Here is a 57,671-nt window from a genome sequence, read left to right on the forward strand (position 1 = left end):
CAGGTCCAGCATGACGTCGCCGTTGTCGGTGACGGCCGCCTCCAGGCCCACGAGGAGGGCGGGCCAGAACTCCTGGCTGTAGAGCGCGCCGGTGATGGCCTGGACGAACTCGTCGCCGTCGAGGTCGCTGCCGTCCGAGGTGGTGAGCGGGTCCTCGTCCAATGCGGCCGCGAGCTCCACGGCGAGGTCCACGATCGCGTCGGCGCTGTCGCCGAGCGCGCAGCCCTGCTCGGCGCACCACGCGGCGAAGTGCTCGAAGGCGAGCTGGAACCCCCCGGCCTGTCCGAGGGCCTCCTCCATCGTGTTCCGGGTGGGGTCGACGACACCGTCCAGGACGGCACGGCCGACGTGCTCGGGGAACAAGTGGGCGTAGACGCCGCCGAGTTCGGTGCCGTACGAGATCCCGAAGTAGTGGAGCTTGTCGTCGCCGAGGACGTGCCGCATCAGGTCCAGGTCCCGGGCGGCCTCGGTGGTACCGACGTGGGGGAGGATGTCGCCCGAGTTCTTCCGGCACGCCGCGGCCGTCCGCCGGTTGAGGTCGACCAGTGCGTCGTTCTCGTCGGCGTCGCCGTCGTCGGGGGTCTCGTCCACCTCGTCGGCCGACTCGGCGGCGGTGTCGGCGTCCAGGCAGCGTACGCCCCGGCTGTTGCCGACGCCACGCGGGTCGAAACTGACCAGGTCGTAGCGGGAGCGGAGCTTCTCGTAGTCGGGGGCCAGGCCGGGCAGCGTGGTGACTCCGGACGCCCCGGGGCCGCCGAAGTTGAAGAGCAGCGAGCCGATCCGGTCGTCCGCGTCGCCGCTGGAGCGGGCCCGGATCAGCTCGATGCCGATCGACTCCCCGGAGGGCTTCTCCCAGTCCAGCGGCGCCCGCATCGTGGCGCACTGCCAGCGGGTGCCGTCCGGCAGGGGTTCCGGGGCCTCGCCGCCGCCCTGGATGGGGGTGGGGGCGGGACAGTTCTTCCATTCCAGGGACTGGTTCTCCAGGGACTGGTTCCGGATCCGGTCTGTGTCCTGTCCGGCGGTGGCCGTGCCACCGCCACCGCCCTGGTTGCCGTCCCCTGCCGTCGGCGAGCAGGCCGCCAGGGAACAGGAGAGCAGGGCGGCGGTGGACAGCAGGACAGCGGCGGATATCGCTCTTGTCGGTGGCATGGCCTCAGCCTCCGGCGGCTCGGCCGGGTGCGCATGGTGTGGCGTCCATTCGGGGTGGGTGCGCAGCCCTGCCGTGTCGTCGCTGCGAGCCGTGCCCCGTTGACAGTCCAGCTCCCCGGCCCTAGGTTCGGCGCCCGAACAGGAAACTTTCCTTACAGTCCGCCCGTGCCCCGGCACGGCCGGGGCGCCGAGAGCGGGGTCGAGGGATGAAACTGGCCATCGTCGGTGGTGGATCGACCTACACACCGGAACTCGTCGACGGCTTCGCCAGGCTGCGGGACACCCTCCCCATCGGCGAACTCGTCCTGATCGACCCGGCCGAGGAACGCCTCGAACTGGTCGGAGGGCTCGCCCGGCGGATCTTCGCCCGACAGGGCCACCCGGGTACCGTCACCACCACCCGCGACCTGGACAGGGGCATCGACGGCGCCGACGCGGTACTGCTCCAGCTGCGCGTCGGCGGGCAGGCGGCCAGGGACAAGGACGAGACCTGGCCGCTGGAATGCGGCTGCGTCGGACAGGAGACGACGGGTGCGGGCGGCCTCGCCAAGGCGCTGCGCACCGTACCGGTGGTCCTCGACATCGCCGAGCGGGTCCGCCGCGCCAACCCGGACGCGTGGATCATCGACTTCACCAACCCGGTGGGCATCGTGACACGGGCGCTGCTTCAGGCGGGCCACAAGGCCGTCGGACTGTGCAACGTCGCCATCGGCTTCCAGCGCAGGTTCGCCGCGTTGCTCGGCGTCGCGCCCGAGGACGTCGCGCTCGACCACGTGGGGCTCAACCATCTGACGTGGGAGCGCGCGGTACGGGTGCGCGGCGAGGACGTACTGCCCGAACTGCTCGCCGAACACGGGGAGTCCATCGCCTCCGACCTGCGCCTGCCCGCCTCCCTCATCACCCGCCTCGGCGTCGTCCCGTCGTACTACCTGCGCTACTTCTACGCACACGACGAGGTGGTCCGGGAACTGAGGGCCAAGCCGTCGCGCGCGGCCGAGGTCGCCGCGATCGAGCGGCGGCTGCTGGAGATGTACGCGGACCCGGCGCTGGACGAGAAGCCCGAGCTGCTCTCCAAGCGCGGAGGCGCCTACTACAGCGAGGCGGCGGTCGCGCTGGCCTCCTCCCTGCTGCGCGACACCGGGGACGTACAGGTCGTCAACACCCGCAACGACGGCGTCCTCCCCTTCCTCCCGGACGACGCCGTGATCGAGGTCCCCGCACGCGTCGACGCGACCGGCACGCACCCGCTGCCCGTCGCCCCGCTGGAGCCGCTGTACGCGGGTCTGGTGGCGGGCGTCACCGCGTACGAGCACCTCGCGCTGGAGGCCGCGCTGCGCGGTGGCAGGGACCGGGTCTTCGACGCGCTGCTCGCCCACCCGCTGATCGGCCAGGTCGAGTACGCCGACGCCCTGACGGACCGGCTGATCTCCCACAACCGCGACCACCTCGCATGGGCGTGAGCCGGAGATGACCGCCCCGACACGGAGGAACGACGTGCCTCCCCTCCTCCCGCGCGGCGTGCTCGCCGTCGACGCGGGCAACAGCAAGACCGACGTGGCGCTCGTCGGCGCCGACGGCTCCGTGCTCGGGACAGCGCGCGGCGGCGGCTTCGCGCCCCAGTCCGAGGGGGCCGAGCGGGCGGTCGCCGGCCTGGCACCGCTCGTCCGGGAAGCCGCGGAACGCGCCGGGCTGGCGCCCGTCCCCGGTGTGCCGCTCGTCGAGCACGTCTCCGCGTGCCTGGCCAACGCCGACCTGCCCGTGGAGGAGCGGCGCCTCGAAGCCGCCGTCCGCGCGCAGGGCTGGGGCGTCACCGCGTACGTCGCGAACGACACGTTCGCGCTGCTGAGAGCGGGCGTCGAGGAACCGCGCGGGGTCGCGGTCGTCTGCGGGGCGGGCATCAACTGCGCGGGGCTGCTGCCCGACGGCCGTACGGCCCGCTTCCCGGCGATCGGCAAGATCTCCGGCGACTGGGGCGGCGGCGCCGCGCTCGCGGACGAGGCGCTGTGGCACGCGGCCCGCGGGGACGACGGCAGGGGCCCGGACACGGCACTGAGCACCGCGCTGCCCCGTCACTTCGGGCTGGCCGGGATGCCCGCGCTGATCGAGGCGCTGCACCTGGGCGACGTCCCGCCGTCCCGCAAGCACACGTTGGTGCCCGTGCTCTTCGCGGTCGCCGAGGCCGGTGATCCCGTCGCCGTCTCCGTGGTGGAGCGGCAGGCCGAGGAGATCGTCGCCATGGCCGTGGTCGCCCTGCGCCGTCTCGCCCTGCTGTCCGTCCCCGCCGACGTGGTGCTGGGCGGGGGCGTACTGGCGGCGCGGCAGCCGCTGTTGATGCGGGCCGTGGGCGACCTCCTCGCCGTCCGGGCGCCGTACGCCGTCACCCGCGTGGTCACGGCGCCGCCGGTGCTGGGCGCCGCCCTCCTCGGACTCGACCACGTGCGCGCTCCGGCCGAGGCGAAGACCCGCCTGCGCGCCGGGTACGACGCCGGGCCCGGGAGAGACAGCGCAACGGTAGGAGGCCGCTCGCTCCGGTGAGCACCGGGTGAGCGGAAGACGAAGGTACCCAGGGGACACGACGATGGCAGGAACCACCGGAACGCCCGGCACGCCCCGCGTCCTGCGCGCCATGAACGACCGTGCCGCGCTGGACCTCCTGCTGGAGCACGGTCCGCTCTCCCGGACCCGCCTCGGCCGGCTGACCGGGCTGTCCAAGCCGACGGCCTCGCAGCTGCTGACCCGGCTGGAGGCGGCCGGGCTGGTCCTCGCGGGCGGCACCACGGAGGGCCGCCCGGGACCCAACGCCCAGCTGTACGAGGTCAATCCGGCCGCCGCGTACGCCGCCGGGCTCGACGTCGCCCCGCACCGCGTGCGCGCCGCCGTCGCCGACATCACGGGCCGCACGGTGGGCGCGTACGAACTGCCGACCCCCGGCCGCCGCTCCGGCGCGCCGGTCGTCCAGCAGGTCACCGACGCCCTCGACGGCGCGGCGAGGGCGGCGGGACTCTCCCGCGCCGGCATCCACCACCTGGTCATCGGGACCCCGGGTGCCTTCGACCCGAACACCGGCCGCCTGCGCTACGCCTCCCACCTGCCCGGCTGGCACTCGCCCACGCTGCTGGACGAACTCGCGGCCGCGCTGCCGATGCCGGTGGAGTACGAGAACGACGTCAACCTCGTCGCGATCGCCGAGCGGCGGCGCGGGGCGGCCCGCGGACACGAGGACTTCGTGCTGCTGTGGAACGAGCGGGGCCTGGGTGCCGCCCTCATGCTGGGCGGCCGGCTGCACCGCGGCTGGACCGGGGGCGCCGGCGAGGTGGGATTCCTGCCGGTGCCCGGTACGCCTCTCGTCCGCAACGTCACCAGGGCCAACAGCGGTGGCTACCAACAGCTCGCCGGTGCGCGGGCCGTTGTGGGACTCGCCCGTGAACTCGGCATGACCCCGATCCCGTCCGGGCCCCACGCCCAGGTCGCCGCCGCACTCGTCGCACGGGCGGCGGGCGAGGACACCAGCCCCTCCCGCGAGTTGCTGATGACCTACGCGACACGGCTGGCCACCGGTCTCGCCTCCCTCGTCGCCGTCCTCGACCCCGAACTGGTCGTCCTGTCCGGCGCCGCCCTCACCAGCGGCGGTGAGGCACTGCGCGCCCTGATCCAGGGCGAACTGAAACAGCTGACCGCCACCCAGCCGCGCCTGGTGCTGGGCGGAGTGAGCGAAAACCCCGTCCTGAGCGGCGCGTTGGAACGCGCGCTGACGGCCACCCGCGACGAGGTCTTCGACACCTCACGCTGACGCCGCGCTAGTAGAGGTGGGTCTGGCACAGGTCGTAGACGTCGCGGGCGAGGCTGCGGAGGCTGCGGGCGAGCAGGTGCGGCGGGTTCCGGTCGGTCAGGCTTCCGAGACCGGTCATCGGATGGTCCTCCCGCCAGAGGTCGTTCAGAGGTGCGAGCTGCTCCAGAGTGTCCGCTGTTCCGTCGGTGAGGCGGTCGTAGGTGCCGCAGAGATGTCCGAGGGATTCCGACACGGCCATGTGCCTCTGCTCCGGCGTCCTGTCCAGCAGGCGGGTGACCGCGTCGCGGAAACTGCTCAGCGTCCGCTCCTGCAGATACAGCGCGCCGAGAGTCCTGGTGAGGGACGGATCCACCGACGGTGGCCCGTAGAACGGGTCGTTCCTGCTGCCGAACAGCGAGTCGACGAAAGTCTCCAGTGCTTCCCGCCACGTCTGCAGTTCCAGCGCCGACTGCTGAAACCGCAGGGCGACAGCAGGCGGCAGCGAGACGTCCGCGCGTGTGTCCATCGCCCCCGCGGCGGCGCCGAACGCGCGTTGTACACCGCGGGTGACGGCCGTCTCCAGCGTCGCGGGAGACGGCAGGCGGTTGCCGATCTCGTCGAGGGAGCCGCGCACGCTGGACGTCTGGCGCATCAGCTGGGCCATGCGGTTCTCGATCAGCGAGATCCGGTCGTCGTTGAAGGTGGCTTCCAGCCGCTGCATGAAGCCCTTGACGGCCGCGGCGAAATCCTCCGGAAAACGCCGGGGGGAGTAGGGGAAGACCCGGGCGAACGCGTCGGTCACGGTGTCGGCGAGCTGGCCGGCGAGATAGCCGTTCACGACGAGGACCACGAAGGACGACGCCGTCGTCGCCGCGAGCACCTGTTCGCCCTGCTCGGCCACTCGGAGTGCCTCCTCGTCGTTGAGGATGGACTGAGTGACGATGACGGCGAGCCCCGCGCCGTTGTCGCCGACCGGCAGCCAGAAGGTCACCTGGGTCCCGTCGGCCTCACCGAGGCGGCGGTCGGGTTCGAAGGCCCAGCCGCCGCTGTCGAGGACGCGGACGATCTCGGCACGCACGTCCTGCGGCGAGGAGACCTCGAACTGGTCGCGTGCCACCTCACGGATCATGGCCCGGGTGATGTCGGTGCCGGCCGCGGCACTCGCCCGGTAGGCGTGGTAGCAGAGCCGGATGACCTTGCGCGCATTGCCTCCGGCGAGTTCGACGAGGTAGGCGATGACCTCGTCGCTGAAGGGGCGCAGGCCCGCTTCGGTGCCGCTGCGGCCCAGCGAGTACCTGATGTACTCCCGGGCGTCCTCGAAGGACAGCGCGGTGGGCCGCACGAGGCAGGAGATCCTCTGCTGGGCGTCCGGCGGCAGGATCTCCATGAAGTCGGGCAGGCCGCTGAGGATCAGCAGCGAACGGGTCTGCGCGAAGACTTCCAGCAGCTTCTTGAAGGCGAGTACCGAGCCCTCGTGCTGGGCGCTGCGGGTTCCGCGCGACAGCACCTTCTCGAACTCGTCGACGGCCAGGACGAAGCGGTGCCCCTGCCTGCCGTAGAGGAACGCGAACACTCCGATGGCCTCGAGCGCGGAGATGTCGGTGTCGATCGTGCGCTCGATCCCCCGTTCCTTGAGGGCGGGGTCGGCGGGATGGCCGGCGAGCCACTCCCACACCGCGTCCTGGAACTCGGGCCGCAGGAACAGGGCCAGGGCCGTGCCGAAGTCGGCGTGTTCGGTGATGTGCCCGAGGCGTGCCTGGAGTTCCTGCAGAAACGTCGACTCGCGCAGCCCCAGCCTGCGGACCACGTCCTGCGGGCTGAGCTGCCGCTCCCGCAGCAGCCGTGCGGCGTCCGAGGTGAGTGGCGAGTCGGTCAGCTCGTCGGCCACGATGTCCGCGTAGTACTCGGTCACGCGCCGTCGTACGTCGGCCTTGTCGAGCTTCCGGAAGAAGCGCTCCCGGTAGAGCGCCAGGAACGTGTCGGCGGGCGCGTCGACGTAGAGCGTGTGGACGGTCTCGTCCCCGCCGGTCAGCACCTGACGGAGCACCTCGACGGTCAGGTGCGTCTTGCCCGTCCCGTACTCGCCGACCACGGCGATCACATGACCGGCACCACTCGTGTCCGGCTGATCGGCTGCTCCTGTCTCCGGAGGACGGAGGAAACCCCGTACGTAGTCGAGTGCCTCGCGCAGGGCCGGGGTCTCGATGCTGAAGTCGGGCCCGTCCGAGGCGGAGTGCCTCGCCACGGCGGAAACGGGGAACGGGTTGGAACTCCGGTCCCGGAGGTGGTGGGGGCCGGCGTTCATGAGAGCATCGCCTTCGCTGCGTAGTACTCGGTGAAGTCCGCGTAGGTGATGCTGCTGCTGCTCGCCCGGATCGCGGAGTCCAGCACGTGTTCGCAGGTGATCTGCAGTTCCCGGATGGTGGTGCGGCCCCGGCCGCGGATCCGTGTCCGCATGAATTGCGCGATGGTCGATTCATCGATCACGGGCACCGCGAGCCCGGTGGCGGCGGCGAGGGCCAGGCGATGGCTGACGAAGCTCCAGCCGTCGCTCTCGTCGAGCACGCCGACCTCGAAGTGGGCGACGGGTTTCGTCCCGGAGGCGCTCAGCGAGGTGGCCGCCTGGGCCACCGAGTCGTACGACGACTCGCAGAAGAACAGGATGCTCTTCTGGGACAGCCGCAGGTACTGCTGCACCTCGTCGATGAGCTCCGACGGCGGGAGCAGGACGAGCAGGGCGAGGCCCTTGGCGCGGAGCACCCGGGAGAGGTACGGGTAGAGCGTCGCCGCGTCGTCGCGCCGCTTGTCCAGACCCTCCAGTTCTCCGGCACTGAAGTCACCCGAGAACTCCAGCTCGTCCAGGAGCCTGCTGACCACGTGCCGGACGCGCGTCGGAGTGTCGTCGCCCGGCCGCCCGTCGGTCGTCAGATCGACGATGTGAACCTTCAGCGGGGCGTACAGCCCTTCGAGGAAGTCCCGCGTCCAGTGCGCGGCGCGATGCATCCAGGCGGTCTTCCCGCAGCCCTCGGGACCGGTTATGAGAGCGACCTTGCCGGCTTGCCGGATGTCCGGGTCCTCCCGCAGATGCGTCACGTACGCGTTGTACGCATCCTCCGAGTGGTCGACCGGCGCGTACAACGCGTCGTGCGCGGGTGTCTCCCACGGGCACAGGGGACGGTTGTCGGCCGGGGTGCGCTCCGGCACGGTGAAGGGGTTGGGCATCATCTCTCCGACTGTTCCTGGCCTACTGCGATGTCGCTGTCATCGAACGGGACACGAGGGGGAGGCGGGAGTGTCCCGCCTCATCCGGCGGCGTGGGCCGGGAGTGAGATCCTGCACCGCGGTGGCGATCCGTTCCACGTCCGACTCGAGGGCGCCGAGCAGCGCGCCGAGGCGCTCCACGCGGTCCGGCAGACGCCCGGCCGTCCGGTCGGCCTGCCAGCCGTCCGTCAGCTCCGAGCGGTAGCGCGGCCCTTCGAGGTCGCGGACCAGCTGTGCGGCGAACTCCCACTTCCCGCGGCCGGCCGTCGCCCTGCGCAGCGTCGTGACGAGCTGACGGCGCGCCGTGTCGAGGGCGGCGGAGGAGGGCTTGGCACCGACCGTCGTCTCCGACCACGCGGCGGCGTACGACGACACGGAGTCCCGGAAGGCGACCGTCGCCGCCCTGATCCCGTTCGCGTCGGCGAGTCCTCGGTCCCGCTTGCTCCTGAACTCGGCGGAGCCCAGGGTGAGCAGGGCTCCGACGAGAAGGGGCAGCAGCCAGGTCAGGAAGCCCGGGGAGGAGGCCGACGACGCCGGTGCTCCCTGCGTGAGTCCCGCTGCCTTGACGTGAGCCGTGCAGGCACGCCGGAAGTCGGCGGGCTCGCGCTTCCGCCATGTGTCCAGACCCAGCGACTCGACGGCGCCGCCGGCCGGGTCGACTCCGGCGCTCGTGCTTCCGGCCGCTGCCAGGCCGAGGGCGACGGCCGCGTCGACGACCCCCTGACGCCCGGCGCCCGTCAGGCAGAACACCTTCTCCGCATCGCTCGGCGAAGCGGCCCAGGCCGTGCCCGGCACGAGCGCGCACGCCAGCAGCAGCACCGCGCACGGCCTCCGCAACATGGCCCTCCGCATGCGACAGCCCCCCACCGCTCGACGCGCGTGATCAATCCGCTAAGAGGCTATGCCGAGAACGCCGGCCGCGTGGTCTCCTCCCGTGAACACGTCGTCACCGGCCCACGGGATCCCCCTCGGCACCGTCGTTCCGGTCGCGCAGTGTCATGTGGCCGCCGTGGTGCAGCGATGTGCTCAGTCGCAGGCGGGTGGCCTCCTCGCCCGTCTCCGCGTCGATGATGTGCGCCTCGCCGTGGCCGCCCCGTGTGACGGCGATCCAGTCGGAGCCCGGTGAGGCGGCCACCGCCCGTCGTTGGACCCCCTCCCAGGGGGTGCCCCCGCGACGCGGGGCGCCGTCCATGGCGGGCAGGGGGAATCGGCGGACGTGGTCGTCGGCGCCCAGGAGGACCAGTTCGTCGCCGTCGGGGTGGATTCGGGTGAAGGCGGTGTGGTGGCGGGCGAGGGCCAGCCGGAAGACGAGTCCGGGGCCGAGTTCCGTGCGGTGCGTGCGCCCCGTCCCCAGGTCGTGGCGCCATGCCTGGTTGGTCCATTCCGGCCAGCGCAGCGGGTCGGGGTCACCGCCGCGCAGCGTGGTCCACAGCGCCCGTCGGCGGGTGTCGAGCCGGAGGTACCAGCCCCGGGCGGGCGATTCCCAGGGGATGACCGCTTCGGGGGCGAGGGTGGCGCCCTCCCTGCGGGCCCGGTGCACCCCCTCGCCCGTGGCCGCGAACACCTGTCCCGTGCCGGGTTCCTGGGCGTCCCCGTGTCCGTCGTCCGGCAGCGGCAGGACTGCGTGGGGCGTGACCGCGGGGCAGCCGGGCGGGGCCGCGAGGAGGTCCGCGAACCGGTTGACGGCCAGTGCCCCCGGTTCGCGGTGGCGCAGCACGACCAGCGGATCGTCACCGCCCAGCACCGTCACGCCCGGTTCGCCGACGCGTGTGCGCACCCGCGCCGCCTCGCCGGTGGTCAGGTCGAGGACCGTCAGCAGGTCCGACCAGGGTTCGGTGTTCTTCCCCAGGCCGGTGGTCACGGCCAGTCGGCGACCGGACGGGTCGCAGGCGAGGTGCTCGGCCGGTACGGCGACCGGGACCGCGCGTTCCACGAGCCGCTCGGCGAAGGGATCGAGCACCAGCAGTTCCCCCCGACGGTCGTCGACGCAGGCCACCCGCCCTCCCGGCAGCGCCAGGAACCCGGCGTGCTCGGAGAGATGACGTTCCGTCAGACGCGCGATGACGGCGCCGTCCGGCACGGTCACCACGTGTACGGAACCCTCCACATGGTCGGAGACGAACAGGACGGGGGCGGCAGCGGGCACGGTGTCCTCCCGGAAACGTGGTCTTGTGAAAACGATTATCATGTATCTTCAGTGCGTTCCCGGTACCTGAAAAGAAGCGAGGGCACGATGCTGCGCTCACCGTCGAGATTCGTCCGCAGTTGGATCACCGCAGCGCTGGTCGGTTCCGTCCTGGTCGGCTGCGGCTCGTCGTCCGAAGGACCCGCGAGTGACAAGGCCAAGCCGGCGGCGAGGACCGACGTCACCGTCGAGCCCATCAAGGCGGCCACGGAGCTGACCGACACCAACGGCGTCAAGGTCTCCCTGAAGAAGGAACCGAAGCGGATCGTCTGCCTGTTCGGGCTCTGCGACGACATCCTGACCGAACTCGGCATCGTCCCGACGGCCACCAACAACGCGCTGCTGTCCCACCCGGACTTCCTCGGCGAGGAGAAGGCCAAGGAGGTCGACGTCATCCCCGGCGGATTCATCGCCCCGGAGGTGGAGGCGATCCTCGCCCACAAGCCCGATCTCGTGATCGGACTGGGGGACACGCACGGCAAGCTCGCCCCGGCGCTCAAGGGCGCCACCACGTTCTGGGCCATGCAGCCCGAGACGTGGGAGGACAGCGTGGGTTATCTGCGCGACGTGGCCGCGCTGACCGGCCGCACCGCCGAGGGGGAGAAGGCCGAGAAGACCTTCCGCACCAAGCTCGCCGCGGCCGAGAAGACCCCGAGCGACAAGACCGCCCTGATCATCTACGGCAGTGACGAGAACTTCGGCGTCGCGACCCCGGAGGGCGACGTGGCCGCCAGCCTGTTCCCCAAGATCGCCGACTATCCGTGGAAGTCCCGTGGCGTGGAGGGCAGTTACAGCCTCGAGGAGATCCTCGCCCAGGGCGTCGACGTGCTGTTCGTCGAGACGATGAGCTTCGGCGACGCGGACGGCAAGCTCTCGGAGAAGCTGGCCGCGAACCCGCTGTGGGGCAAGATCCCGGCGGTGAAGAACGGCGACGTCCACGAGGTGAACTCAGAGGTGTGGGCCAAGGGGCGCGGCACCCGTTCGCTGGGCATCGTCCTCGACGAGGCCACGGCCGCGCTGCGGTGAGGACGCCCCTCTCGGTGCCCGTCGCGACGGATCCCGTCGTGGCGGGCGGACGGCGGCCGTCGCGCGGCACGCGGAGGTGGCAACCGCTCCTGGTGGTGGTCCTGCTGGCCGTCTCCTCGGTCTGCGCGCTCAGCCTCGGCACCCCCTACGTCCCCCCGCACCGGCTGGTCGCGGCGGTGCTGGACGGGGACACCACGCTCGCCGGGATCGTCGTCACCGAACTCCGTGTACCCCGGATGGTGTTGGCGCTCGTGGCCGGAGCCTGTCTGGGGGCGGCCGGACTGGTGCTCCAGGAGGCGCTGCGCAATCCCCTGGCGGTGCCGGAGATGCTGGGCGTGTCGTCCGGGGCCGCGCTGGGGGTGGCCGCGCCGCTGGTGCTGACCCTGTCCCTGCCCGCAGCCGTCCAGCCCCTGCTGGCCATCGGCGGGGCCGCGCTCGGCGGCGGGCTCACGCTCCTCGCCGCCGGTCTCGGCCGCAGTCCGTCCGCCGTGCTGCTGACCGGCGCGGCGGTGGCGGCCGCGTTGCAGGCCGCGCTCCTGGTCCTGATGGTCATGGCCGACCAGCTCGACCTCCAGCTCATCTACCGCTATCTGCTCGGCTCCCTCTCCGCCCGGACCTGGGACGACGTGACGGGTCTGTGGCCGTGGCTGCTCGTCGCGGTCCCCGCCCTGGTGCTGTGCGCGCCGGTGCTGTCGGTGATGCGGCTGGGCGACGAGGACGCCGAGGCGCTGGGCGTGCGCGCACACCGCGCACGGCTGGCGGCGCTGGCCATCGCCGTGGTGCTGATCGCCCCGGTGACGGCCGTGTGCGGGCCCGTCGCGTGGGTGGGCTTCCTCGCCCCGCACCTGGCCCGCCGGTTCAACCCCGCTGCGGGGGCGGTGCGTTGGCTGCCGTGGTCCGCCGCCTGGGGGGCCGTCGTCGTGACGGTCGCCGATGTTCCGGCCAGGCTCGCGCTGGCGCCCGTGGAGACCCCGGCCGGTGCCTGGACGGCCCTGCTGGGGGTGCCGGCCGGGATCGCGCTGATGCGGTCGGGCGGCCGTGGCCGTGCGACCCGGCGCGGGCCGGCCGCCGCCTCGCGCACATTGCTGCCCGGACCTCGGCGGGCGGCTTCCGGCGCGGCGGACGAAGTCCCCCGCACCGGGGCGCCGGACAACGCTCGTGAGGGCGGCCCCGGCGCCTCCCCGCCCCCTGCCGGAACAATCGGAACGGAGGACGCACGGTGACCCGGCGTTTCACGGCGCTCGCGGCACTGGCCGTCGTATGCGCCGGCCTGGAACTGGTGGCCGGGCGCGGCATGTCCCCGGGCGTGGTCTGGGACGTACTGAACGGGGGCGGTGACGCGACGGAACGCCACATCCTCTTCCAACTGCGCCTGCCCAGGCTGCTCGTGTCCCTCGGCGCGGGCGCGTGCCTGGCCGTGGCGGGACTGGTCCTCCAGTCCGCGCTGCGCAACCCCCTCGCCGGCCCGGAGGTGACCGGCGTGACCCCGGGGGCGGTGCTCGGCGCCGTCACCGCGACGGCCCTGGGACTCGCCGGGTGGGACTCCCCGCTGGCCGTGGTCCTCGCCGCCTGCGCGGGCGGGTGCGCCGGAGCGGCCCTGCTGTGGCTGCTCGCCGGCCGCGGCCGTGGCGACCCCGCGCAGACCGCCGTGCACGGGGTGCTGGTGTCGGCGGTGCTCGGTGGGCTCACCGCCATGGTGCTGCTCGTGGAGCCGGGCGAACTCGGCAGCGTCGTCCAGTGGTTGGTGGGCACGACCGAGGGCCGGGTGTGGCAGCACTGGCACCTGCTGTGGCCGTGGGCGCTCGTCTGGGGGGCCGCGGCCTGGCTGCTGGCCGGGCCGTTGACCCTGCTGCGCTGCGGGGACGACATCGCCCTCGCGGCGGGCCTCTCCGCCCGCCGGGCCCGGACCCTCGCCCTGCTGTGCGCGGTGGCGCTGACCGCCGGCGCGGTGGCCGCCGTCGGGGCGCTGGGCTTCGTGGGGCTGCTCGTCCCGCACCTGGCCGTGGCCGTCTTCGGCGCGGACCTGCGGGCCGGCCTTCCCGGCGCGGCCCTGCTGGGCGCGGTCGTGGTGTGCGGGGCGGACGCGGCGGCGCAGTTGTCCTCGCGCCTGCTGGCCGCGGCGCTGGACTCCGCACGGCTCACGCTGCCGGTGGGAGCGCTCACCGCCTGCCTCGGCGCCGCGTTGCTGCTGGTCGTCGTGCGCCGCACACCGAGCCGTTCCTTCTGAAGTCGAATTGAGGACAGAGCATGACCGAGTCCGTGGGGATCCATGTCGAGGGGGTCCACTTCGGCTATCCCGGACGGCCCGTGCTGCGGGGCGTCGACATGACCGTCCGGCCGGGCGAACTGACAGCCCTCATCGGCCTGAACGGCTGCGGCAAGTCGACCCTGCTGCGACTGGCCGCCGGGCTGCTGCGACCCCACGAAGGGCGCGTGCTGCTCGGCGGTGACGACCTCGCCCGCCTCTCGCGACGCGCCACGGCCCGGAGGGTGGCGCTGCTGCACCAGTCCGCCCCGGCCGTCCCGGGTATGACGGTGAGTCACCTCGTCCGTCAGGGGCGGTACGCCGCACGCGGTCCGCTGGGCATGCTGCGCGAGGGCGACGACCCCGTGGTGCGGCGGGCGCTGCGCGACGTGGGGGTGGAGGAGTGGGCCGACCGTGACGTCGACGCGCTGTCCGGCGGCGAGCGGCAACGCGTCCGGCTCGCGATGGCGCTCGCCCAGGACACCCGCGTCCTGCTCCTCGACGAGCCGACCACCTACCTGGACCTGCACCACCAGCTCGACGTGCTCCGGACGGTGGTCCGCCTCCGCGAGGAACGCGGACTCACCGTGGTGATGGTGCTGCACGACCTCGCCCACGCCGCCCGGTTCGCCGAACGCATCGTCGCCCTGCGCGACGGCCGCGTGGTGGCCGACGGAACGCCGAAGGAGGTCGTGACACCGGGGTTGCTGGCGGACGTGCTGAAGGTGGCCGGCCGGGTGGGCCTGGACCCCGAGGGAGGCTGGCCGGTGTGTTACCCAGATCACCCTCTCCCCGCTCTAGAATATGAAAATCAGATTCATTAGGGTTGGTCTCACGGTGCTCACCCGACGCCGTAACTCCCTGATGATGGAGGAGAGTTCATGGACAACGAGCAGGTCTTCGCGCCGATCGCCGACCCGGGACAGCTGGCCCACGACTCGGCTTCGCACTCCAACGCCCTCGTCGAGAACCCCTTCGAGGACACCGAGGAGTAAGCGAGGGCTCAGCTCCCTCGACCGTGGGCCCGCCCGTTGCCTTCCGGGCGGGCCCACTCCCGTCCCAGGCCCGTCGTCAGGAGGATCGCCGTGTTCCGCAGCCGGCTCGCACCCGGTGTCGAGGTCGTCGCCGTACCCGGGCGAGGGCTCGCCGTCCGCACCCCCGAAGGGGAGTTCCTCAGCGTCAGGACACGGGATGCCGACGAGGACGCTCTGCTCTCCCTGCTCACGGGCGCGACCGCGGCCCCCGTCGACGACGAACTGCGGCGCGTCGTGGGGGCGTTCGAGCAGGCCGGATATCTGGCGGACGGACCGGCGCGCCCCGAGTGGCCCGCCGCCCGCCGGAACATCCGGATCCTCGGCGACCCGGTCCTGACCGGACCCCTCGCCGCGCAGCTCGCAGCCCTGGGCGCGCGGCCGCGCACGACTCCGGCCGTGACCGCCCCCGACCGACCACCGGCGGGTGTCGAGGACCTGCTCGACGGGGAACCCGCCGCAGTCGTGTGGTGCCTCGACGGACCCGTGCCCGACGGGTTGTGGGACGCCGCCGACCGCCTGCCCGACCACGGCGTCGCATGGCTGCGCTGCCACCGCGAGGGCTGGCAGGCGTACGTCGAACCGGTGGCCGCCGCTCCCGGGGACGTCACCTCGGCGCACGTCCGGTCCCGCCGGCTCGCCGCCACACCCGCCCACCGCGAACTGGCCGCGTACTGGAGCGGCCCCCGCACCTCCGGCACGCCCGTCCGGCTCCCCGTGCCCGCCGCCGCACTGCTCGCGGCGCTGCTCGCGGACGATCTCAGCCGGTGGGCCACCGGCGCCCCCGACACGGCCGGCCTCCCGGCACGGCGCCGGCTCCGACACGTGGACCTGCGCACCCTGACCGTCACCGAGCACCCCGTCCTCCCGGTGCCCGACGTCGCACCGATGCCGAGGAAGGGCCTGTGACGGCGTTCGACGCGGCCGTGGGGGACCTCGCCACCGACGTCCGGCTCCCGGCCGGCGGCGGCCCCTTCCCGGCAGTCCTCATCCGCACCCCCTACGACCGGACACGGCACCGGGCCGAGGCGCGCGGCTGGGCCCGCCGCGGCTTCGCCGCCGTCGTCCAGGACGTACGGGGCCGGTTCGCGTCGCCGGGGGAGTGGCACCCGTACGCGGACGAAGCCGCCGACGGAGCGGCCGCCGTCCGCTGGATCCGACGGCAGCCGTGGAGCGACGGCCGGCTGGTGGCCGTCGGCGCCTCCTACGCGGCCCACTGCGCCCTCGTCCTCGCCCTGGACGTGCCCGAGGACCACCGGCCCGACGCCGTCATCGCCGCCGTGCCCGCCCTCGGCCTCGCGGAGACGGCGCGCGAGGCGTCCGGCGTGGAGCGGCTGCTGTCCCGCGCCGGCTGGTGGGCCGCCCACGGCGACCGGCGGGACTCCGACGAGAGCGCGCTCGACAAGGCCCTCGCCGCCGACCCCGGACTCCTCACCCACCTGCCGGTGACCGGCCTCCCCGACCGGCTGGGCCGCAGCCTGCCCTCCTGGGCGGGCCTGTGGCAGCACCGCCACCGCGGCCGCCTGGTCTCGCGGGCGGCACACACCGCCGTACCCCTGCTCGCGGTGGGCGGCCACCACGACCACTTCACCGAGGACACCGTCGCCCTGTGGCGCGCCTGGGGCGGACCCTCCCGGCTGCTGCTCGGCCCCTGGGGGCACGCTCTCGTCACCGCGCCCGGACCCGACGCCCGCCCCGCCCACCGGCTGAACCTCGGTGAACTGTACGTGCGTTGGGCCCACCGCGCCCTGACCGGCCGGCTCGCCCCCGGCCGCCACGGCACACAGGCGCTGGGCGGCGCCGACCTGTGGCTGCCCGCCCGGACCGAGGGCGAACCGCGCACGCGACGGCCGCGCCTCCTGCACGGCTCCGCCTTCACCGCCGACCCCGAGCGGCCCGTCCGCTCCGACGACCTCACCGTCCCCACCGACGGCCCGCCCGACCGCTGCCTGCTGGTCACCCCGCCGCTGCCGCGTCCGCTCGACGTGGTCGGCTCCGTGAGCGTGGGGCTGCGGGCCACCGCCCACACCCCGTCCGCCGACTGGACCGCCCGGCTCGTCGCCCTCACACCAAGGGGGCGTGCCGAGCGACTCGCCGTCGGAGTCGTCCGCCGTGCCGAACCGGCCGGCCGGGAGACGGAGTTCACCGTCGGCCTCGGCCGACTGGCGCGCCGGCTGCCGGCCGGCACCCGGCTGCGCCTGGAGATCGCCGGACACCACTTCCCGGCGCACGCTCGCAACCCCCACACCGGGGAGGACCCGGTGACGGCCCGCCGACTGCTCCCCTCCCGGCGCGAGGTCGATCCGGCCGGCGTGGTCCTGAGGCTGCCCGTGCTCCCCTCCCGCCCCACCCCCGTCGACCCCGCCGAGGAGACCCTGCGATGACGGCGCTGCCGCTGGAAGCACTCGTCGACCCCGTCTGCGGCATCGTCCGCAAGGTCAAACCCGTCGAGCACCCCCCGGGCACCCCGCCCCGCTACACCGCGCTCACCGCCGAGGTGTCCGACGCCCGCAGACTCGGGCTGTGGCCCGCCGACCGGGTCTCCCTCGGCACCACCTTCGGCGACCCCGAGCAGGCCCGCGTCGCCGCGATAGCCGAGGGGATGGAACGGTACTGCGGCAACCGCGTGCCGCCGCACGGCCACCCCGACGCCCCCGTGCGCGCCACCGCCGCCGAACTGGCGGAGAAGGGCCTGCGTCTGTACGGACCGGGGGACCTGCCCGCCTATGCCGACTGGCAGTACGCCCGCGAGAAGTTCCCGTACCGCCCGCTCACCCCCGACACCCCGGCCCTGTGGACGCGCGGCACCGAGCGGCTGCCCGGCGGACGCACGGCGGAGGTCTGGGCACCCGTCGCCCTCACCCACCTCAACTGGCGCCAGGGCGCCCTGCGCGAACTGCCCCGCACCCACCACCTCAACTACGCCGGGATCGCCACGGGCCAGGGCCTCGACGACGCGATCGAGCGCGGCCTGCTGGAGATCGTCGAACGCGACGCCCTGGAACTGTGGTGGCACCTGGACGGCCCGGCCCGGGGCATCGACCCGGCGAGCGTGCCCGGCCTCGCCGACGACCTGGCCGGCTCCGCGCTCGACGTCCACATCGTCGAGATGCACTCGGAGTTCGCCCCCTGCATGGCCGCGCTCGTCCACGACCCGCGCCTCGGCCTGTACGCCGCCGGTTTCGCCTGCAAGTACGACCCGGCCGACGCCGCCCGCAAGGCCGTCCTGGAAGCCGTCCACACCTGGGTCTTCACGCAGGGCCTGACCGGCTCCGACGGCTGGGTCTTCCAGGCCGTCGAGGCCGGGCTGCTCGCCCGCGGACTGTATCTGGAGCACCGCGCCGACGGCCGCTATCTCGACGCGTGCGGCGAGCAGTTCGAGCACGTGCGGGACCTGGGCGCGCACGTGCAGGTGTGGCTGGACGAGCGGATGGCGGCCGAGGCCCGGCGGTTCACCGCGCCCGCGCTCGGGACCGTACCGGTCGACGAGGTCGCGCCCGGCAGCCGGGAGCGGCTGGAGGAGGCGCTGCACGCGGGCGGCCACCGGGTCATGACGTTCGACCTCACCACCGAGGACGTGGCCGAGACGTCCCTGCGCGTCGCCCGCGTCCTCGTCTCCGGACTCCTGCCCAACGCCCCCGCCGCCTTCGGCTACTTCGGCTGCCCCCGCCTCGCCGACGCCGCCGTCGCCCGCGGCTGGCGCACCACCCCGCCGAGCGCGCCGGAGGACTTCACACTGGCGCCTCCGCCGCACATGTGAGGACCGCCGTGGAACACCTCCGCGAGGACCGCCCGGTGGATCTCGTCGCCGCCCTCGCCCGAGCCCGCTCCCCGGAACGCCCCGGCCCCGACACGCCCGCCGGAGCACCCGTCCGGGCCTGGGCGGGCCCGCCGCGCCCGATCCCCGCGGCAGGCCCGGCGGACCTCGACCTGCGGACCCTGCTGCGGCTGTCCCTGGCGGCCTCGGACGACTCCGGGCGCCTCCGGCCCGCACCCTCCGCCGGCGCGCTGCACCCGGTGGACACCGAACTGGTCGTGGGCGCCGGCTGCTCCCTGCCGCCCGGCCGCTACGGCTACGACCCACTTCGCCACCGCGTCCACCGCGTCGGCGGGCACCCGGACGGCACACCGCCGGGCGTGACCGCCGAACTCTCCGTCACCGCGCGGCGCACGCTCTCCCACTACGGCCACCGCGCCTGGCCCCTGCTCCTGCTGGACACCGGGCACGCCGCCGCGGCGCTGTACCTGGCCGCCCGCGCGCTGGGCACGGACGAGCCCGAGGTACGGCTGGACGGGCGCGCCGAGCACCCCCTGGCCGCCGTGCACGTCCCGCCGCCCGCGACCCACCCGGCCGACCGCGCCCGCGCCCCGGAGCCCTCGGAGGACCCGCCCACCCCCACCGAGCTGCTGGCGCGCCGCAGCACCCCGCCGCCGTTGCCGGGAACCCCGTCCCCGGACGCACTGCGGGCGGTCCTCGCCACCGCCGAACGGGCGGGCACCGGCGACCTGCGCTGGTGCGCCGCGGTCGGCTCGCCCCGGCCCTCCCTGACGGAACTCGCCCCCGACGGCACCACCCTGCGGCGGTACGCGGCGGGGGAGGCCCGGCCGACGCTCGCGGCCTGGGCCGCGGGACAGGCGTGGATCGCGGACGCGGGCGCCGTCCTGCTCGCCCACGGCTGCCCCGCGGACGCCGACGCGCCGCACATCCGCCGCGCCCACCTGCGGGCCGGCTTCGCCGTCCACCTGGCCCACGTCACCGCCCGGCGGCACGGGCTGGCGGCCCGGCCCGTCGGCTCCTGGCAGCAGGCGGACCTCGGCGCCGCCCTCGGAGCCGCGCCGGGCCGGGACTGGGTCGTCCACGCACTGGCACTCGGCACCCGCCACGCCGACGAGGAGAACACCACATGATCGTCCACCCCGAGCTGCGCCGCGCCGCCCGGCGCGCACGGCGCCCCCTGCTCGCGGCCACCCTGCTCCAGGGCGCCGTCACCCTCACCCATCTCGCGCAGGCCGCGCTGCTGGCCCTCGCGCTCGCCGGACTGGCCCGCGGCGACACCGGCCGGCTCCCGTGGCTGCTCGCCGCGGTGCTCGCCGTCGTAGCCGCCCGCGCCGGGCTCGCCGTGTGGCAGCGGCGCACCGCCACCCGCGCCGGAGCCCGGGTCAGGGTGGCCCTGCGGGACGAACTGCTGGCCCGGCTGGGCCGGTTGGGGCCCGCGCACCTGACCACCGCGCGGGCCGGAGCCGTCCGCACCACCCTCGTCGACGGGGTGGAGGGCGTGGACGCCTACGTCTCCCGCTACCTGCCCCAGCTCCTGATCACCCTCACCGTGCCGCCCCTGGTCCTGGCCGCCCTGGCCGCCGTCGAACCGTGGGCCCTCCTCGGCCTCGTCCCCGCCCTGCTCCTGGCACTGGCCGGGCCGCGCGCCTGGGACCGGCTCCTCGCCGCCCGCGGCAAGGAGCACTGGGACACCTACGAAGCACTGGGCGCCGACTACCTGGAGGCCCTCCAGGGCATGCCCGCCCTGCGCGCGGCCGGCGCGGTCGGGCGCACCCGCGAGCGCCTGGAGGAGCGGTCCGCGGCGCTGCACCGGGCGACCGTCGCCAAACTGCGGGTGTCCCTCGTCGACACCGGCATCACCGACCTCGCCATCCAGGGCGGCACCGCCGCCGCAGCGCTCCTGGCGTGCTGGTCGGCCGTCACCGGATCCACCACGGCCACCGGCACCTACCTGGTGCTGCTGCTGGCCTCCGAGTGCTTCCGGCCCGTCCGTGACCTGGCCCGCGAGTGGCACGCCGGATACCTGGGGGTGTCGGCCGCGGACGGTCTCGCTGCCCTGCGCACCACCGAGCCGACCGTCCCCGACACCGGAACGGCGCCCGCGCACTGGCGGACACCGCCCGAACTGCGCTTCCACACCGTGGGATTCACCTACGACGGCGCACCCGCGCCCGCCCTGAACGGCGTCTCCTTCACCGCGCCGGCGGGACGGACGACCGCGATCGTCGGCCCGTCCGGCGCCGGCAAGTCCACGCTGCTGGCCCTGCTCCTGCGCCACCACGACCCGCAGGAAGGCCGGATCACCCTCGACGGGCGCCCCGCGACCGACTACACGCTCGACTCGCTGCGGCAGGGCATCGCCGTCGTCTCGCAGGAGACGTACCTGTTCCACGCCACCATCGCCGACAACCTCCGGCTGGCCCGGCCCGACGCCACGGACGACGACCTGACCCGGGCGGCGCGCGTCGCCGGCGTCCACGACGAGATCGCCGCCCTCATCGACGGCTACGCCACCGTCCTCGGCGAACGCGGCGCCACCCTCTCGGGCGGGCAGCGCCAGCGGCTCGCCCTCGCGCGGGCCCTGCTCGCCGACGCCCCGGTCCTCGTCCTCGACGAGGCCACCAGCGCGGTCGACGAGCGCCGCGAGGCGGACATCGTCCGGGAGTTGGTGAACGCCGCGAGCGGCCGGACCGTCCTCGTGGTCGCCCACCGGCTGGCCGCCGTCCGGCACGCCGACCGCATCGTCGTCCTCGACGAAGGACGGGTGGACGCCGTCGGCGGGCACACCGACCTCGTCGAGGCCGGCGGCGTCTACACACGGCTCGTCGAGGCCGGCCGCGCCCACCGAGGAGACCTCGCCGCATGAGCACCACCACCGCCACCGACACCGCCACCCCGGTCGCGGACGCACCCGCGCCCGGCGCCCTGCGCGCCCTCCTGCCCGCCCTCGCCGCGCACCGCGCCATGACGGCCCGCACCTGCGCCGCCGCGCTCCTCGAACAGGGCTCTCTCGTCGCGCTGGTGACCCTGGCCGCGCACACCGTGGGCACCGCCGTCATCGAAGGGCGCGCCCCCACCACCGCCACAACCACCGCGCTCGTCGCCCTCGTCCTCGTACGCGCCCTGATGACCTGGCGGGAGATGGACCTCTCGCACGACCTGGCCTACCGGGTGCTGGCCGCACTGCGGGTACGCGTCTTCGACGGACTCGCCCGCAGCGCGCCCGCCCGGGTCGCCGGTCGGCGCAGCGGCGACCTCGCCGCCACCGCCATGGCCGACGTGGAGGCGCTGGAGTTCTTCTACGCCCACACCACGGCCCAACTGCTGGCGGCGGGCACGGTCTTCACCGGTGGCTCCGTGGTCCTCGCCACGGTGGAGCCGTGGCTGCCGGCGGCCGTGCTGCCGGTCGCGGCCCTGCTCGCCGTGGCCCCCTTCGCCGACGCACGCGCCCGCGCGGCGCGCGGCGGCCGCACCCGGACGGCCATGGCGGGACTGTCGGCCGACACGGTGGAGGCCGTCGACGGGCTCCGCGAACTGCTCGCCTTCGGCGCCCTGGCGGAGCGCCGCCGACGCCTCGCCGAGCGGGGGCGGCAGGTGGGCGACGCCCAGCGGGCCGAGGCCACCTGGGAGGCCGTCGCCGCCGCGGTCCGCGACCTGCTCATCGTGGCCGCGGTCCTCGGCGTGGTCGCCGCGGCGGCGCAGTCCGTGACCTCCGGACGGCTGCACGGCGCCTGGGCCCCGGCGGCGATGGCCCTGGCGCTGTCCGTCCTCGGCCCGGTCGCGGAGTCGGCCCGCTCCCTGAGCCAGGCCGTGGCCCTGCGCGCCGCCGCCGCCCGCGTCGGCGCGGCCGTGAAGGCGCCCGCCCTCGCCCCGCCGCCCGCCACGCCCCGCGCCCTGCCACCCGGCCCGCTGGGCGTCCGGCTGCACCGGGTGAGGTTCGACTACGGCGGCGGGCCCGTGCTGGACGGCGTCGACCTGACCGTCCCCCCGGGGCGGACGCTCGCACTGGTCGGCGCCTCCGGCGCCGGCAAGTCGACCTGCGCCCACCTGCTGGCCCGGTTCTGGGACCCGTCCGAGGGAGCCGTCCAGCTGGTCCCCGCCGACACCGGCCCCGTGGACGTGCGGGAGGTGAGTGACGAGGAACTGCGGCGCGCGGTCGTCCTCGTGGGCCAGGAGACCCCGCTCTTCCACGGCACCCTCGCCGAGAACCTGCGGCTCGCCGCACCCGAGGCCGACGACGGCCTGCTCGCCGAGACGGCACGGCTGTGCGGCGTCGACCGGATCGCCCCGATGGACACCCTCGTCGGCGAGCGCGGCGCCACGCTCTCGGGAGGCCAGCGGGCCCGCATCGCCCTCGCCCGCGCGCTGCTGGTCCGCCCCCGCGTCCTCGTCCTCGACGAGTCCACCGCCCACCTCGACAACGCGGGCGACGCCCAACTCGCCGCCGTCCTGCGGGAGGAGGGCCGCACCACCGTCGTCATCGCACACCGCCGTGCGACCGTCCGCCGGGCCGACCGCATCGCCGTCCTCGAGGCCGGCCGTATCACGGAGGAGGGAACCTGGGAGGAACTCACCGGCCGCCCCGACAGCGCGCTCAACCGCATCCTCACCACCACCCCCGCCTGAGCACGTGATGCGGCCGAGGGCACGGTCCGGTGAGGCTTAGGGACGCATGTAGTGGGAAACGACTACTCCCGAACGATCGTCGCCGCGACGGTCGTCCGACAGGGGGAGGGATCTCACGTGGATGCGCCCTTGTACCTGAGGCCGAGGGTGGATCCACCGCTCGCCTCACTGCTGACGGACCGGTCCTTCCTGCACTCGCTCGTCGACGCGTTGGGGTCACCGCTCAACGTGCTGCTCCCCGAGGTCGTCGCCGAGAACGCCGCCCGCTTCCGTGCTGTCTACCGGCGCCACCGTCTGACCGGGCGCGTGTACTTCGCGCACAAGACGAACCGGTCCAGCGCCCTGGTGCGCAGGCTCGCGGCCGAGGACCCGGCCGCCGTCGGCGTCGACGTCGCCTCCCCGGAGGAGCTGAGGCACGTACTGGGCTGCGGATTCACCGGGGACCGCATCATGGCCACCGGCCCCAAGGACGACACGTTCCTGTGGCTGGCGGCGCGCGTGGGAGCGACGGTGAACCTGGACTCGCCCGGAGAGCTGGAACGGCTCTCCGCCCTGGTGCGCAGGCACGGGCTCGCCCGGGTCGCCGTACTGGTGCGCCTGTCCGGGTTCGAGTCCGCCGCCGGCAACGGGGGAGCGGGCACGCGGCTGCTCTCCCGGCGCAGCCGCTTCGGCACCCCGGTGCGGGACACCGAGGAGCTACTGTCGGCGCTCGAACGCCACGCGGACGCCGTGGAGTTCACCGGCGCCGCCTACCACCTGGACACCACCGGCGTGGAGGAGAAGGCACGGGCGCTGGAGCAGTGCGTGCTGTTCATGGACGAGTGCCGGGCACGGGGACTCGCGCCGCGCGCCGTCGACATCGGGGGCGGGTTCGGCGTCGGGTACGTCGCCGAGGCGGAGGAGTGGGAGCGGTGGACCACCGCGCTGAGCGAGGCGGTGCTCGGTGTGCGCCCGCCGCTGACCTGGCGCGGCCACGGCTACGGGCTGCGCAACGAGGGCGGCACGGTGCGCGGTTCGGCCGCGCTGTACCCTGCGCACCGGCCCGGCGCCGGCCCCGGCTACCTCGACGAACTGCTCTCCCTGCCCGCACCGGCGCTGGGCCGGCCGTCGGCCACCCTGCTCCTGGACCACCTCCACGACCTGTACATCGAACCGGGCCGCTCCCTGGTCGACCAGTGCGGGCTGTCGCTGGCGCGCGTGCTGGAGGTCCGGCCCGCGGACTCGGACACCGGCCACCACCTCGTGCGCCTCGGCATGAACGCGGGCGACATGAGCTTCGAGGAGCACGGGGTCCTCGTGGACCCCGTGCTGCTGCCGCGAGGCGAAGCGGCGGCGGGCGAGGGCGCACCCGTCGGCGTCCACCTCACCGGCAACCTGTGCCTGGAGGGCGACCTCCTCACCCGCCGCCTGGTCTTCCTGCCCCGGCTGCCACGCGCGGGGGATCTGCTGGCCTTCGCCAACACCGCCGGATACGCCATGGACTTCCACGCCCACCACGCGCAACGGCAGCCCATCGCGCGGACGGTCGCGGTGGAGCCCGAGGGCGACTCCTGGCGCTGGTGCCTGGACGAGGACTACTGGCCGATCACACCTTTGGGGGAAACACCCGGATGAGGTACGACAGCATCACGGACGCCATCGGCAACACACCTCTGGTGCGCATCGACCCGGCCGTGCACGGGCTGCGCCACATCGACCTCTACGCGAAGCTGGAGATGCTCAACCCGTTCGGGTCCGTCAAGGACCGGCCCGCCTGGCACATGGCCCGGCCCCATCTGGAGGCCGCCGACGGCGAAGGGACGGTCGTCGAACTCTCCAGCGGCAACACGGCCAAGGCCCTGGCCCTGCTGGCCGGTATGCACGGACTGAGGTTCAAGAGCGTCACCAACCGCATGCGCGTACCCGAGATCAAGGAACTCCTCCTGCTCCTCGGCGCCGAGATCGAGGAGCTTCCCGGGCGCAGCGAGTGCCTCGACCCGACCGACACGGACGACCCGCTGACGCACTTCCACCGGGCGCTCTCCGACCCGGGGAGCACCTATCTGCACACCGACCAGTACTTCAACCCGCGCAATGTCGAGGCGCACGCGGCGGGCACCGGTCCCGAGATAGTGAAGGACCTGGACGGCCGGGTGCCGGACTGGTTCATCGCCTGCGTCGGCACGGCGGGTTCGTCGACCGGTGTCGCCAGGGCCCTGCGCGAGCACGACCCGCACGTGAGGGTCCTCGGCCTGGTCGCCCACAAGTCGGACTTCATACCCGGCATCCGCACCATCGACGAGGTCCACCAGGTCGGCCTGTTCGACCCTGCGACGTACGACACCATCGAGTCGGTGACCTCCGACGAGGCCATCGACGGGATGATCACCCTCGTCCGCCGCTGCGGACTGCTGTCCGGACCGACCGGAGGCGCCGCCTACCAGGGAGCGGTGCGGCATCTGCGCGAGGCCGACGCCGAGCTGGACGGGACGGGGGAGCGGCGGACGGCGGTCTTCATCGTGTGCGACCGGGCCGAGAGCTATCTCAGCTATGTGCGTCAGCGACGCCCGGAGCTTCTGGGCCGCACGGAGCGGGGGCGCTCCGCGACGGCCGTCACCGACGCCGAGGCTCATGCGGAGGCCCGCGTCATCGCAGTCGACGACGCCCGACGCTGGACCGTCGAGGGTGACCCCCGGCCGCTCGTCGTCGATCTGCGCAGTCCGCACGCCTACGCCGCCCTGCACATCGAGGGCTCGGTCAACATCGTCGACGAGCTCTTCGAGGAACTGCTCCGCGGCGGACTCCCCTTCAGCAAACGCACACCCGTGCTGCTCGCCTGTCCCGTCGGCGAGAAGTCACTGCGCTACGCCGCCGCGCTGACCCGGATGGGCCACCCGGACGTCCGCAGCCTGGACGGTGGGATCGTCGCCTGGCGGGACGCGGGCGCACCGCTGGTGCGCGAGTGAGCGCCGGGCACCCGCTTCCCGAGGTGGAGTCCGAGGACACGCTGTGGCAGCGGGAGTTGAGGGAACAGTTCCCCATCGTCGCCGGCCATCCGGAGCTGGCGTACCTCGACAGCGCGGCGACGTCGCAGAAGCCCCGCGCCGTACTGGAGGCCGTCCAGACCTACCTCACGACCTCGAACGCCAACGCGGGCCGCGGCACCTACCCCTGGGCCAACCGGACCACGGAACTGGTGGAATCGACCCGGGAGCGGGTCAAGGATTTCCTCCACGACCCCGAACCGGGCCGCTCCGGCGTCCACTTCACCAGCGGCACCACCGAGGGCCTGCGCACCGTCGCCCGCGACTGGCTGCTCCCGCACCTCACCGACGGCGACGAGATCCTCGTGCCGTACGCCGACCACCGGGCCAATCTGGACCCCTGGCTCGAGGTCCGGCGGCTGCTGGCCGAGCGCCATGTCGACGTCCGCGTACGGGCGTTGCCGTACCAGGAGGTCTCCGGTGACTACGACCACCGGGCCCTCACCGACGCCGTCGGCCCCCGGACCCGCTTCGTGGCCGCCACCCACGTCCACCACGTCTACGGCGGCGACATGAACGTGCACCGCATCCGCGAAGCGGTCGGCCCGGACGTGCCGATCTGCCTGGACGCGGCGCAGAGCGTCGGTCATCTGCCCGTCCACCTCGACGATCCGTCGCTGGACGTGGACTTCGTGGTCTTCTCCGGGCACAAGGCGATGGCCCTGCCCGGATCGGGCGCGGTGTGGGCGCGCAACGCGCGGGGGCCCGTGTTCCGGCCGGGCGGCTGGCAGGGCACGCCCAACACGGTGGGCATCGTGTCGCTGCGGGCCGCGCTCGACTGGCTCGACGCGGCCGGGGTCGAGCGGATCGCGCGCTGGACGACCACGCTCACCACCCGGCTGACGGACCGGCTGAGACACCTCGGCCCGTACGAGGTCCTCGGCTGCCCGGCGAGCCTGGCCGCCGACTCCGCACTGCCCGCGGACCAGCGCCGCCACGGCATCGTCACCTTCCGCCACCGCGACATCCCGTCCGACGACCTCGGGTTCATCCTCTTCAGCCACGGTTTCATGGTGCGCGCCGACAGCCTCTGCCAGGCCGGCACCGACGAGCGGGACGGCTCCGTACGGGTGAGTCTGCACGCCTACAACACGGCCGAGGAGATCGACCGCCTGCTGACCGTCCTCGCGTCGTTGACGTGAATGGCAACTGATAACCGTTTCCACCTGTAGATTCGTCTGTGCCCACGGATGGACGAGAGACGGATGAGGTGGCGCGAGCGATGGGCGTGAGCATGGGGACGGCCAGGGCATGGGTGGAGCGCTGGGAAAGGCAGCAGGAGCGGTACGCGGTGGACCGCGAGGAGCGGTTCACCGTGATCGCGGACGTCGTCGAGCACATCACCGCCGGCCGCGCCCACCCCCACCTGCTCGACCTCGGGTGCGGTCCCGGTTCCCTGGCCGCCAGGCTCGCCGCCCGTTTCCCGCACGCGGAGATCGTCGCCGCCGACATGGACCCCCTACTGCTGGAACTGGGGCGCACCCACCACGCCGACGCCGCCCGCTACGTCGACACCGTCATCGGTGAGGAGGGCTGGACCCAGGCACTCGGACTGCGACGTCCCCTGGACGCCGCCCTCTCGACGACCGCGCTGCACTACCTGCCCGAGCCGGCGCTGCTGCGCACGTACCGTTCCCTCGCGTCCCTGCTCCGCCCCGGCGGCGTCCTCGTCAACGGAGACCACTTCCCGCCGGGCGCGGCACCGTGCGCGGACCTCACCGCCCATGTGGGCCGACGCAGGGCGGAGCGCACGGGCGGCCGCGAGCAGGAGGACTGGCGGTCCTGGTGGGACGCCGCGGCCCAGGACCCCGAACTGGCCGACCTGCTCGACGAACGCAGCCGGCGCCAGGCGGCCGGCGGGAGCGGGGGCGACGAGCAGGTGACGGTGAGCCGCCACGCCGAACTGCTGCGCCGGGCCGGCTTCGCCCATGTCACGCCGGTCTGGCAGTTCGGCGACAGCGCCGTACTGGTCGCGGTCATGGGCGACCCGCGCGGAGTCCGTGCCACCGCCGCGACCTGAGTCCGCGGGGGAGGGAACCCCTTCAGAGGGCCAGACTCATCAGGATCTCGTCCCGGTCGTCACCGGGCGCCACACGGAGCGCGCCCGGCCACCGGCCGACCTCGGTCCAGCCCGCCTTGCGGTAGAAGTCCTCGAGGCCCAGACCGGACCGCACGGTGAGTTGCAGCCGCTCCAAGCCCATCTCGTCGCGCGCGACGCCTCTCGCCCGCCGCATCAGCGCGGCGCCGACGCCCAGGCCCCGGAAGCGGACATGCGTCTGGACGTGGTTCACGATGCCGCAGTGCGCCACGAGAGGGTGCTGCTCGCGGCGCAGCAGCATCCAGCCCGCGAGCGCGCCGTCCACGGTCGCCAGCAGCAGTCTGCTCCGGTCCGGGGAGAGTTCACGCGTGATCCTCTCCACCGCCGGCCGGAGCGCGGCCTCGGTCACCGGCGGGAGCGGGCAGTCCATGGGCACGACGGCTCCCCCGGCGTTGATGACCGCCGTCCAGCACGCGGTGAGTTCTCGCCGGACGGCCGCGGTGGCGTCCTCGGCCCGGCTGATCTGTGCGGTCACGGGAGTCCGCACCGTCTCATGCGCTGTCACACCCAGCAGCTTGCCAGCCCCACGCGCGCGGCGACGGGGGTCAGCGTTTCTCGTACGGATCCGACGGCTCCGCGATCCGTTCGACGTTCGCGGCGTCCAGCACCGGCGGCCAGGCCTCGGGTGTTCCCAGTCCGCCCTCGGGGTGCCAGGTGCCCGTCACCGTCACCCATGTGTCGGTCTCCGGCGCGTCCGCGCCGCGGATCTCCGCCTTGACCGTCGTGGCGTCGGCCGCGCAGCACGCGACCCGGAGCCGGGTCACGTACCAGGCGCCGCCGTCCCCGTGGGTGACGAAGCCGGTCAGCCGGACCGTGCGGCCCCTCAGCGAGTAGCCGCTGTCGTAGACGGCACGGGAACCGAACTGAGTCACGCTCAGGTCCACCGGGTCCCCGGCGGGCAGCGCGGGAAAGGTGCCGACGTTCTCCGCCGCGCGCCGGGCCTCGTCGCGCTCGGCGCTGTAGGAACCGAGCGCGGGCGGCGGGAAGAGGAGCAGCGCGGCGGCGGGCAGCGCGAGCAGCCAGGCGACGCGGGGGCCGCCGCCCGCGTGGGAAGGGGAGTGGCCGTGCGCGCCGTCGGCCGGGCGCGCTGCCCGGTCCGTGGCCGCCGTGCCGTCCCGTGCCGTCAGCGCCGCCCGCACCAGACCGAGCAGCGCGAGCAGCGCCCCGGACGCGATGAGGTACGGCCGCAGGCCGACCTGCACGTACCGGAGATACAGGTCGCCGAACAGGGAGATCCGCAGCACCGCGGCGCCGACCAGCAGCAACAGCACGGCCGGACCGTACCGGCTCACAGCACACACCACCCCACGAGCACACTGCTCACCACGGCGACCGCCCAGGTGACGGACGAGAACCGGATCGCGAACGGCCGTCCGAACGTGCCGGCCTGAAGCGCGAACAGCTTGAGGTCGACCATCGGGCCGACCACCATGAACGCCAGCTGCGCGACCGGCCCGAATCCGCTCAGCGACGCCGCCACGAACGCGTCCGCCTCGCTGCACACGCACAGCACGACGGCGAGGAGGGCCAGCAGGAGCACCGACACCCAGGCGGACGCCGTGAAGACGTCCAGCAGCGACCGCGGCACCGCGATGTTGAAGGTCGCCGCCGCGGCGGAACCCAGCACCAGGAATCCCCCGGCGTGCAGGAAGTCGTGCTGGAGCCCCGCCACGAAGGCACCCGCGCGGGAAGCGCCGGATCCGGCCGACGGCTTTCCCGGCAGCCGCAGCCACTCCTTCCGGCCGAAGCGTGCCCACAGCCAGCCCATGGCCACGGCGGTGGCGAGCGAGGCGACGAACCGGGCCACCACCATCAGGGGTTGGCCGGGGAACGCGAGGGACGTGGCGACGAGGACGACGGGGTTGATCGCGGGGGCGGAGAGCAGGAACGCCAGCGCGGCGGCCGGGGCGACACCCCGCCGGATCAGACTGCCGGCCACCGGTACGGACGCGCACTCGCACCCGGGAAGCACCACGCCGGCCGCGCCCGCGACGGGTACGGCGAGAGCCGGGCTGCGCGGCAGCAGCCGGGTGAAGACCCGCTCGGGCACGAAGGCGCCGATGGCCGCCGACACCAGCGCGCCGAGCAGGAGGAACGGGACGCCCTGGACGACGACGGCGGTGAACACGGTCCACCAGGCGGCGACGGGCGGAGTGTAGAGGTCGAGCGCGAGCGCCGGTCCGAGGACACTGGCGACCGTGACGACGGTGACGAGCGCGAACCCGCCGAGGGCGACGTACACGACCGCGCGCACGACGAGGCGCACGGCATCGGCGATCCCGCCCCGCTCCGACACGTGATTCTCGTCACCCACCCCACCCGGCATCACCGTACGACAATACCAACGCGCCGCACACCCGTTGACACCTGTCGCCGCGGAATCCGGTGGTGGTAATTCTTGAATTCACCCTGAAAATCGTTGTCGATTTCAAGGAGTTGGGAATTCTTCGCCGACGCGTGTCTCGTGTGGCAATGTTGCGCACACGGGGGGTAAATAGATCCGGACGCGCCGCGCGTACTGCGCGGCGGCACGAATTCACGGAGATGATCGGCGTGGCGACAGCCCTGGAACACCAGCCGCACCCCGGACACGACCACGCGCACGGCGAGGGCTGCGGGCACGTGGCAGTACCTCACGGTGACCATGTGGACTACGTGCACGACGGTCACCTGCACCGCGACCACCAGGGGCACACGGACGAGTGCGAGGCCGGCGAACATCGCGAACACTCCAGTCACTCCCATACGCACGGCGAGGGCTGCGGGCATGTGGCGGTGCCGCACGGCGACCACATGGACTACGTGCACGACGGTCACCGGCACGCGGCTCACGACGGCCACTGGGACGACCATTGAGCGTTCCTCACGTCGAATCGGGAAATGGGAAATGCACCCCCGCGCGGGGGTGCATTCTCATGTGCGCTGTCAATTTCGCCGGTGCCGCCGCTGGGTTCAGCCCTGCCGGCTCGTGTACGGGAGCAGTGCCATTTCGCGGGCGTTCTTGATCGCCGCGGCGAGTTGCCGCTGCTGCTGGGCCGTGACCCGGGTGACCCGGCGGCTGCGGATCTTGCCGCGATCGGAAATGAACTTCCGCAGCAGATCGGTGTCCTTGTAGTCGATGTAGGTGATCCCGGCCGCGTCCAGCGGGTTGGGGCGGGACTTCTGCGGCTTGCGGGGGTCTTGGCGTCGGGCCATGTGTACTCCTTCTTCGGTGGGTTGCGGACGGAGCTGAATGCCGCGGGCGAGGACTAGGGGACCGGGTCGAGAAGGGGGTCGAACGCGGCCGGCAGGTTCTTCCACGCCTCGGGTCCCGCGGCGTACTCGGCGTCGGTGAGCAGACAGGACTCGAGGAGTCGTGCGAGCCCGTCGCGGTCGAGTCCGGGCGAGGTGAAGACGAGGTGCTGGCCGCGGTCGCCGTGCTCCGGGTGCCAGTCCAGCGCGGCCGCGGCCCGGCGCACGGGCGGGACCAGGTCCCAGGCGGCGTCGGGCAGCGAAGCCAGCCAGGGGCCGGCGTTCTCCACGCACAGGGCCCCGCCGGCGGCGTCCCAGGAGAGCAGGGTGTCGGGGCGGTCGGCGAGCCAGAACCGCCCGCGGCTCCGCGCCGCGGCGCAGCAGAGCTCCTCGAGCGCCTGGTAGAGGCGTTCCGGGTGGAAGGGGCGACGGCGGCGCCAGACGAGGGTGGCGACTCCTGCCTCGTCCGCCTCCTGGGGGAGCAGGGCGCACGCCGGGTGCTGGGCGGCGCCGGCCGCTTCCACGTCGAAGCCGGCGAAGGCCAGCCGGGCGAGTTCCGCGGACTCGGCGTCCACCCGCCGGGCGGTGGGGTGGAGCTGGCTCAGGAGCGCGTGGTCCTCCTCGTCGGCTTCCTCGCTCTCCACGAGGGCGACCACGGCGGCGTACTCCAACTGCCGGGCCCAGGTGTCGCCGACGGTGCGCTGGTCGCCCGTACCGACCGCGAGGCCCGCTTCGGCGAGGTCGTCGCCGTTGCCCAGGCAGGGGAGCACGAGCGCGGGGTCGACGGCCGTGATCACGTTGGTGAGACGAACCCGGTCGGCCCCGTGGGCGACGACGACTTCGGCCATGGACCTGGGCTCGACGGAGTCCCACAGTTCGACGACGGCGAGCCGGGTCAGGCCGGCGTCGGCCAGCCGCTCCAGCTCGGGGACCAGGTCGTCGCGCAGCGTGCAGCACGCGCATTCGTTGACCAGAGGGGCGTCGCCGCGGGACAGCGCGCCCGAGGCGTCGCGTACCTGGCGCAGGACGGTGCCCTCGGCCGCCGTGGAGAGGTCGTGGTGGAGGGCGACGCTGCCGGGGACGTCGCGCAGCAGGCGGTCCACGACCTTTCGGCGGGCGTCGGCGTGCAGCCCGCCGACGATCACCACCGGCAGCCGGGCCTCGGCCCCCATCAGTTCCCCCCGCGTCGGCCGTAGCGGCGCTCGAACCGCTCCACCCGTCCGGCGGTGTCGAGTACGCGGGCGGTCCCCGTGTAGAAGGGGTGGCTCACGTTGGAGATCTCGACGTCGACCACCGGGTAGGTGTTGCCGTCCTCCCACTCGATCGTCTTGTCGCTGGTCATGGTGGAGCGCGTGAGGAACGCGTAGTTGGCGGCACGGTCGCGGAACACGACGGGACCGTACGCGGGGTGGATTCCAGGCTTCATGGAGAGGTTCCTTTCCTTCGGGTCGGTGCGGGCCGGTGGCGGGAGGGCTCGGTCCGGCGGGTCAGCGTTCCTCGCGGAAGTCGACGTGGCGTCGGGCGATCGGGTCGTACTTGCGCAGGACCATGCGATCGGGGTCGTTGCGGCGGTTCTTGCGGGTGACGTACGTGTAGCCGGTTCCGGCGGTGGAGCGGAGCTTGATGATCGGGCGTACCTCGTTGCGAGCCATGGGGGTACTATATTGGAAATGGTTTCCATTACCAAAAACCATCGTCCGACGAGAGGCAGGTAGACCTTGTCCGCCCACTGCCAACTGACCGGTGCTCAGCCGGGCTTCGGCAACACCATCTCCCACTCGCACCGGCGTACTTCGCGCCGCTTCGACCCCAACATCCAGCGCAAGCGCTACTGGCTGCCGAGTGAGGGCCGGTACGTCCGGCTGACGCTCAGCGCCAAGGCGATCAAGACCGTCGACAGCATCGGCATCGAGGCCGCCGTGGCCCGCATCCGCGCCCGGGGAGTGAAGGTCTGATGGCCAAGAAGAGCAAGATCGCGCAGAACGAGAAGCGCAAGGCGGTCGTCGAGCGGTACGCGGCCCGGCGGGCGGAGCTGAAGGAGATCATCCGTCGGCCGTCCTCCACCGACGCCGAACGCCGGGCGGCACTGGAGGAGCTCCGGCGACAGCCGCGTAACGCCAGCGCGACCCGGATCCGCAACCGGGACAGCGTGGACGGGCGACCGCGGGGCCACCTGCGGAAGTTCGGCCTGTCCCGTGTCCGCGTGCGGGAGCAGGCCCACGCCGGCTTCCTTCCCGGGGTCACCAAGTCGTCCTGGTAGTCCCGGCGTTCTCGCGGTGGACGGAGCTCCCGGCTGTGACTCCGCGGAGTCACAGCCGGGAGCTCCGTCAGACTCCCGCCGCCCCCAACAACGCGAAACACGCCCCGGTCCGACGCTCGGGGCGGCGGAACCAGGGCGCGCGTACACGGGCTCGTCACCTGTCGTGGCGTCAGGGCAGGCGCACGAGGTTGAGCCGGTAGCCCTCGGCCTGGGGGAGCCGCTGGGCGGCGAGCACCGACAGCATCTCCTGGTAGGAGACGGGTAGTTCGTCGACAAGGGGGCCGGGGAGGCTGGTGAGCGTGTGCGACGCCAGCACCTGCACGCCCGGCCGCCAGGCGGCCAGTCCGGCCGGGTCGGGGCAGTACCAGTGCATACGGGCCGCGACCTTGCTGAGGGCGTCGTGCTGTTCCTGGGTGTCGAAGAAGCCGGTACCGGCGGTGTCGAGCGCCAGCAGCGCACCCTGGAATCGGTCGGAGAGGAGATCGACGACCCGGCGGACATCGGGCTCGTGCAGGTAGGGCAGCACGGCCTCCGCCACGAACAGGTACGGCCCGTCGGTCCCGGAGGCCACCTCGTCGGCCCATGCCTCGTCCGTCACCGAGGCCGCGATCATCGTCCGCCGGGGAGTGTCCGCGAAGAAGGTCCTGCGCAGATCGATCACGTCGGGCAGGTCGAGGTCGAACCACCTGGCCCGCCCGTTGTCGAGGCGTTCGTGGCGTGTGTTCAGCCCGGTGCCGATCTCTACCACGGTCCCGTCGGGATGCGCGGCCAGGAAGTCCGTCACCCACCGGTCGAAGAGCACGGTCCGCAGCATCACGCCGGTGAGGCTGGGAAGACCGTCGAAGCGCGCGAAGTCGTACTCGATCGCGGCGACGATCTCCTCGGCCCGGGCGTCACGCAGCAGGGGAAACTCCTTGCGGTTCTCCACCGCGCGTGCGTACAGCGGAATGAGGAGCGTCTCCTGAACCGTCCCCAGCTGCGGCTTTTCCCTGTCCATGAGTGTCCTCCCTGACACGGATCGTGTACCGGGCCGGACGGTGCCGTGGCTGCGACCACCGTCCGGCCCGGAGCCTCAGTGCCCCGTCACTGCGGTGAGGGGCTCGTGCTCGTGCGCGCAGACCTCGTCGAAGCCGTAGGTGTCCCAGGCGGGGAAGGGGTCGGAACCGGGGTGCCGCTCGTCCTCCCTCATGAGACAGTCGGTCAGGGCCGCCCGCAGGGCCTCGGGGTTCAACTGGGTGCCGATGAACACGAGTTCCTGGGCGAAGGTGCTCTCGGCGTCACGCGCGGAGGAGGGCTCGAAGCGCGCCACCGAGCCGGCCTGGGACCACAGTCCCGTCACGTGGGACCGGCTGGCCAGCGTGAGAAGCCCTTGGACCTGAGCACCTGTCCGTAGCCGCCGCTGTCGAGCGACTCGGTCACGAAGGACCACAGCCGCCCTGGGTGGAAGGGCGTTCCGGAGCGGAAGACGGTCGAGGAGATGCCGTACTCCTCCGTCTCGGGAACATGGTCGCCGTTGAGCTCCCTGACCCAGCCCGGAGCCTGCTGCGCACGCTCCGGATCGAAGCGGCCGGTGCCCAGGACCTCGCCGACCGGTACGCGGCCCCGCACGGCCGGCACCACGCGGGCGGCGGGGTTGAGCCGCGCCAGGGCGGCGCGCAGCCGGTCGGCGGACGCGGCGTCGACGAGATCGAGCTTGTTGAGGACGATGACGTCGGCGAACTCGATCTGGTCCATCAGCAGGTCGCTGACCGTGCGTTCGTCGTCCTCGTACTGGTCCAGGCCCCGTGCGGTCAGTTCGTCGCCTCCGGCCAGCTCGGGCAGGAAGTTGGCGGCGTCCACGACCGTGACCATGGTGTCCAGCCGGGCCAGTTCGTCGAGGGTGGCGCCGTCGTCGCGGGCGAAGGCGAAGGTGGCGGCCACCGGCATGGGCTCCGAGATGCCGGAGGACTCGATGAGGAGGTAGTCGAAGCGCCCCTCGCGCGCCAACCTGTCCACCTCTTCGAGCAGGTCGTCGCGCAGGGTGCAGCAGATGCATCCGTTGGTCATCTCGACCAGGCGCTCCTCGGTGCGTGACAGGGCCGCCTCGCCGCCGCGCACCAGGGCGGCGTCGATGTTGACCTCGCTCATGTCGTTGACGATGACGGCGACGCGCAAGCCCTCGCGGTTTCCGAGGACATGGTTGAGCAGGGTGGTCTTGCCGGCGCCGAGGAACCCCGACAGAACGGTGACGGGCAGGCGCCGCGAGGGGATTTGGGTCATGCGGTGTCAGTCCTCGGGGCGGAGCAGGCCGCGCTCGTACGCCTTGGCCAGCCGCTGAGGGACGCGGTACGGAACCCCGTCGACCGTGACCGTCACCAGTTGGGGCGTCACCGCCTTCCACTGCGCGCGACGGTGCCGGGTGTTGCTGCGCGACATCTTGCGTTTGGGTACGGCCATGAGGACCTCCGGTGTGAACGGGGTGAGCGGGACAGAGACTACATGAAAATGGATGTCATTACGACGTGAGGGGGCGGGCCGGCTCGTGGGCGGGGGTCACCGTCGTCCCAGCTCCGTCAGGAGCATTGCCAGGGAGATGCCGGGGCGCCCGAGTGCCTCGCCGTACCTCCGCAGGACGTCGTTCTCGCGGGCGAGTTCGATCGTCGGCCTTCCGGCGGCCCGGCGCTGAGTGGCCAGCCGGGTGCAGATCTCGGTACGCCGGCGGACCAGCTCGATGATGGCCGCGTCCAGCTCCGCGATATGCGTGTGCGGGCCTTCGGGGAGGGCGTCCGTGGCCCTGGGCATGCGGAAGTGCCTTCCCGTGCGAGGTCGATGAGGTGGCCGCCGTGCCGGGGGGATCAGCGGCGTCCGGTCACCAGCAATGTGGGGTGGATCAGGTAGTAGCCCGGCTCGTCGACCACGTACTCGGGACGTCCGGGGGTCAGCAGGGCCTCGGCCCGTGCGATGTCCTCCTCCGTCATCCCCGCCTCCCTTCCTCGCGCCCGGGCGCCCGCCAGCAGTTGGGGCCACACGGCCTTCTCCAGATAGGGGCGGACCGTGGGGTCCGCGTCCGCCGGAAAGCCGATCCGGGGCAGGACGTGGAGCCGTACCTGACGCAGGCCGGCCGCGGTCATCCAGTGCACGTGCCGCGCGTAGTGCTCCGGGCCGTCGGCGGGGATTCCCCAGTCCAGCTCCGAAGCGGTGAAGAGCTGCCGTTCCAGGACGGCGTGACCGGGGAGGAAGGTCGAGCTGTAGTAGTTGCTCGTGAAGAGCGCGAGCACGCCGTCCGGTGCCAGGGCTCCGGCCAGCCGCGCGACCGCCGCCGCGGGATCCTCGACGTTTCCCGGCCAGATGACGTCGCTCGCCCAGATCGCGTCGTAACGGTCCCGTCCGGAGGCCCTCTCGGCGACCTGGAGCAGGTCCGCGGCCTCGGTGCGCACCTGGCCGAGGACGCCCTCCTCCTCCGCGTGCCGGAGGGCCAGCGCGAGCGCGCTCTCGTTGCGGTCCACGCCCAGGACCCGGGCCTGTTCACCGGCGGCACGCGCGAGGGCGACCAGGCCGCCGCCCGCGCCCGTGCCGACATCGAGGACGCGGTGACGGCCTTTCAGGTCGAGCAGGCCGACGGCCTGTTCGACGACCGGCGCCATGAACGCCCGGTTGGTCCTCAGGTACGTGATCAGTCCGGCCTCGTCGACATTCGCCATGGCCGGCAGTTTACATGAAAATCATTTTCATGTAAACCTTATTGAGAATGATAATTGTTTCCATATGATGGGCGCGAAGCCTGTGCCCGGCACCCTGCCTCTCTCTCCGCAAGCTCTCCGCAAGCAAGGACATAAAGTGAGCAATCTCCCTCGTCGCGCCTTCCTCGGGTTCGGTGCCCTGACCGCCGCAGGCATCTCCGGGTTGCTGACCGCCTGCTCCTCCTCCTCGGACGGTGGTGGCGACGACGCGGGCGCGACGTTGCGCGCGGCCTTCGCCGGAGGTGGGTCGAGCGAGACGCTGAACTACTTCGTCGGCCCGACCGCCCTCGACTTCGTCCGGGCACGGCTCGTCCACGCCCCGCTCGGGGCCATCGACGCGGGGCAGCCGGACGGCGTCGGCTACGGCATCCTGGAGTCGATCGAGATCAGCGACGACCTCACCTCGTACACCCTGCGGCTGCGTGACTCCGTCACCTTCACCGACGGATCGCCGGTGACCGCCTCCGACCTGCTCCACTCGCTGCGCGCACCCGACGAGTTGGAGGGCCTGCCGTTCACCCGCCTCGTCGGCCGCAACTTCGACCTCGCCTCCGCCCGCAAGCTCGACCGGCGCACCCTCCGCCTGCCCACCGCGCAGCCCATCGCGGACGGACGCCTGCTGCTGTGCCAGAGCATGCTGGTCATCAAGGACGGCACCACCGAGTTCACCCCGAAGACGCCGTCCTGCGGGCCGTTCGTGATCGAGGCGTTCGAGCCCGGGCAGCAGACGGTGCTGCGCCGCAACGCCGACTACTTCGGCGACGAGGTGCGGCTGGAGGAGATCCACCTCCTGTCCATCGGCGACGCCGAGGCGAGAGCGAACGCTCTCCGGGAGGGACAGGCCGACTTCGTCAGCGGGGTCTCGCCCTTCAACGCGCGGGACCTGGCGAAGTCCAGCGGCCTCACCGTGAGCGCCGGTGAGCCTCCGTACGTGTCGAACCTGCGGTTCGAGATGAACCTGTCGCACGGGCCGTTCAAGGACGAGCGCGTACGCAGGGCGTTCCGCCTCGCGGTCGACCGCCAGGCCATCGTGGACACGGTGTACTTCGGCCGCGCCGAGATCGGCAACGACGTCCCGGCGCTCGGCTTCCCCAGCTATGACAAGGGCCTGGAGCAGCGGCCCCACGACCCCGACCAGGCGAAGGCGCTGCTGCGCCAGGCCGGTCACGAGGGGATGTCCATCGAGCTGACCGCCGGTCCCGAACTGACCGGCATGGTCGAGACGGCCACGCTGATCGTGGAGGACCTCCGGGCCATCGGGGTGAAGGCGAGACTGCGGGAACTGCCGGCCGGGCAGCTCTTCGCCGACTACGAGGCCTACCAGCGCCTCCCGTTCGCCGCCGGGTACAACCCGTCGGCACCCTTCGAGGCCAATCACACCCCCGGAACCTTCCCCGACATCGACAAACTGGTGGCCACCGCTCGCAGCGCGCCGGCCGAGGGCGACCGGGAGGCGGCCTCGCACAAGGCGCAGGGCCTGCTGTGGGAGAAGGGCAACGAGATCATCCCGGTCTTCGTCCCCACCGTGGACGCCCACACCGACAAGGTGAGCGGTGTCCGATCGCTTCAGTTCCCCGACCTGTCGGCCGCCGCACTCGCGTGATCCGGTTCGCTCTGGCCCGCGGCGCGACGGCCGTCGCGACGATGCTGCTGCTGTCGGCGGTGCTCTTCTTCTCGACCGAGGCGCTGCCCGGCGACGCGGCAGGGGTCGTCGCCGGCGCGGACGCCACCGAGAGCGAACGGGCGGAGATCCGGGCCCGGCTGGGTCTCGACGAGCCGGCCGTGACGCGCTACGTGACGTGGCTGGGCGACGCGCTCACCGGCGACCTCGGCCGCTCCTCCGCCGCGGGCAGACCGGTGGCCGAGGTGCTCGCCTCGCGGTTCGGCAACTCGGTGGTGCTGGTCGGACTCGCGGTGGCCGGCATCGCCGTGCTCGCCACGGCGTTCGGTCTGGTCGCCGGTCTCCGGGCCGGCCGGCTCGGGGACCGGCTGCTGTCGTCGATGACGGTGACGCTGATCGCGCTGCCCGAGTTCCTCCTGGCCACCGGGCTGGTCGTGGTGCTGGCCCACCGGGGCGGGCTGTTCCCGGCGGTGTCGATGTTCCCGCCGGGGGATTCCCCCTGGCGGCGTCCGGACATGCTGGTGCTCCCCGTGGCCGGCCTGGTTCTGGGCGGCCTCGGGGTGGCGACCCGTCTGGTCCGCGCCGCCGTGGTCGGCGTCGCCGAGAGCCCCGCGATCGAACAGGCCCGGCTGGACGGGGAGTCGGGCGTGCGGTTGGCATGGTCCTACGTACTGCCCGCGGCCGCCGCTCCCGGAATCCAGGGGCTGGCCGTGATGGCGGCCGGGCTGCTCGGCGGCAGCCTGGTCGTCGAGACACTGTTCAACTACCCGGGCGTGGGAAGCGAGTTGGCCCGCGCCGTCACCTACCGGGACGCCGCGATGGTGCAGGGGCTGGGGCTGGCCCTGGCGGGCTCCGCGCTGCTGATCCTGTTCGTGGGCGATCTGCTGGCCGGACTGCTGAATGTCCGCTCCCGCCCCGCGTCGTGGCGTCGGGGCGAACGGGGTGCGCCATGACCCGCACGATCCTCGGAAGGCTGCTGACGGCGGCTCTGCTCCTGACGGTGCTGGCCGCACTGGCCGGACCGTGGCTGCCCCTGCCCTCGCCGACCGAACGGGTGGGTATGCCGTTCGAACCCGCGAGTTGGTCGAGGCCCTTCGGCACCGATGTGCTGGGGCGCGACGCGCTGGCCCGTACGGCGCACGGCGGGCGGACTCTCGTCCTCCAGGCGCTGGCCGCGACCGCGCTGGGCAGTGTCGTCGGGCTGGCCGTGGGTACCTTCGCGGGCCTGGCCCGGGGCGGCCGCCTCAAGGGTGTGCTGCGCGTCGTGGACGGCCTGGCTGCCGTGCCTCCGCTGCTGATCACGCTGCTGATCGCGGCCGGCAGTCCGGGCAGCGACGTCGCCGTACTTGTGGCCGTCACCCTGGTGAGCCTGCCGTTCTCCGTGCGTGTCATCGGCGCGGCCACCGCCCGGCTGACCGAGCTGGCCTACGTACGCACCGCGCTGGCACGGGGGGACAGCAGGTGGGCGGTCGTCCGCCACGACATCCTCCCGAACATCGCCCCCGAAGCGTGGGCCGAGGCCGGCCTGCGTTTCATCGCCGCCACGCAGCTCTGCGCGACAGCGGGCTTCCTGGGCCTCGGCGCGCCGGCGCCGGCCGCCAACTGGGGCCGGCTGGTCCGGGAGAACGCGGTGGGCGCGGGAGCACAGCCGTGGCCGGTGCTGGCTCCGGCCCTGCTGCTGGTCGTTCTCGGACTCGGGACGACCCTGGCCGCGGACCGCCTCACGTCCCCCGTCGGGCGGCCACGAAACGAAGGGAAGACCGCGCCATGAGCCTGGTGGAGGTGGCGGGACTGACCCTCTCGGCCGCCGAGCGGAGGGTGCTCGCCGACTGCTCGCTGACGATACGGCCGGGGGAGCGGGTCGGCTTGTTCGGCCGGTCCGGGTCGGGCAAGACGGCGCTGGCACACGCCCTGCTGGGTCATACGAGGCCGGGGCTGGCACGCGTCGGCGGCACGGTCCGGGTCGCGGGCCACGACCCGTTCGCACCCGACGGCGCCCGGCGGGTGCGCGGCCGCCTGGCCGCGTACCTGCCGCAGGACTGCGCCAGCGCGCTGCCCGCCGAGCATCGCGTCGGATGGGTGCTGGACCGTGCGGCCCGCCGGTCCGGAGCGGCACGCGCGGAGCTCGCGTCCCTCCGCGAGGAGGCACTCGACCGTATGGGGCTGCCCGCGGACTTGGCGCGGGCCTTCCCCCACCAGATCTCCGGGGGCCAGGCCCAACGCGTGGCCCTGGCCGCGGCTTTGGCCACCGGCGCGGAGCTGATCGTCCTGGACGAGCCGACGAGCGGCCTCGACCCGGGCACGACGGACGACCTGATCCACCTCCTGAGCACAGCCGTCGGCCATGCCGCCATGCTGGTGGTGAGTCATGACATGGACGTGGTCGACCGTCTCACCCACCGCCGGATCGCCATGAACGACGGCCGGCTCACCGACGCCGATGTCCCCGACCGCGGTGCCGCCGTGGTCCCGAGCGTCCCTCGGCGACCGGTCGAAGAGGCACCCGAGACGTGTGCTGTTCGGGAGAGGGCATGGGTGCTGAGGGCTGAGGGCGTGCGGGGAGGTCCGGGCGGGGAACACGTTCTGCGGGGTGTGAACCTGACCCTGGGTGCCGGCGAGTGCGTGGCCGTGATGGGCGCCTCCGGAGCAGGCAAGACCACGCTGGCGCGGGCGTTGGCGGGCACGTTGGAACCGGGCGGGGGCCGTCTCTGGCTGAACGGCACGCACCAGCCGTGGCCCGTCGCCCGCAGGCCGGCGGCCGACCGGCTCTGGGTGGCCCATGTGGACCAGGACAGCCGTGCCGCGCTCAACCCACGCGAGACCGTCGGGAAATCCCTGGAGAGAGCCCGTCGCGCGGCCGCCCGCGGTGGTCTCACCCCGCCTCCGGTCGTAGAGCTCCTCAGCGCGGTCTCCCTGCCCCTCAGCGCGGCGGGCCGCCGCCCGGGCGAGCTGAGCGGAGGGGAACGCCAGCGGGCGAACCTCGCGCGAGCCGTCGCCGCCGGGCCACGCGTGCTGCTGTGCGACGAGGTGACCGCGTCCCTCGACGGCGCCACCGAGCGGGAGGTGCTCGACATGCTGGCGACACTGCGAAAGGAACGGGGTCTTGCCGTGCTCCTCATCACGCACAGCGCGGCCGTCGCCGCCACGGCGGACCGCTGCCTCGCGTTGGTGGACGGCACCCTGGGGCCTCCGGCCACGCCCATGTCCGGGGGCTGAGCCGTACGCGGGGAGCGGCTCCCGGTCCGGACCGGACGACCGGGAGCCGGCGTACGGGTCACCCCTCCCGCAGTGTGATGGCCCCTACGGGACACCGGTCCACCGCGTCGCGGACAGCGTCCAGCTCCGCCGGTGAGGGATCGGCCGTCCGGAGCACGACGAGCCCGTCATCCAGGTCCTGGTCGAACACGCCCCCGGCGGACAGTACGCACTGCCCGGCACCCACGCAGAGATCGCGGTCGGCGGAAACGCGCATCAGGTCTCCTCTCCCGCCCGTCAAGCCTGCCCGTCCTCGCGTCGTGCCCTCTCCCTCAGCGCGTTCTTGTCCGTCTTCCCCACGGGGGTCAAGGGCATCCGCTCGATGGCCCTCACCCGGTCCGGTGCCTTGTAGGCCGCCAGACCGCGTGCGCGGAGGAAGGACGCCAGCTCCCGGGGGCCGGGCGCCGGGCCCGCGCACACCACGAACGCCACGGAACGTTCGCCGAGTTCGGGGTCGGGCGCGGCCACGAGCGCCGCGGAGTCGATGCCGGGGTGGGCGAGCAGGTGCTCCTCGACCTCGGTGGCGTCGATCTTCTCGCCACCTCGGTTGATCTGCTCCTTGACGCGGCCGACCACGCTGAGGTGCCCGGTGGGCAGCCGCCGGACGAGATCGCCGGTGCGGTAGAACCCGTCCTCGGTGAAATGTGTCCGTGCCAGCTCGGGGGAGCGGTAGTACCCGCGCAGTGTGTACGGGCCCCGCGTCAGCAACTCGCCGACGTGTCCGTCGGGTACGGCCGTGCCGTCCTGGCCGACGACGAGGACCTCGTCCGCCGGTGACACCGGGCGGCCCTGGGTGGAACAGACGATCTCGTCCGGGTCGTCGAGGGCGGTCAGGTTGAGCAGGCCCTCCGCCATGCCGAACACCTGCTGGAGCCGGCATCCGAGCGTGGGCCCGATGCGGCGCGCGAGGTCGTCGGCCAGGCGCGCGGCACCGACCTGGAGGACGGCGAGGCCGGACAGGTCGCGACGGCCTTCCTCGAACTCGCGCAGCCAGTACGGCACGAGGGGCGGGTTGATGGCGGTGATGGTGACCTTCTCCCGCTCGATCAGCTCGAGAGCGGTGCCGGGGCTGGGACTGGGGGAGAGCACCACGGTCCCGCCGGCCTGGAGCGTGCCCAGGATGCCGGGGCAGCTCATGGTGAAGTTGAAGGCGATCGGCAGGACGGCGAGGTAGACCGAGTCCGCGTCGAGCCGGCACACCTCGGCCGCGGCCCGCGCGTTGTAGGCGTAGTCCTGATGCGTCCGCGGGATGAGCTTGGGTGTGCCGGTGGTGCCCCCGGACAGCAGGAGGAGGGCCAGGTCCCCGGCGGCGACGGGCGGTTCCGGGGGTGTGACGGCGGGAGCCCGCGGATCGAGCAGCGTCTCGTAGGGGACGAAGCCGGTGTGGCCTGCCGTGTCACCGACGACGATCGTGTGCCGCAGCGACGGATGGTCGGCGGCCACCTCCGAGGCCAACGGGCGGTAGTCGAAGCGGGCGTGCCGGTCGGGGATCACATGGGCGACCGCCTCGGTGATCCGGGCGAGGTGGGCGATCTCGTGGCGACGGTGCCCGGGCATGGCATGGACCGGCACGGCGCCGAGCCGTTGCAGGGCGAACCAGAGCAGCACGAACTCCGCGCGGTTGGGCAGCTGCACGACGACCCGGTCGCCCCGGCGCAGTCCGAGACGGTGCAAGGACCGGTGCAGGACCTCGACGTCGGCCGCGAGCGCCGAGTAGGTCCAGCGGCGGTCGCCGTCGACGAGGGCCACGGCATGCGGACGTGTCGACGCCTGCCGGGCCGGGAGGTCGCCGAAGACCTCGTCCCGCCAGTGGCCGGCATCGCGGTAGCGCTGTGCGGCCTCGGGCGGCCAGCCGGGCCAGTCCGGTGTTCCGGACGGTGCTCCGTGGACCGAAGTCGAGCCCATGTGTCCTCCATGGTGCGGAAGTTGCGACTGGTGCAAACGTCAACAGGCGTCTAGGCTAGGCTAAGTGAATATGATTGTCATTTAAGATACGGCGGTGTGATGAGGGAGGAAGCGGAACTCGTGAGCGAAGCGCCTGCACCGGGACGAGCGGAGCTGGGGGACTCGGAGGTGCTCGCGGCGGTGGCCGCCGCCCTGGACGTCCCCCGTACGGAAGTGACCCTCGACGCGGACCCGTTCGAGCTCGGGCTCGACTCCCTGGGGCTCATCCGGCTCACGGCCGACTGGCGCCGTCAGGGCATCGGGGTCGGTTACGAGGAGCTCGCCGAGGCGGCGACGCTGGGGGAATGGGTGGCCATTCTGAGCGCCGCCCCGGCCACGCCGGCGTCGGAGAAGCCGGACGCTCCGCAGCCGACACGGGCTGACGTGCCCGAAGCGGACGCACAGGGGCGGGACTTGGCGCCCTCGGACGGGGCGTTCCCGCTTGCCGTCATGCAGCACGCCTACTGGATCGGACGCCAGGACGACCAGCCCCTCGGCGGCGTCGGAGCGCACTTCTACGCCGAACTCGACGGACGGGGCCTCGACCCCGAGCGCCTCGCCGCCGCCGTGACCGAGCTCCGCCGACGTCACGAGATGCTGCGGGTCACGGTGCTCGACGACGGTCGGCAGCGGATCCTCGCCGAGCCCGTACAACCGGCCATCACGGTCAACGACTTCACCGAGGAACCGGCCGACGGCTGCGCCGAGGCGCTCGACCGGCTGCGGGACCGCTACACCCACCGGCGCATGGACGTCGAGCGGGGTGAGGTGTTCGACGTCGCGCTCAGTCTGCTGCCCGACGACCGGACCCGCCTCCACATCGATCTCGACATGGTCGGCGCCGACGCCGCCAGCATGCGCGTCCTCCTGGCGGACCTCCAGCACCTCTACGACGATCCGGACACCCCGCTGCCGCACATCGGCCACAGCTACCGGGACTACCTGCGGGAGAGCCGGGCGCGCCGGAAGGACGACGTGGCCGCGGCCCGCGACTGGTGGCGCGAGCGGCTGGACGGACTGAGCGCCCCGCCTCGACTGCCCACGGTCGTCGACCCGCTCAGCCCGGAATCCGCCGCACCGCGGTACCACCGCACCGTTCGCCTGCACCACCACCTGACGGCCCCGCGCAAGCGCGTCCTGCTCGAGCGGGCCAGGCAGCACCGGGTGACCCCGACGGCGGTGCTGGCCGCCGCGTTCGCCGAGGTGCTCGCCGCCTGGAGCGCCGAGCCGCGGTTCCTGCTCAACCTCCCGCTGTTCGACCGGGATCTGGGCCGGCCCGGCACCGAACTGCTGATCGGTGACTTCAGCAGCTCCGTCCTGCTGGACATCGACCTCTCCACCGGGCGCCCGTTCGCCGACTCGGCCCGGGACATCCAGGCGGAGCTGCGCAGAACCATCGCGCGCGGATCGTACTCGGGCGTCGAGGTCCTGCGGGACCTCTCCCGCGCCGCGGGCGGCACGCCCGTCCTCGCGCCCGTCGTGTACACCAGCGCCCTCGGCCTCGGAGAGGTCTACGACCGCGCCGTGCGGGAGACCTTCGGCGAGCCGTCCTGGATCATCTCCCAGGGCCCCCAGGTGTGGCTGGACGCGCAGGTGACCGAGCTGGCCGACGGCCTCCTGCTCAACTGGGACGTCAGGGAGGAGCTGTTCGCGCCCGGCGTCCCCGCCGCGGCCTTCGACGCCTACCGGAACCTGCTGGAGACCCTGCTCGACGACGAGGACGCGTGGGCCCGTCCCGTGGGGGCGTTGCTGCCCGCCGAGCAGGCACGGGTCCGCGAGCGCGTCAACGACACCGACGCGCCCGCGGTGGCCGAGCGCCTGCACGAGGGGTTCCACCGGGCCGCGTCCGAGCAGCCCGAACGGGTGGCGCTGATCGACGAGACGGGCCGACCCCTCACGTACCGGGAACTGAGGGCCTGGGCCGGGCGCGTCACCGCGCTGCTCACCGACGCCGGTGTCCGGCGGGGCGACTCGGTCGCGGTACGCCTCACCAGGGGGGCCGGTCAGGTCGCGGCGGTACTCGGCGTGCTGGGTGCCGGCGCGACCTACGTCCCCGTCGGCGTCCACCAGCCCGCCGAGCGCGCGGCCCGCGTCCTGGAGGCCGCCGCGGTGACGGCGGTGCTGACCGACGTGCCCGACGCGGTGGAACCGCCCGCCCGCGCCGACGGCGGTTCGCCCCGCGTCCTCACCCTCGACGCGGCCGACGCCCTGCGGCCCGCGCCTCCCGTGCTGGACCAGCCCGTCTCGTCGGTCGCCTACACGATCTTCACCTCCGGGTCCACCGGCACCCCGAAGGGAGTGGACGTCTCCCACGGCGCCGCCATGAACACCCTCGCCGCGATCAACGCGCGCTTCGGGGTGCGGGCGTCCGACCGCGGACTGGCCCTTGCCGAGCTGGACTTCGACATGGCGGTCTACGACCTGTTCGGACCGCTGTCGGCGGGCGGCTCGGTCGTCCTGATCGACGAAGCGGCCCAACGCGACCCGCAGCACTGGATCCGGCTGCTGCGTGAGCACCGGATCACCCTCGTCAACTGCGTTCCCGCCCTGCTCGACATGACCCTCACCGCGGCCGAGGCCGACCCCGAGGGACTGGGCGACACGCTGCGGCTGGTCCTGCTCGGCGGTGACTGGGTGGGCATGGACCTCCCGGGACGCCTGCACGCCCTGGTACCCGGCGCGCGGTTCGTCGCGCTGGGCGGCATGACCGAGGCCGCGGTGCACTCGACGGTCTTCGAGGTCGACGAGGTCGACCCGGGCTGGGCTTCCATCCCCTGGGGCGTCCCGCTGCCCAACATGCGGGCCCGCGTCGTCGACGCCCGGGGCAGGGACTGCCCGGACTGGGTCGCGGGAGAGCTGTGGGTGAGCGGCGCCGGACTCGCCGAGGGCTACCGCGGCGACCCCGGCCGCACCGCCGAGAAGTTCGTCCCGCACGAGGGCAGACGCTGGTACCGGACGGGCGACCGCGCCCGGTACCGCTCCGACGGCGTACTGGAGTTCCTCGGCCGCGTGGACCACCAGATCAAGCTGCGCGGACACCGCATCGAACTCGGTGAGGTGGAAGCCGCGGCCACCGGCCGGCCCGACGTCTCCGGCTGCGTGGCCCTGGTGACCGGACAACCGGCGCAACTGGCCCTCGTAGCCGCCGGCACTCCCACGGAGAAGCCCACCGAGACCGAGCTGCGGGACAGTCTCACGCGGCGGCTCCCCGCCTACATGGTTCCCACCCGTATCGAGATCGTCGACGCCCTGCCCCTGACGGCCAACGGCAAGCCCGACCGCAAGAAGGCCGCGGCGCTGGTGGAGGCGGGAACGGCGGCCTCCGGACATGGACGCGGCGAGCCGCCCCTGGGCTGGGCGGAGACCACCCTGGCCCAGGTCTGGTCCGAACTCCTCGGCGCCTCCGGCATCGGACGCGACGACGACTTCTTCGCACTCGGCGGGGACTCCCTGCTGGCCACCCGAGTGATCGCCGCCCTGCGCACCCGCGATGTCGGAGGGGCGCGCGTCGCCCAGCTGTTCACCCGCCCCAGGCTGGCCGACTTCGCCGCGACCCTCACCCGCCAGGAACACCGTGCCACGACCCTGGGCACCGGCGACATCGCCAACCGGCACGAGTCGTTCCCGCCCACCGACGTGCAGCGCGCCTTCTGGATCGGCCGCGACGACCGACTGCCGCTCGGCGGCGTGGGCACCTACCACTACAGCGAGTTCGACGGCGTCGACGTCGACCTGGCCCGCGTCGAACGTGCCTGGCGGACGCTGATCCAGCGCCACGAGATGCTCCGCGCGGTCTTCGACCACGAAGGCCGGCAACGGATCCTGCGCGACGTGCCCCGCTTCACCATCCCGGTCACCGAGGTCGGCACGGAGGACGAGGCGCCCGCCGTGCTGACCGGCCTGCGCGCCGAGTCGTCCCACCGGCGCCTGGACCTCACCCGGTGGCCCCTCTTCGACATCCGGGCCGTGCGCTACCCGAGCGACGGCCGCACGCGGACCCGGCTGGCCGTCGGACTCGACTACATCGTCCTCGACGGCGCCTCCATCATGGCCCTCTACGCCGAACTGGACGCACTCCACGCCGATCCGGACACCGAACTGCCCGCCATCGACATCTCCTTCCGGGACTACGTCCTCGACGTCGTTCCCGAGAAGGACGACGTCGAGCGGGCCCGTGAGTACTGGCTGCGCAGGCTGGACGACCTGCCACCCGCCCCCGAACTCCCGCTCGCCGGCGACCCGGCCGCGCTGGCCCGCCCCCGGTTCACCCGCCGCAGCCGGCCGCTGGCGGCCGACCGGTGGGAGACGCTGCGAGAGCGCGCCCGGCAGCACGGGCTGACGCCCTCGGTGGTGCTGCTGATCTGCTACGTGGAGGTCCTGGCGGCCTGGAGCGACCAGGACGGGGTCACCGTCAACCTGACCCTGTTCAACCGGCTGCCGGTGCACCCCCACATCAACCGCCTGGTCGGCGACTTCACCTCGGTGTCGCTGATCGGCCACCGGCCCCGGCCCGGCGAGAGCTGGCTCGACGCCGCCCACCGGCTCCAGCGGGTCATGGGCGAGGACCTGGATCACCGGGAGGCGTCCGCGATCTGGCTCATGCAGGAACTCGCCCGGCGCACCGGCACGGTGGAGGCCGCCATGCCCGTGGTCTTCAGCAGCACCGTGGGCGTGGGCGACCGGGCGACCAAGGACCTGAGCGGGGCCTTCCCGGCCAAGGTCTTCGGCATCTCGCAGACGCCGCAGGTCATGCTCGACAACCAGGTGACGGAGTCCTCCGGCGGCATCCTGGTGAGCTGGGACGCCATCGAGGAGCTGTTCCGTCCCGGAGTGCTGGACGCCATGTTCGACTCCTACTGCCGCATGCTCGACAGGCTGGCCGACGAGGACTGGCAGCACGGTCCGCTCCCCGCCACGCTGCCGCCCGAGCAGAGGGAAACGCGGGAACGGATCACCGGCGCGCCCCGGCCCGTCCCCGCCGGCCTCCTGCACGAGGACGTGTTCCGGCGGGCCGAGGCCGAACCGGACCGTACGGCGCTCCTCATGCCGGACGGCGACACCCTCACGTACGGCCAACTCGCGGAGCGGGCCGCCCTGATGGCGGGAGGGCTGGCCCAGCACGGTGTCCGCCCCGGTGACACGGTGGCGCTCCTGCTGCCCGGCGGAACCGACCGGATCGTCGCGGCCCTCGGAACCCTGGCCGCGGGCGCCGCCCACCTGCCGCTGCGGCCCGCGATGGACGCCGACGACGCGGCGGAGCACTGCAAGGAGGCGGGGGCCACCCTCGTCGTCACCGGAACGCCCGGCGCCGACATCGGCGGCGTACGCACGGTCACCGTCTCCGACGTCATCGCGTCAGCCACACCGGCCGAACCGTTCCGCGGTGACCCCGGCACCCCCGCTCACGTCCGCCTCACCGACCACGGCCCCCTGACCCTCAGCCACGCGGCTCTCCAGAGCACGCTGACAGACATCCGGGCCCGGTACTCGGTGCACGAGGGGGACCGGGGGATCGCCCTGTCCGAACCGGACACGGCACGCTCCCTGTTCGACGTCTTCGGGCTGCTCGGTACCGGCGCGACACTTGTCCTGCCCGGCAGCGCCGAACGTGCCGACATCGCGGCGCTCGCGCGGCTCGCGGTCCGGCACGACGTCACGGTGTGGAACAGCACCCCGTTCCTGCTGGACCGGCTCCTCACCGAGGCGGAATCGCGGACGGCCGAAGCCCGCGTTCCCGCCCGGCTGCGCCTGGCGATGGTCTCGGGCGGACGGGTCGGCCACGACCTGCCCCGCCGACTGCGCGACCTGGCTGGCCGGGGATGCCGGTTCGTCTCGCTCAGCACCGTGCCCGGCACGGCCCTGTGGGCCGGCGCACACGAGCCGCCCGCAGCGGCTCCCGCCGACGCGACGCCCATGCCGTCAGGGCCGCCGCTCGCCGGCCGACGGCACCGTGTGGTCGACACCGCCGGGCGGGACCGCCCGGACTGGGTCGGCGGCGAACTGTGGGTCAGCGACGAGGGGATCACCGAGCGGGCCGGGGACGCACATCTCAGCCGGATCGTCGAACAGGACGGGACACGCTGGTACCGCACCGGGAGCCGGGCGCGTCACCGGCCGGACGGAACACTCGACCTGATCGGACGCTCCGGGCGACCGATCCGGATCGGCGGCCGGCGCGTCGAACCGGACGAGGTCGAGACGGCCCTCGAGACGCACCCGGGAATCGCCCGCGCGGTGGTCCTCGTCACCGGAGCCGAGGACGACCGCAGACTGCACGCGGTGATCGTCCCGGCGGGCGAGCGGCCCACGGGCATCCCCGAGCACCTGGAGGGACTCCTCCCGGCGCACGCCACACCCGGCCGCTTCACCTACGTCGACACGCTCGCCCAACTGCCCGTCGCCGACGACGGGGACATCGACCGGACCGCGCTCGCGGCCTCGGTGGCCGCCTCGCAGGACGAGGCCGGGGGACCGCCGAGGGGCGGGACCGAGAGCCGTATCGCGGCCATCTGGTCCGGCCTTCTCGGCACCGGAGCACCTGACCGCAACGCCAACTTCTTCAGCGAGGGCGGCGACAGCCTCACCGCCCTGCGCCTCGTCGGAGCCGTCAACGAGGACTTCGGCACCGACGTACCCGTACGGGCCTTCCTGGCGGCATCGACCCTGGCGGACCTGGCAGCGCGCATCGACAGCACGCGGGTCACTGATGAGTCCGAAGAGACTGGAGAGATATGAAAGCGCAGGACATCGTCGCGGACCTGGAGCGGCACGGCATCCGGCTCTGGGAGGAGGACGGCAAGCTGCGCTTCCGCGCCCCCCAGGGGGCGCTCACCGAGGAGCGGCGCGCGCTGCTGCGCTCGCGCCGTGAGGACGTGCTGGCCCACCTGTCCGAACGGGCGCAGGCCACCCGCCTGGTCCCCGAACCCGACGCCGCACACCAGCCGTTCCCGCTGACCGACATCCAGGGCGCGTACCTGGTCGGCCGCGGCAGCGCCTACGGCTACGGCGGCGTCGCCTGCCACGTCTACACCGAACTCGCCTACCCCGCCGACACCGATCCCGACCGGCTCGACGAGGCCTGGTGGGCGATCGTGGAACGACACGACATGCTGCGGGCCGTCGTGCACCCGGACGGCTTCCAGGAGGTGCTGCCCGGCATCCCCAGGACCCCCATTCCCGTCGAGGACATGAGGGGAGCCCCGGCGGCGGACGTGGAACGCCGAGTGGCGGACGTCCGGGACGAACTGGCCGCACGGGTACCGCCCACCGACCGGCCGCCGCTCTTCGAGCTCCGGATGACCCGCTGCGACGACGCACTGCTGCTGCACCTGTCCATCGACCAGCTCGTCGTGGACTACGCCAGCCTCCTGATCGTCCTCGCGGAGCTGGAGGACGTGTACCACGGCCGGCGACTGACACCGCTGAACGCACGGTTCCGCGACTATGTGCTGGCGCGCCGCCGACAGACGCTCACCAGTGAGTACAACCGGCACCGCGACTACTGGCTGCGGCGCCTCCCCGACCTGCCCGGCCCTCCGGAGCTGCCGCTCGCCGCCGACACCGGAGCCCTCGGCCCCTTCCGCCGGTACGAGACCGTGATGAGCGCCGAGCAGCGGGCCGCCTTCGAGGCCAACGCCGCGGCGCTGGGCATCCCCATGTCCGCCGCGGCCCTGACCGCCTTCGCCGAAGTGATCGGCCGGTGGAGCCGCAACCAGGAGTTCATGCTCAACCTCCCCACCTTCACCCGGCTCCCGCTGCACGAGGACGTCGACCGGCTGGTGGGCGACTTCACCTCCGTCGAACTGCTCGCCGTGGACCTGCGGGAGCGGCAGGCCTTCGCCGACCGCGTCCGCACCGTGAGCTCGAACCTGCTGGAGGACCTGGCCCACTCGCTGTTCACGGGCAGCCAGGTGCTGACCGAGATGGCCCGGCTCCGCGAGGCTCGGACCCTCCTCATGCCGGTCGTGTTCACCAGCACCCTCGGCTCCGCCACCATGCGGCAGCCGGAGGCCGTGGTCCGGCACGCCCAGACCCAGACGCCGCAGGTCTGGATCGACTGCCAGGTGATGGAGCGCGGCGACGGCCTCGCGCTGAGCTGGGACGTACGGGAGGGCGTCCTCGCCGAGGGCACCGCCGACGACCTGTTCAGCGCCTTCACCGCCCTCATGCACCGCCTGGCCCGGGACCCCGGCAGCTGGTCCGTACCCGCGGAGATCGACCTCCCCGAGCACACCCGTGCCGTGCGCGCACAGGTGAACGACACCGGTGCCCCGGTTCCCCGGGCCCTGCTGCACGAGGCCGTGCTCGACGCCGCACGCCGTACCCCGGACCGCGTGGCCGTCCACGACCAGGACCGCGAGGTCACCTACCGCGAGCTGGTCGCGCGGGCCACCGGCGTCGCCCGGGCCCTGACGACGAGAGGCGTCACCCCCGGTCAGATCGTGGCGATCACGATGGACAAGGGCTGGGAGCAGGCGGCCGGCGTCCTCGGCGCGCTCATGGCCGGTGCCGCCTACCTGCCGCTGGACACCACGCAGCCGCCCCGGCGCCGCGACGCGATCCTGGCCGACGCCGACGCGCGGGCCGTCCTCACCCAGTCCTGGCTGGCCGACGGCGACCGGCCCGAAGGCATCCCGGTCATCGCGGTGGACGTCCTCCCCGACAGCGAGGCCGCCGCCCCCGAGGCGCAGACCGACCCCGACTCCCTGGCCTACGTCATCTACACCTCGGGCTCGACGGGCGCGCCGAAGGGCGTGATGATCAGCCACGCCGCCGCGCTCAACACCGTCGTCGACATCAACCGCCGGTTCGCGGTCACGGCGGACGACCGCGTCTTCGCCCTGGCCCAGCTCGGCTTCGACCTGTCCGTCTACGACCTGTTCGGCCCGCTGTCCGTGGGCGCGACCGTGGTGATGCCCCACCCCGAACGCCGGGGCGACCCCTCCAGCTGGGCCGAGACGGTCGGGCGGGAGAACGTCACCGTCTGGAACTCGGTGCCCGGGCAGCTCCAGATGCTCCACGACTACCTGCGCTCCGACGACCCGCCGCTGCCCTCCATCCGGCTCATGATGCTCTCCGGGGACTGGATCCCCGTCACCCTCCCGGACGCGGTCCGGCGCTGGGCCCCCGCCGCCGAGGTGCACAGTCTGGGCGGCGCCACCGAGGCATCCATCTGGTCCATCCACCACCCGGTCTCCGCCACCGACCGCTCCCGGCGCAGCATCCCGTACGGCAAGCCCCTCGCCAACCAGACCTTCCACGTCCTCGACGCCGCCCTGCGGCCCCGCCCGGACCTCGTCACCGGCGACCTCTACATCGGCGGGATCGGCCTGGCCCAGGGCTACTTCGGCGACGCGGAGCGCACCGCGGCGGCGTTCGTCCAGCACCCGGTCACCGGCGAGCGGCTCTACCGCACCGGCGACCTCGGGCGCTACCACCCGGACGGCGTCATCGAGTTCCAGGGCCGGGCGGACACCCAGGTGAAGATCCGCGGCTACCGGATCGAACTCGGTGAGATCCAGGCGGCCGTCGAATCCCTCCCCTCCGTCGGCGCGGCGGCCGTCGTCGTGGCCGGTGGTCGCGGCGACGCCGGCCGGACGACCCCCCGTACGCTCGCCGCCTTCGTCGAACCCGCCCACCTCGGCGAACCGCTGCCGGTGCCGGCCCCGCTCCTGGCCGCCTTCGAGCAGGCCATGCGGGACGCGGCCAAGAGCGTCGACCTGTCCGCCCTCACGGCCTTCCGCACGGCGCTGGACGCCGCCGCGCTGTCCGCCATGTGCGACACGCTCGCGCCCGCGTTCGTCGGCTCGGAAGAGCCCCGGACCGCCGACCGGATCTGCGAGGCACTGGAGGTCGACCCGGCGCACCACCGTCTGGTCCGCCGCTGGCTGCGCGGACTGGTGGCGGCGGGCAGGCTCAAGGAGGACGCCGGCGGCTACCGGGACCTGACCGTCCCCGCCCCCGGCGCCACCGAGCAGGCGTGGGAGGACGCGGCCGCACGCGAACGGGAGGCGGAGTGGAGCCCCGAGCTGTTCGCCATGGTCCGCGACTGCGCCCGCATCCTGCCGTCCCTGCTCACCGGCCGGGCCGACCCGGTGGACCTGCCGTTCGCCGGTGCCTCGGCCGACGCGCTCGACGCCGCCTACAAGAGCAACCCCGCGGCCCACGCGCTGCACCGGGTGCTCGTGGCCGGCGTCACGGAGATGGCCCGTCACCACCCGCAGGGCACCCCCCTGCGCGTGATGGAGGTCGGCCTGCGCGGCGGCGGCGCCGTGACCGAGCTCGTGCCCGCCCTGGGAGACACCGCCTTCGACTACCTGGCCACCGATCCGTCCCCCCGGCACCGCTCCCGGGTCGAACAGCGCTTCGCGGACGACCCGCGGGTCCGGTGCGCCTCCTTCGACCCCTCGGAGGACCCCCGTGAGCAGGGCTTCCTGCCCCACTCCGTGGATGTGCTGATCTGCGTCGGCGTGCTGGACAACATCCCGGACGCCGAGGTGGCCCTCGCCCGGCTGGCGTCACTGGTCACGGCGGGCGGCTGGCTCGTCCTGCTCCAGAACGCGGGCGACGACGACCACGCCCTGCGGATCTCCACCGAGTTCCTCCCCGAGCACGCGGGACCGTTCACCGACGTCCGCGCGGCGAACGAGCAGTCGTTCCTCACCGCCGGCCAGTGGACCGCCCTGCTCGGTGAGCAGGACGGCCGTATCGCCGCCGAGTTCCCCGCCGGGCCGGAGGAGGCCGCCGCCTACGGGCAGCGGCTGTACTTCGCGCGGCCCAAGCCGACCCGGGCACCGGTCGCGGTGACGGAACTGAGCGACGGCTGCGCGGAACTGCTGCCCGAGTACTCGGTGCCGACCCGGTGGCAGATACTCGATCAGCTGCCGAAGACCGCGAACGGCAAACTGGACCGCGCCAAGCTAGAGACCTGGGCCGAGCAGACCGACCGGCAGGCCGACGCACCCGCCTCCAGCCGGCCCCGGGACGAACTGGAACGGGCCATCGCGGCCCTGTGGGCCGAACTGCTGGAGCTGGACGAGGTCGGCCGCGACGACGACCTGTTCGACCTCGGCGGGGACTCCCTGCTCGTGGCACGCATCGTCGGCAGGCTCAGGGACGGACTCGACGGCCTGGACGGCCTCGAATGGGACCTGGAGTGGGAGGTCGTCCTCCGGCACCTGCTGCGCCGGCCCACCGTCGCCGGACTCGCCGACTACCTGCGTGACGTCTCGGCGGACCAGCAGAGCGAGGGCAGCGAGGCATCCCCGATCGTCACGCTGGTGGAGACATCCCCGTCGCGGCCGGTGACCGTCCTGGTGCACGCCGGCACCGGCACGCTCCTTCCCTACCGGCCGCTCATCACCGAGATCCGCAACAGGACGGCCGGCCGCAACGGACTGGTCGGCCTGGAGATCCCGGAGCTGGACGCGTTCCTCAACGCCGACCCGAACGGACTGATCGACCGCCTCGCCGCACGGTACGTGCGCGCCCTGCTCGACGCCGGACACACGTCCTTCGACGTCGTCGGCTACTGCGTGGGCGGTGTCATCGCCACCGAGGTGGCGCGCGGCCTGGCGGAGGCCGGCGCGGAGGTACGCAGCCTCACCGTCATCAGCAGTCACAGCCCGACCTTCCGGATCGACGACGAACTGCTCTCCGAGTACTCGTTCTCCCTGATGATGGGCATGGACCACGCCCACATCGGGTTCCCGGCCGACTCCGACCGGGTGGGCGCCGCGGTCGGCGCCGTACTCGACCGCTCGCCCGACGCGATCGTCGACGGAGCGCTCGCCGACCTCGACGGGGAGTACGCGGACATCGCCGAGGCGTTCACGAACCTCGAGTCGCTGCCGCGCATGGCCCGCGTCACCCGGATGTGCGAGGCACTGCCTCCCGCCCTGGAGGGCACCTACCAGCCCGAGGGACTGCTGCGCGCGCTGCGCACCTACCAGCAGAGCACCTACGCGCTGAGCCGGCACCGCGCCGAACCGTACGCGGGCGACATCACCTTCCTGCGGCACAACGGCGCGTACCCCTTCCCCGGCAGCGCGGACACCATCACCGACCACTGGGCGAAGATCTGCCTCGGCGACCTGGAGAGCCGCGAGATCCCGGGTGAGCACTTCACCTGCATGACCGGCGACAACGTGCCGACCGTCTTCGGCCATCTGCGGGAGATCATCGAAGGGATGGAAGCGTGATCGGCATTCTGGGAGCGTCCGGGGCGGTGGGCCACCACGCCGTCGCCGCCCTGGCGCGAGCGGGCGACGGGCCACTGCGGCTGGGCGCCCGCAGGCCCGAGGCGATCCGCGTGGAGCCGGACCGGGCCGACGTGGAGACCCGCGCGGTGGACGCGCTGGACTCCGCCTCGCTCGCCGCGTTCTGCAAGGGCTGCCGCGTGGTCGTGAACTGCGCCGGGCCCAGCTACGCGCTGAAGGACACGGTGGCCCGGGCCGCCCTCGCGGCGGGCGCCGACTACGTCGACGTCCTCGGCGACGACCCGGTGCACGAGGCGCTGACCGCCACCGGCGCGGTGCCGGCCGGTCGTACCGTCGTGCTGTCCGCCGGCACCGTGCCCGGCCTCTCCCTCCTGATCCACCGGCGGCTGACGGAACTGGCCGAGCGGGACGCCACCCGTGCGACGCGCCTGGTCGCCTACGCCGGTGGACTGGAACGCGCCACCGCGACCGTCGCCGCCGACATCCTGCTCTCGCTGGATGTCGGCGGCGCGGGCGGCGAGCCCTACGGGCATCCGCTGGCCGCCTGGCGCAACGGCCGGCGTGTTCCGCGCGCGTTGCGCGTGGACGAGAACGCCGAGGTGCCGCACTACCCGCAACGCGTCGCCGTGCAGCCGCTGCTGACGGCGGAGACGGAACGCGGCGCGCGCGCCACCGGCCTGGCCGAGGCCGAGTGGTACAACGTCTTCCCGGGCAGCCAGGTGCGCGCCCTGTTCACCACGCTTCCGACCCTGCCCGTCGACACGCCCGAGCAGCGGGAGGAACTGGTCCGGCGCATCATCCGGGCGGGCGAGATCGACCTGGCGGGCGCCGAGCCCTACTACCGCCTGGTGCTCACCCTGTCGGGCCCGGACCGGCGCCGCACCGCCGTCGTGCGCACGGACGACAGCTACCGGCTGACGGCGGCCGTCGCCGCGCACACCGTCCGCGCCCTCGGGACCGGCCGTGTCCCGCCCGGTCTGCACTTCGCGGGAGACGTCCTGGATCCCGCCGGGGCGATCGACGAGCTGACCCGCACCGGGGCGGCGGACTTCTCGGTCTACGAAGGCGAAGTCCACACCGGCGAGCGGGCGGGCGACGACTTCGAGGACGGTGAGCTGTGAACGCCTCCCCCTCCCGGCCGCTGCGGACGGTGGTGGCCGGCACCAACTTCGGCCGGTTCTACATCGATGCCGTACGCGCGCACCCGGACTTCGAACTGGCGGGCATCCTCG

47 protein-coding genes and 1 pseudogene (2 of these 48 only partly in view) are annotated in these 57,671 nt (G+C 73.2%); 29 read left to right on the top strand and 19 right to left on the bottom strand.

Annotated features, from left to right (window positions below):
• Positions 1 to 1,149, bottom strand: partial view of an alpha/beta hydrolase gene (locus ACZ470_RS15470; protein WP_468427402.1) — the 5' portion only. 504 nt of this gene lie to the left of the window's left edge; the window shows 1,149 of its 1,653 coding nt (coding positions 1–1,149); the start codon lies at positions 1,147 to 1,149; its stop codon lies off the left edge, out of view.
• A 206-nt stretch (positions 1,150 to 1,355) separates the two neighbouring features.
• On the opposite strand from ACZ470_RS15470, the gene ACZ470_RS15475 reads away from it, so the two are divergent.
• From ACZ470_RS15475 to ACZ470_RS15485, 3 genes are read left to right on the top strand one after another with little or no spacing between them, the layout of a single operon-like run.
• Complete coding sequence (locus tag ACZ470_RS15475) at positions 1,356 to 2,609, top strand: 6-phospho-beta-glucosidase (RefSeq protein ID WP_468427403.1); 1,254 nt, start codon at positions 1,356 to 1,358, stop codon at positions 2,607 to 2,609.
• A gap of 34 nt (positions 2,610 to 2,643) precedes the next feature.
• Positions 2,644 to 3,684, top strand: coding sequence for an N-acetylglucosamine kinase (locus tag ACZ470_RS15480; protein ID WP_468427404.1), 1,041 nt, complete (start codon positions 2,644 to 2,646; stop codon positions 3,682 to 3,684).
• 43 nt (positions 3,685 to 3,727) lie between these two features.
• Positions 3,728 to 4,939 carry an ROK family transcriptional regulator gene (locus ACZ470_RS15485; protein WP_468427405.1) on the top strand — a complete coding sequence of 404 codons (1,212 nt, stop codon included), beginning with the start codon at positions 3,728 to 3,730 and terminating at the stop codon, positions 4,937 to 4,939.
• A 7-nt stretch (positions 4,940 to 4,946) separates the two neighbouring features.
• Here the strand turns inward: ACZ470_RS15485 and ACZ470_RS15490 are convergent, their stop codons facing one another.
• The 4 genes from ACZ470_RS15490 to ACZ470_RS15505 form a co-directional block, all read right to left on the bottom strand.
• A complete protein-coding gene (locus ACZ470_RS15490; protein WP_468427406.1) occupies positions 4,947 to 7,163 on the bottom strand; it encodes a hypothetical protein in 2,217 nt (738 codons plus the stop codon).
• Positions 7,164 to 7,219: 56 nt separating this feature from the next.
• Complete coding sequence (locus ACZ470_RS15495; RefSeq protein WP_468427407.1) at positions 7,220 to 8,143, bottom strand: P-loop NTPase family protein; 924 nt, start codon at positions 8,141 to 8,143, stop codon at positions 7,220 to 7,222.
• 36 nt (positions 8,144 to 8,179) lie between these two features.
• The gene (locus ACZ470_RS15500) at positions 8,180 to 9,019 is read right to left on the bottom strand and encodes a hypothetical protein (protein WP_468427408.1); all 840 of its coding nucleotides are present in this window, start codon (positions 9,017 to 9,019) and stop codon (positions 8,180 to 8,182) included.
• A gap of 106 nt (positions 9,020 to 9,125) precedes the next feature.
• Positions 9,126 to 10,325 carry a YncE family protein gene (locus ACZ470_RS15505; RefSeq protein WP_468427409.1) on the bottom strand — a complete coding sequence of 400 codons (1,200 nt, stop codon included), beginning with the start codon at positions 10,323 to 10,325 and terminating at the stop codon, positions 9,126 to 9,128.
• A gap of 87 nt (positions 10,326 to 10,412) precedes the next feature.
• Here ACZ470_RS15505 and ACZ470_RS15510 point away from each other — a divergent pair, with 87 nt between their 5' ends.
• The 15 genes from ACZ470_RS15510 to ACZ470_RS15580 all read left to right on the top strand — a co-directional run bounded on the left by ACZ470_RS15510 (position 10,413) and on the right by ACZ470_RS15580 (position 28,113).
• A complete protein-coding gene (locus ACZ470_RS15510) occupies positions 10,413 to 11,390 on the top strand; it encodes an ABC transporter substrate-binding protein (protein ID WP_468427410.1) in 978 nt (325 codons plus the stop codon).
• A gap of 104 nt (positions 11,391 to 11,494) precedes the next feature.
• Complete coding sequence (locus tag ACZ470_RS15515; protein ID WP_468427619.1) at positions 11,495 to 12,613, top strand: FecCD family ABC transporter permease; 1,119 nt, start codon at positions 11,495 to 11,497, stop codon at positions 12,611 to 12,613.
• On the top strand, positions 12,610 to 13,617 hold the full coding sequence (locus ACZ470_RS15520) for a FecCD family ABC transporter permease (protein ID WP_468427411.1): 1,008 nt from the start codon (positions 12,610 to 12,612) through the stop codon (positions 13,615 to 13,617). The genes ACZ470_RS15515 and ACZ470_RS15520 overlap by 4 nt, the downstream gene beginning before the upstream one ends.
• Positions 13,618 to 13,637: 20 nt before the next feature.
• On the top strand, positions 13,638 to 14,459 hold the full coding sequence (locus tag ACZ470_RS15525; protein ID WP_468427412.1) for an ABC transporter ATP-binding protein: 822 nt from the start codon (positions 13,638 to 13,640) through the stop codon (positions 14,457 to 14,459).
• A gap of 57 nt (positions 14,460 to 14,516) precedes the next feature.
• Entirely contained in the window at positions 14,517 to 14,630 is a 114-nt protein-coding gene (amiA, locus tag ACZ470_RS15530; RefSeq protein WP_241270818.1) for a streptamidine family RiPP, read from the top strand.
• A gap of 90 nt (positions 14,631 to 14,720) precedes the next feature.
• The gene (locus ACZ470_RS15535) at positions 14,721 to 15,575 is read left to right on the top strand and encodes a hypothetical protein (RefSeq protein ID WP_468427413.1); all 855 of its coding nucleotides are present in this window, start codon (positions 14,721 to 14,723) and stop codon (positions 15,573 to 15,575) included.
• Positions 15,572 to 17,050: a CocE/NonD family hydrolase gene (locus ACZ470_RS15540; RefSeq protein WP_468427414.1), complete on the top strand. Its 1,479-nt coding sequence runs from the start codon at positions 15,572 to 15,574 to the stop codon at positions 17,048 to 17,050. Before ACZ470_RS15535 ends, ACZ470_RS15540 begins: the two co-directional genes overlap by 4 nt.
• Positions 17,047 to 18,426, top strand: a complete 1,380-nt coding sequence (locus ACZ470_RS15545; RefSeq protein WP_468427415.1) for a YcaO-like family protein — start codon at positions 17,047 to 17,049, stop codon at positions 18,424 to 18,426. Before ACZ470_RS15540 ends, ACZ470_RS15545 begins: the two co-directional genes overlap by 4 nt.
• Positions 18,427 to 18,434: 8 nt before the next feature.
• Entirely contained in the window at positions 18,435 to 19,574 is a 1,140-nt protein-coding gene (locus ACZ470_RS15550) for a nitroreductase family protein (RefSeq protein WP_468427416.1), read from the top strand.
• Positions 19,571 to 21,310 (top strand): ABC transporter ATP-binding protein/permease, encoded by a 1,740-nt coding sequence (locus ACZ470_RS15555; protein ID WP_468427417.1) that lies wholly within the window; start codon positions 19,571 to 19,573, stop codon positions 21,308 to 21,310. Before ACZ470_RS15550 ends, ACZ470_RS15555 begins: the two co-directional genes overlap by 4 nt.
• Positions 21,307 to 23,070 (top strand): ABC transporter ATP-binding protein, encoded by a 1,764-nt coding sequence (locus tag ACZ470_RS15560; RefSeq protein ID WP_468427418.1) that lies wholly within the window; start codon positions 21,307 to 21,309, stop codon positions 23,068 to 23,070. Before ACZ470_RS15555 ends, ACZ470_RS15560 begins: the two co-directional genes overlap by 4 nt.
• Before the next feature lie 117 nt (positions 23,071 to 23,187).
• Complete coding sequence (locus ACZ470_RS15565; RefSeq protein ID WP_468427419.1) at positions 23,188 to 24,684, top strand: Y4yA family PLP-dependent enzyme; 1,497 nt, start codon at positions 23,188 to 23,190, stop codon at positions 24,682 to 24,684.
• Positions 24,681 to 26,015, top strand: coding sequence for a pyridoxal-phosphate dependent enzyme (locus ACZ470_RS15570; protein ID WP_468427420.1), 1,335 nt, complete (start codon positions 24,681 to 24,683; stop codon positions 26,013 to 26,015). The genes ACZ470_RS15565 and ACZ470_RS15570 overlap by 4 nt, the downstream gene beginning before the upstream one ends.
• Complete coding sequence (locus tag ACZ470_RS15575; protein ID WP_468427421.1) at positions 26,012 to 27,235, top strand: aminotransferase class V-fold PLP-dependent enzyme; 1,224 nt, start codon at positions 26,012 to 26,014, stop codon at positions 27,233 to 27,235. The genes ACZ470_RS15570 and ACZ470_RS15575 overlap by 4 nt, the downstream gene beginning before the upstream one ends.
• An 80-nt stretch (positions 27,236 to 27,315) precedes the next feature.
• The gene (locus ACZ470_RS15580) at positions 27,316 to 28,113 is read left to right on the top strand and encodes a class I SAM-dependent methyltransferase (RefSeq protein WP_468427422.1); all 798 of its coding nucleotides are present in this window, start codon (positions 27,316 to 27,318) and stop codon (positions 28,111 to 28,113) included.
• Between the two features lie 22 nt (positions 28,114 to 28,135).
• On the opposite strand, the gene ACZ470_RS15585 is transcribed toward ACZ470_RS15580, so the two are convergent.
• From ACZ470_RS15585 to ACZ470_RS15595, 3 genes are all read right to left on the bottom strand, one after another.
• On the bottom strand, positions 28,136 to 28,666 hold the full coding sequence (locus ACZ470_RS15585; protein WP_468427423.1) for a GNAT family N-acetyltransferase: 531 nt from the start codon (positions 28,664 to 28,666) through the stop codon (positions 28,136 to 28,138).
• Between the two features lie 70 nt (positions 28,667 to 28,736).
• Positions 28,737 to 29,483 carry a TIGR03943 family putative permease subunit gene (locus ACZ470_RS15590; RefSeq protein WP_468427424.1) on the bottom strand — a complete coding sequence of 249 codons (747 nt, stop codon included), beginning with the start codon at positions 29,481 to 29,483 and terminating at the stop codon, positions 28,737 to 28,739.
• Positions 29,480 to 30,505: a permease gene (locus ACZ470_RS15595; RefSeq protein ID WP_468427425.1), complete on the bottom strand. Its 1,026-nt coding sequence runs from the start codon at positions 30,503 to 30,505 to the stop codon at positions 29,480 to 29,482. Before ACZ470_RS15595 ends, ACZ470_RS15590 begins: the two co-directional genes overlap by 4 nt.
• A 230-nt stretch (positions 30,506 to 30,735) precedes the next feature.
• On the opposite strand from ACZ470_RS15595, the gene ACZ470_RS15600 reads away from it, so the two are divergent.
• Positions 30,736 to 31,047 (top strand): hypothetical protein, encoded by a 312-nt coding sequence (locus tag ACZ470_RS15600; protein WP_468427426.1) that lies wholly within the window; start codon positions 30,736 to 30,738, stop codon positions 31,045 to 31,047.
• Positions 31,048 to 31,143: 96 nt separating this feature from the next.
• Here ACZ470_RS15600 and rpsR read toward each other — a convergent pair whose 3' ends face one another.
• The 4 genes from rpsR to rpmG all read right to left on the bottom strand — a co-directional run bounded on the left by rpsR (position 31,144) and on the right by rpmG (position 33,074).
• Positions 31,144 to 31,386, bottom strand: coding sequence for a 30S ribosomal protein S18 (rpsR, locus tag ACZ470_RS15605; RefSeq protein ID WP_468427427.1), 243 nt, complete (start codon positions 31,384 to 31,386; stop codon positions 31,144 to 31,146).
• 53 nt (positions 31,387 to 31,439) lie between these two features.
• Positions 31,440 to 32,594 carry a CobW family GTP-binding protein gene (locus tag ACZ470_RS15610; protein WP_468427428.1) on the bottom strand — a complete coding sequence of 385 codons (1,155 nt, stop codon included), beginning with the start codon at positions 32,592 to 32,594 and terminating at the stop codon, positions 31,440 to 31,442.
• Positions 32,594 to 32,848: a type B 50S ribosomal protein L31 gene (locus ACZ470_RS15615; RefSeq protein ID WP_468427429.1), complete on the bottom strand. Its 255-nt coding sequence runs from the start codon at positions 32,846 to 32,848 to the stop codon at positions 32,594 to 32,596. Before ACZ470_RS15615 ends, ACZ470_RS15610 begins: the two co-directional genes overlap by 1 nt.
• Before the next feature lie 61 nt (positions 32,849 to 32,909).
• Positions 32,910 to 33,074, bottom strand: a complete 165-nt coding sequence (gene rpmG / locus ACZ470_RS15620) for a 50S ribosomal protein L33 (protein ID WP_129802794.1) — start codon at positions 33,072 to 33,074, stop codon at positions 32,910 to 32,912.
• A gap of 66 nt (positions 33,075 to 33,140) precedes the next feature.
• Here rpmG and rpmB point away from each other — a divergent pair, with 66 nt between their 5' ends.
• A complete protein-coding gene (rpmB, locus tag ACZ470_RS15625; RefSeq protein WP_129802793.1) occupies positions 33,141 to 33,377 on the top strand; it encodes a 50S ribosomal protein L28 in 237 nt (78 codons plus the stop codon).
• Positions 33,377 to 33,682, top strand: coding sequence for a 30S ribosomal protein S14 (rpsN, locus tag ACZ470_RS15630; RefSeq protein ID WP_468427430.1), 306 nt, complete (start codon positions 33,377 to 33,379; stop codon positions 33,680 to 33,682). Before rpmB ends, rpsN begins: the two co-directional genes overlap by 1 nt.
• A gap of 169 nt (positions 33,683 to 33,851) precedes the next feature.
• Here the strand turns inward: rpsN and ACZ470_RS15635 are convergent, their stop codons facing one another.
• From ACZ470_RS15635 to ACZ470_RS15655, 5 genes and pseudogenes are all read right to left on the bottom strand, one after another.
• Entirely contained in the window at positions 33,852 to 34,679 is an 828-nt protein-coding gene (locus tag ACZ470_RS15635) for a class I SAM-dependent methyltransferase (RefSeq protein ID WP_468427431.1), read from the bottom strand.
• Positions 34,680 to 34,754: 75 nt separating this feature from the next.
• A pseudogene (locus ACZ470_RS15640) lies at positions 34,755 to 35,941 on the bottom strand (GTP-binding protein).
• Positions 35,942 to 35,947: 6 nt separating this feature from the next.
• A complete protein-coding gene (gene rpmF / locus ACZ470_RS15645; protein WP_468427432.1) occupies positions 35,948 to 36,118 on the bottom strand; it encodes a 50S ribosomal protein L32 in 171 nt (56 codons plus the stop codon).
• Positions 36,119 to 36,214: 96 nt separating this feature from the next.
• The gene (locus ACZ470_RS15650; protein WP_468427433.1) at positions 36,215 to 36,463 is read right to left on the bottom strand and encodes a chorismate mutase; all 249 of its coding nucleotides are present in this window, start codon (positions 36,461 to 36,463) and stop codon (positions 36,215 to 36,217) included.
• Positions 36,464 to 36,516: 53 nt separating this feature from the next.
• Positions 36,517 to 37,362 (bottom strand): class I SAM-dependent methyltransferase, encoded by an 846-nt coding sequence (locus ACZ470_RS15655; RefSeq protein WP_468427434.1) that lies wholly within the window; start codon positions 37,360 to 37,362, stop codon positions 36,517 to 36,519.
• A gap of 136 nt (positions 37,363 to 37,498) precedes the next feature.
• Here ACZ470_RS15655 and ACZ470_RS15660 point away from each other — a divergent pair, with 136 nt between their 5' ends.
• Genes ACZ470_RS15660 through ACZ470_RS15675 form a run of 4 tightly spaced genes read left to right on the top strand, consistent with a single transcriptional unit; the run spans position 37,499 to position 42,238 of the window.
• A complete protein-coding gene (locus ACZ470_RS15660; protein WP_468427435.1) occupies positions 37,499 to 39,004 on the top strand; it encodes an ABC transporter substrate-binding protein in 1,506 nt (501 codons plus the stop codon).
• A complete protein-coding gene (locus tag ACZ470_RS15665) occupies positions 39,001 to 39,975 on the top strand; it encodes an ABC transporter permease (RefSeq protein WP_468427437.1) in 975 nt (324 codons plus the stop codon). Before ACZ470_RS15660 ends, ACZ470_RS15665 begins: the two co-directional genes overlap by 4 nt.
• Positions 39,972 to 40,793 carry an ABC transporter permease gene (locus ACZ470_RS15670; RefSeq protein WP_468427439.1) on the top strand — a complete coding sequence of 274 codons (822 nt, stop codon included), beginning with the start codon at positions 39,972 to 39,974 and terminating at the stop codon, positions 40,791 to 40,793. The genes ACZ470_RS15665 and ACZ470_RS15670 overlap by 4 nt, the downstream gene beginning before the upstream one ends.
• Complete coding sequence (locus ACZ470_RS15675; protein WP_468427440.1) at positions 40,790 to 42,238, top strand: ABC transporter ATP-binding protein; 1,449 nt, start codon at positions 40,790 to 40,792, stop codon at positions 42,236 to 42,238. Before ACZ470_RS15670 ends, ACZ470_RS15675 begins: the two co-directional genes overlap by 4 nt.
• 58 nt (positions 42,239 to 42,296) lie before the next feature.
• On the opposite strand, the gene ACZ470_RS15680 is transcribed toward ACZ470_RS15675, so the two are convergent.
• Entirely contained in the window at positions 42,297 to 42,494 is a 198-nt protein-coding gene (locus tag ACZ470_RS15680; RefSeq protein ID WP_468427441.1) for a ferredoxin, read from the bottom strand.
• A gap of 20 nt (positions 42,495 to 42,514) precedes the next feature.
• Positions 42,515 to 44,182 (bottom strand): (2,3-dihydroxybenzoyl)adenylate synthase, encoded by a 1,668-nt coding sequence (locus ACZ470_RS15685; RefSeq protein ID WP_468427443.1) that lies wholly within the window; start codon positions 44,180 to 44,182, stop codon positions 42,515 to 42,517.
• Positions 44,183 to 44,302: 120 nt separating this feature from the next.
• Here ACZ470_RS15685 and ACZ470_RS15690 point away from each other — a divergent pair, with 120 nt between their 5' ends.
• The 4 genes in view from ACZ470_RS15690 to ACZ470_RS15705 are tightly spaced (each overlapping or abutting the next) and all read left to right on the top strand, a layout consistent with a single transcriptional unit that may run on beyond the window.
• Positions 44,303 to 50,956, top strand: a complete 6,654-nt coding sequence (locus ACZ470_RS15690; RefSeq protein ID WP_468427445.1) for an amino acid adenylation domain-containing protein — start codon at positions 44,303 to 44,305, stop codon at positions 50,954 to 50,956.
• The gene (locus ACZ470_RS15695) at positions 50,953 to 56,421 is read left to right on the top strand and encodes a non-ribosomal peptide synthetase (protein ID WP_468427447.1); all 5,469 of its coding nucleotides are present in this window, start codon (positions 50,953 to 50,955) and stop codon (positions 56,419 to 56,421) included. Before ACZ470_RS15690 ends, ACZ470_RS15695 begins: the two co-directional genes overlap by 4 nt.
• Positions 56,418 to 57,560 carry a saccharopine dehydrogenase NADP-binding domain-containing protein gene (locus tag ACZ470_RS15700; RefSeq protein WP_468427449.1) on the top strand — a complete coding sequence of 381 codons (1,143 nt, stop codon included), beginning with the start codon at positions 56,418 to 56,420 and terminating at the stop codon, positions 57,558 to 57,560. Before ACZ470_RS15695 ends, ACZ470_RS15700 begins: the two co-directional genes overlap by 4 nt.
• A protein-coding gene (locus ACZ470_RS15705) for a Gfo/Idh/MocA family oxidoreductase (protein WP_468427451.1) crosses the window boundary here: on the top strand, positions 57,557 to 57,671 show its 5' portion. Its footprint extends 1,823 nt past the window's final position; the window shows 115 of its 1,938 coding nt (coding positions 1–115); it begins with the start codon at positions 57,557 to 57,559; the stop codon falls past the right edge of the window. Before ACZ470_RS15700 ends, ACZ470_RS15705 begins: the two co-directional genes overlap by 4 nt.

The sequence above is a fragment of the Streptomyces sp. NPDC031111 genome (genome assembly GCF_055570675.1).

Coding starts and splice junctions, on each gene's coding strand:
- ACZ470_RS15475 (WP_468427403.1), top strand. CDS start 1,356: ATGAAACTGGCCATCGTCGGTGGTGGATCGACCTACACACCGGAACTC.
- ACZ470_RS15485 (WP_468427405.1), top strand. CDS start 3,728: ATGGCAGGAACCACCGGAACGCCCGGCACGCCCCGCGTCCTGCGCGCC.
- ACZ470_RS15495 (WP_468427407.1), bottom strand. CDS start 8,143: ATGATGCCCAACCCCTTCACCGTGCCGGAGCGCACCCCGGCCGACAAC.
- ACZ470_RS15500 (WP_468427408.1), bottom strand. CDS start 9,019: ATGTTGCGGAGGCCGTGCGCGGTGCTGCTGCTGGCGTGCGCGCTCGTG.
- ACZ470_RS15510 (WP_468427410.1), top strand. CDS start 10,413: ATGCTGCGCTCACCGTCGAGATTCGTCCGCAGTTGGATCACCGCAGCG.
- ACZ470_RS15525 (WP_468427412.1), top strand. CDS start 13,638: ATGACCGAGTCCGTGGGGATCCATGTCGAGGGGGTCCACTTCGGCTAT.
- amiA (WP_241270818.1), top strand. CDS start 14,517: ATGGACAACGAGCAGGTCTTCGCGCCGATCGCCGACCCGGGACAGCTG.
- ACZ470_RS15545 (WP_468427415.1), top strand. CDS start 17,047: ATGACGGCGCTGCCGCTGGAAGCACTCGTCGACCCCGTCTGCGGCATC.
- ACZ470_RS15555 (WP_468427417.1), top strand. CDS start 19,571: ATGATCGTCCACCCCGAGCTGCGCCGCGCCGCCCGGCGCGCACGGCGC.
- ACZ470_RS15560 (WP_468427418.1), top strand. CDS start 21,307: ATGAGCACCACCACCGCCACCGACACCGCCACCCCGGTCGCGGACGCA.
- ACZ470_RS15570 (WP_468427420.1), top strand. CDS start 24,681: ATGAGGTACGACAGCATCACGGACGCCATCGGCAACACACCTCTGGTG.
- ACZ470_RS15580 (WP_468427422.1), top strand. CDS start 27,316: ATGGGCGTGAGCATGGGGACGGCCAGGGCATGGGTGGAGCGCTGGGAA.
- ACZ470_RS15600 (WP_468427426.1), top strand. CDS start 30,736: ATGATCGGCGTGGCGACAGCCCTGGAACACCAGCCGCACCCCGGACAC.
- rpsR (WP_468427427.1), bottom strand. CDS start 31,386: ATGGCCCGACGCCAAGACCCCCGCAAGCCGCAGAAGTCCCGCCCCAAC.
- ACZ470_RS15610 (WP_468427428.1), bottom strand. CDS start 32,594: ATGGGGGCCGAGGCCCGGCTGCCGGTGGTGATCGTCGGCGGGCTGCAC.
- ACZ470_RS15615 (WP_468427429.1), bottom strand. CDS start 32,848: ATGAAGCCTGGAATCCACCCCGCGTACGGTCCCGTCGTGTTCCGCGAC.
- rpmG (WP_129802794.1), bottom strand. CDS start 33,074: ATGGCTCGCAACGAGGTACGCCCGATCATCAAGCTCCGCTCCACCGCC.
- rpsN (WP_468427430.1), top strand. CDS start 33,377: ATGGCCAAGAAGAGCAAGATCGCGCAGAACGAGAAGCGCAAGGCGGTC.
- ACZ470_RS15635 (WP_468427431.1), bottom strand. CDS start 34,679: ATGGACAGGGAAAAGCCGCAGCTGGGGACGGTTCAGGAGACGCTCCTC.
- rpmF (WP_468427432.1), bottom strand. CDS start 36,118: ATGGCCGTACCCAAACGCAAGATGTCGCGCAGCAACACCCGGCACCGT.
- ACZ470_RS15650 (WP_468427433.1), bottom strand. CDS start 36,463: ATGCCCAGGGCCACGGACGCCCTCCCCGAAGGCCCGCACACGCATATC.
- ACZ470_RS15655 (WP_468427434.1), bottom strand. CDS start 37,362: ATGGCGAATGTCGACGAGGCCGGACTGATCACGTACCTGAGGACCAAC.
- ACZ470_RS15670 (WP_468427439.1), top strand. CDS start 39,972: ATGACCCGCACGATCCTCGGAAGGCTGCTGACGGCGGCTCTGCTCCTG.
- ACZ470_RS15675 (WP_468427440.1), top strand. CDS start 40,790: ATGAGCCTGGTGGAGGTGGCGGGACTGACCCTCTCGGCCGCCGAGCGG.
- ACZ470_RS15680 (WP_468427441.1), bottom strand. CDS start 42,494: ATGCGCGTTTCCGCCGACCGCGATCTCTGCGTGGGTGCCGGGCAGTGC.
- ACZ470_RS15685 (WP_468427443.1), bottom strand. CDS start 44,182: ATGGGCTCGACTTCGGTCCACGGAGCACCGTCCGGAACACCGGACTGG.
- ACZ470_RS15695 (WP_468427447.1), top strand. CDS start 50,953: ATGAAAGCGCAGGACATCGTCGCGGACCTGGAGCGGCACGGCATCCGG.